31 protein-coding genes and 1 tRNA gene (1 of these 32 only partly in view) are annotated in these 46,669 nt (G+C 71.7%); 19 read left to right on the top strand and 13 right to left on the bottom strand.

Annotated features, from left to right (window positions below; translation table 11 throughout):
* Positions 1 to 86 precede the first annotated feature (86 nt).
* A complete protein-coding gene (locus WME90_RS20565) occupies positions 87 to 5,018 on the top strand; it encodes an Lhr family helicase (RefSeq protein WP_437282864.1) in 4,932 nt (1,643 codons plus the stop codon).
* Positions 5,019 to 5,258: 240 nt separating this feature from the next.
* Here WME90_RS20565 and WME90_RS20560 read toward each other — a convergent pair whose 3' ends face one another.
* Positions 5,259 to 5,573 (bottom strand): KGG domain-containing protein, encoded by a 315-nt coding sequence (locus WME90_RS20560; RefSeq protein WP_437282863.1) that lies wholly within the window; start codon positions 5,571 to 5,573, stop codon positions 5,259 to 5,261.
* A gap of 734 nt (positions 5,574 to 6,307) precedes the next feature.
* Here WME90_RS20560 and WME90_RS20555 point away from each other — a divergent pair.
* The 3 genes from WME90_RS20555 (at position 6,308) to WME90_RS20545 (ending at position 10,202) form a co-directional block, all read left to right on the top strand.
* Positions 6,308 to 7,651 (top strand): hypothetical protein, encoded by a 1,344-nt coding sequence (locus tag WME90_RS20555; RefSeq protein ID WP_437282862.1) that lies wholly within the window; start codon positions 6,308 to 6,310, stop codon positions 7,649 to 7,651.
* Between the two features lie 453 nt (positions 7,652 to 8,104).
* The gene (locus WME90_RS20550) at positions 8,105 to 9,613 is read left to right on the top strand and encodes a pre-peptidase C-terminal domain-containing protein (RefSeq protein WP_437282861.1); all 1,509 of its coding nucleotides are present in this window, start codon (positions 8,105 to 8,107) and stop codon (positions 9,611 to 9,613) included.
* 361 nt (positions 9,614 to 9,974) lie between these two features.
* Positions 9,975 to 10,202, top strand: a complete 228-nt coding sequence (locus WME90_RS20545) for a hypothetical protein (RefSeq protein ID WP_437282860.1) — start codon at positions 9,975 to 9,977, stop codon at positions 10,200 to 10,202.
* A gap of 80 nt (positions 10,203 to 10,282) precedes the next feature.
* On the opposite strand, the gene WME90_RS20540 is transcribed toward WME90_RS20545, so the two are convergent.
* On the bottom strand, positions 10,283 to 10,921 hold the full coding sequence (locus WME90_RS20540; protein ID WP_437282859.1) for a response regulator: 639 nt from the start codon (positions 10,919 to 10,921) through the stop codon (positions 10,283 to 10,285).
* Positions 10,922 to 11,268: 347 nt separating this feature from the next.
* On the opposite strand from WME90_RS20540, the gene WME90_RS20535 reads away from it, so the two are divergent.
* Positions 11,269 to 12,195, top strand: coding sequence for a lysophospholipid acyltransferase family protein (locus WME90_RS20535; protein ID WP_437282858.1), 927 nt, complete (start codon positions 11,269 to 11,271; stop codon positions 12,193 to 12,195).
* A gap of 408 nt (positions 12,196 to 12,603) precedes the next feature.
* Here WME90_RS20535 and WME90_RS20530 read toward each other — a convergent pair whose 3' ends face one another.
* The 6 genes from WME90_RS20530 to WME90_RS20505 form a co-directional block, all read right to left on the bottom strand.
* Positions 12,604 to 13,341: an ABC transporter ATP-binding protein gene (locus WME90_RS20530; RefSeq protein WP_437282857.1), complete on the bottom strand. Its 738-nt coding sequence runs from the start codon at positions 13,339 to 13,341 to the stop codon at positions 12,604 to 12,606.
* Positions 13,342 to 13,415: 74 nt separating this feature from the next.
* Complete coding sequence (locus WME90_RS20525; protein WP_437282856.1) at positions 13,416 to 14,966, bottom strand: hypothetical protein; 1,551 nt, start codon at positions 14,964 to 14,966, stop codon at positions 13,416 to 13,418.
* Between the two features lie 255 nt (positions 14,967 to 15,221).
* Positions 15,222 to 16,457: a prolyl oligopeptidase family serine peptidase gene (locus tag WME90_RS20520; protein WP_437282855.1), complete on the bottom strand. Its 1,236-nt coding sequence runs from the start codon at positions 16,455 to 16,457 to the stop codon at positions 15,222 to 15,224.
* A gap of 181 nt (positions 16,458 to 16,638) precedes the next feature.
* On the bottom strand, positions 16,639 to 17,052 hold the full coding sequence (locus WME90_RS20515) for a type II toxin-antitoxin system VapC family toxin (protein ID WP_437282854.1): 414 nt from the start codon (positions 17,050 to 17,052) through the stop codon (positions 16,639 to 16,641).
* The gene (locus WME90_RS20510; RefSeq protein WP_437282853.1) at positions 17,049 to 17,315 is read right to left on the bottom strand and encodes a hypothetical protein; all 267 of its coding nucleotides are present in this window, start codon (positions 17,313 to 17,315) and stop codon (positions 17,049 to 17,051) included. The genes WME90_RS20515 and WME90_RS20510 overlap by 4 nt, the downstream gene beginning before the upstream one ends.
* 349 nt (positions 17,316 to 17,664) lie before the next feature.
* Entirely contained in the window at positions 17,665 to 21,783 is a 4,119-nt protein-coding gene (locus tag WME90_RS20505) for a metallophosphoesterase (RefSeq protein ID WP_437282852.1), read from the bottom strand.
* A gap of 712 nt (positions 21,784 to 22,495) precedes the next feature.
* Between WME90_RS20505 and WME90_RS20500 the strand changes: the two genes are divergently transcribed.
* The 6 genes from WME90_RS20500 (at position 22,496) to WME90_RS20475 (ending at position 28,988) form a co-directional block, all read left to right on the top strand.
* On the top strand, positions 22,496 to 22,723 hold the full coding sequence (locus WME90_RS20500; protein ID WP_437282851.1) for a hypothetical protein: 228 nt from the start codon (positions 22,496 to 22,498) through the stop codon (positions 22,721 to 22,723).
* 322 nt (positions 22,724 to 23,045) lie between these two features.
* Positions 23,046 to 24,836, top strand: coding sequence for a serine/threonine protein kinase (locus tag WME90_RS20495; protein WP_437282850.1), 1,791 nt, complete (start codon positions 23,046 to 23,048; stop codon positions 24,834 to 24,836).
* Positions 24,829 to 25,443 (top strand): hypothetical protein, encoded by a 615-nt coding sequence (locus WME90_RS20490; protein WP_437282849.1) that lies wholly within the window; start codon positions 24,829 to 24,831, stop codon positions 25,441 to 25,443. Before WME90_RS20495 ends, WME90_RS20490 begins: the two co-directional genes overlap by 8 nt.
* A gap of 141 nt (positions 25,444 to 25,584) precedes the next feature.
* Entirely contained in the window at positions 25,585 to 26,946 is a 1,362-nt protein-coding gene (locus tag WME90_RS20485) for a glutamine synthetase family protein (protein ID WP_437282848.1), read from the top strand.
* Complete coding sequence (locus tag WME90_RS20480; protein WP_437282847.1) at positions 26,943 to 28,097, top strand: iron-containing alcohol dehydrogenase; 1,155 nt, start codon at positions 26,943 to 26,945, stop codon at positions 28,095 to 28,097. Before WME90_RS20485 ends, WME90_RS20480 begins: the two co-directional genes overlap by 4 nt.
* 252 nt (positions 28,098 to 28,349) lie before the next feature.
* Positions 28,350 to 28,988: a sterol desaturase family protein gene (locus tag WME90_RS20475; RefSeq protein WP_437282846.1), complete on the top strand. Its 639-nt coding sequence runs from the start codon at positions 28,350 to 28,352 to the stop codon at positions 28,986 to 28,988.
* A gap of 319 nt (positions 28,989 to 29,307) precedes the next feature.
* Here the strand turns inward: WME90_RS20475 and WME90_RS20470 are convergent, their stop codons facing one another.
* Complete coding sequence (locus WME90_RS20470) at positions 29,308 to 29,628, bottom strand: hypothetical protein (RefSeq protein ID WP_437282845.1); 321 nt, start codon at positions 29,626 to 29,628, stop codon at positions 29,308 to 29,310.
* Positions 29,629 to 29,993: 365 nt separating this feature from the next.
* Here WME90_RS20470 and WME90_RS20465 point away from each other — a divergent pair, with 365 nt between their 5' ends.
* The 5 genes from WME90_RS20465 (at position 29,994) to WME90_RS20445 (ending at position 35,260) form a co-directional block, all read left to right on the top strand.
* Entirely contained in the window at positions 29,994 to 30,536 is a 543-nt protein-coding gene (locus WME90_RS20465; protein WP_437282844.1) for a hypothetical protein, read from the top strand.
* 167 nt (positions 30,537 to 30,703) lie between these two features.
* Positions 30,704 to 30,776 (top strand) — tRNA-Gly (locus WME90_RS20460).
* Positions 30,777 to 31,070: 294 nt separating this feature from the next.
* Positions 31,071 to 32,519: an oligosaccharide flippase family protein gene (locus WME90_RS20455; protein WP_437282843.1), complete on the top strand. Its 1,449-nt coding sequence runs from the start codon at positions 31,071 to 31,073 to the stop codon at positions 32,517 to 32,519.
* Between the two features lie 225 nt (positions 32,520 to 32,744).
* Positions 32,745 to 34,295 carry a serine/threonine-protein kinase gene (locus WME90_RS20450; protein ID WP_437282842.1) on the top strand — a complete coding sequence of 517 codons (1,551 nt, stop codon included), beginning with the start codon at positions 32,745 to 32,747 and terminating at the stop codon, positions 34,293 to 34,295.
* A 155-nt stretch (positions 34,296 to 34,450) separates the two neighbouring features.
* A complete protein-coding gene (locus tag WME90_RS20445) occupies positions 34,451 to 35,260 on the top strand; it encodes a hypothetical protein (protein ID WP_437282841.1) in 810 nt (269 codons plus the stop codon).
* On the opposite strand, the gene WME90_RS20440 is transcribed toward WME90_RS20445, so the two are convergent.
* Both WME90_RS20440 and WME90_RS20435 read right to left on the bottom strand, forming a co-directional pair.
* Entirely contained in the window at positions 35,221 to 35,484 is a 264-nt protein-coding gene (locus WME90_RS20440) for a GlsB/YeaQ/YmgE family stress response membrane protein (protein ID WP_437282840.1), read from the bottom strand. The two genes, WME90_RS20445 and WME90_RS20440, sit on opposite strands and share 40 nt — an antisense overlap.
* 430 nt (positions 35,485 to 35,914) lie before the next feature.
* Positions 35,915 to 37,771 (bottom strand): serine/threonine-protein kinase, encoded by a 1,857-nt coding sequence (locus WME90_RS20435; protein WP_437282839.1) that lies wholly within the window; start codon positions 37,769 to 37,771, stop codon positions 35,915 to 35,917.
* Between the two features lie 243 nt (positions 37,772 to 38,014).
* Here WME90_RS20435 and WME90_RS20430 point away from each other — a divergent pair, with 243 nt between their 5' ends.
* Entirely contained in the window at positions 38,015 to 39,094 is a 1,080-nt protein-coding gene (locus tag WME90_RS20430) for a hypothetical protein (protein WP_437282838.1), read from the top strand.
* Positions 39,095 to 39,145: 51 nt separating this feature from the next.
* On the opposite strand, the gene WME90_RS20425 is transcribed toward WME90_RS20430, so the two are convergent.
* Entirely contained in the window at positions 39,146 to 40,651 is a 1,506-nt protein-coding gene (locus WME90_RS20425) for a protein kinase domain-containing protein (RefSeq protein WP_437282837.1), read from the bottom strand.
* A 319-nt stretch (positions 40,652 to 40,970) separates the two neighbouring features.
* On the opposite strand from WME90_RS20425, the gene WME90_RS20420 reads away from it, so the two are divergent.
* Together WME90_RS20420 and WME90_RS20415 are read left to right on the top strand one after the other, a co-directional pair.
* A complete protein-coding gene (locus WME90_RS20420; protein ID WP_437282836.1) occupies positions 40,971 to 43,502 on the top strand; it encodes a hypothetical protein in 2,532 nt (843 codons plus the stop codon).
* Positions 43,503 to 43,527: 25 nt separating this feature from the next.
* Complete coding sequence (locus tag WME90_RS20415) at positions 43,528 to 45,726, top strand: ATP-binding protein (RefSeq protein WP_437282835.1); 2,199 nt, start codon at positions 43,528 to 43,530, stop codon at positions 45,724 to 45,726.
* A gap of 13 nt (positions 45,727 to 45,739) precedes the next feature.
* On the opposite strand, the gene WME90_RS20410 is transcribed toward WME90_RS20415, so the two are convergent.
* Positions 45,740 to 46,669: the 3' portion of a phosphodiester glycosidase family protein gene (locus WME90_RS20410; RefSeq protein WP_437282834.1), read on the bottom strand. It continues 261 nt past the right edge of the window; 930 of the gene's 1,191 nt are visible here — the last part of the coding sequence; its start codon lies off the right edge, out of view; the stop codon is at positions 45,740 to 45,742.

The raw sequence follows: 46,669 nt of genomic DNA, 5'->3' as shown, positions 1-46,669 counted from the left end.
CATCGTCCGCGGCTTCGCACCGAGGGGCCGCGCGGCGAGAGGGACGACGTGCCGCGCTGACCCCTCAGGCCACGGAAGCGCCGCCGATGGCAAAGAAACACGCCCCCGCACCCGATCCGCTCGATCGCTTCCACCCCGCCACCCGGGCGTGGTTCCGCGGTGCGTTCGCCGCGCCTACCCCCGCGCAGGCCCAGGGGTTTCCCCCGATCCTCGACGGGGCGTCCACCCTGCTGCTCGCGCCGACAGGCTCCGGCAAGACGCTCGCCGCCTTCCTCGCGGCCATCGACCGGCTGATGGCATCGCCAGAGCCCGAGGCGGCCGAGCGCTGCCGCGTCATCTACGTCTCGCCGCTCAAGGCGCTCGCCGTCGACGTGGAACGCAACCTGCGGGCGCCGCTCGCAGGCATCGCCGCCGCCGCCGATCGGCTCGGCCTGCCGTACAGGATCCCCCAGGTCGGCGTGCGCTCCGGCGATACCGCGCCCGAAGACCGCGCGCGGCTCGCCAAGAAGCCGCCGGACATCCTCATCACGACCCCGGAGTCGCTCTACCTGCTGCTCACCGCAGCCGCGCGCGATCGGCTGCGCGCCGTCGAGACCGTCATCATCGACGAGATCCACGCGCTCGTCGCGACGAAGCGCGGGGCGCACCTCGCCCTGTCGCTCGAGCGGCTCGAGGCGCTCCGCGGGGCGCCGCGGCCGATGCAGCGCATCGGCCTGTCCGCCACGCAGCGGCCGCTCGACGAGGTCGCGCGGCTGCTCGGCGGCGGCGAGGTCGACGGGGGCAGCGCAGGCGGTCGCTTCACGCCGCGGCCAGTGACCCTCGTCGACGCGAGCGCCCCGAAGGCCCTGGAGCTCCGCATCGAGGTGCCCGTCGAGGACATGACAAAGCTCGGCGAGGCCGCCCGCGCCGGCGAGGGGCCGAGAGGGGCGCCCGCCGAGCCGGCGCAGCGCTCGATCTGGCCGAGCATCCACCCGCGCCTCGTCGAGCTCGTCCGCGCCCACCGCACGACGATGATCTTCGTGAACAGCCGGCGCCTCGCCGAGCGCCTCGCCGCGGCGCTCAACGATACCGCCGGCGCCGAGATCGCGCTCGCGCACCACGGCTCGATCGCCCGCGAGCAGCGCCAGCAGATCGAGGAGCGGCTCAAGGCCGGCCTGCTTCCGTGCATCGTCGCGACGTCGTCGCTGGAGCTCGGCCTCGATCTCGGCTCCGTCGACCTCGTCATCCAGCTCGAGGCGCCGCCCTCGGTCGCCGCCGGGCTCCAGCGCGTGGGCCGCGCAGGGCACGAGGTCTCCGGCACGTCGCGCGGCATCGTCTTCCCCAAGCACCGCGGCGACCTGCTCGCGTGCGCCGCGGCCGCGTCCCGCATGCGCGAAGGCAAGGTCGAGGCGACCCTGTACCCGAGGAACCCGCTCGACGTCCTCGCCCAGCAGATCGTGGCCATCGCCTCGATGGATACCCTCCACGTCGACGCGCTCTTCTCGCTCGTGCGCCGGGCCGCGCCCTTCGCCGAGCTGCCCCGCGCGAGCTTCGAGGGCGTGCTCGACATGCTGTCCGGCCGCTACCCCTCCGACGAGTTCGCCGAGCTCCGGCCCCGCATCGTCTGGGACCGGGTGGGCGGCGCCGTGCGCGCCAGGAAGGGAGCGAAGCGCCTCGCCGTCGTCAACGCCGGCACCATCCCCGATCGCGGCCTCTACGGCGTCTTCCTGGACGCGGGCGGCGACGCCGCGCGCCCCGGCCGGCGCGTCGGCGAGCTCGACGAGGAGATGGTCTTCGAGGCCCGCGAGGGCGAGGTCTTCCTCCTCGGCGCCTCGTCATGGCGCATCACCGACATCACCCACGACCGCGTCCTCGTCGTCCCCGCCCCGGGGGAGCCGGGCAAGATGCCGTTCTGGCGCGGCGATCAGGCCGGGCGCAACGCAGAGCTCGGCGCCTCCATCGGCGCGCTCGCGCGGCGCCTCGCCGCGCTGCCCGACGGTGATGCGGAGCGCGCGCTCGCGGACGAGCACGGCCTCGACGAGCGCGCGGCCACGAACCTCGTCCGGTACGTGCGCGATCAGGCCGCGGCCACGGGCGAGGTCCCGAGCGACCGCGCCATCGTGCTCGAGCGGTTCGTCGACGAGGTCGGCGACCACCGCATCTGCCTCCTCTCGCCGTTCGGCGGCCGAGTGCACGCCCCGCTCGCGACCTGCATCGCCGAGAGGTGCCGCCTCGATCTCGGCCTCGCCGTCGACACCGTGTGGACCGACGACGGCATCGTCCTGCGGGTGCCCGAGTCCGAATCGCCGCCCGACGCGAAGCAGCTCTTGCCGAAGGCCGACGAGGTCGAGGACCTGCTCGTCCGCGCCCTCGGCGACACCGCCCTGTTCGCGTCCCGCTTCCGCGAGTGCGCGGGCCGGGCGCTCCTCCTGCCGCGCAAGTTCCCCGGCAAGCGCTCGCCGCTCTGGGCCCAGCGCAAGCGCGCCGCCGACCTGCTCGCCGTCGCGTCGCGCTACGGGTCGTTCCCCATCCTGCTCGAGACCTACCGCGAGTGCCTGCGCGACGTCTTCGACCTCTCGGCGCTCGAAGATCTCCTCCGCCAGATCGCCGCGCGCAAGGTCCGCGTCGTCACGGTGGACGTCCGCTCGCCCTCTCCGTTCGCGGCGACGCTGCTCTTCGCCTACGCCGGCAACTTCATCTACGAGGGCGACCTGCCGCTCGCCGAGCGAAGGGCCCAGGTGCTCGCCATCGATCACGGCCGCCTGCGCGAGCTGCTCGGCGAGGCCGAGCTGCGCGAGCTGTTCGACGCGGACGCCGTGCTGGCGCTCGAGGCGTCGCTCCAGCGCCTCGACGGCCGAGCGCCGCTCAAGCACGAGGACCAGGCGCACGATCTCCTGCTCTCGCTCGGCGACCTCACCCGCGACGAATTGGCCAGGCGCGCGGTCGTTCACGACGCCCCGCCCGACGCCCCGCACGACGCGGCCCGCGAGCGCGCCGCCGCATGGATCGACGAGCTCCTCCGGGACCGACGCGCCATCGAGGTCCAGATCGGCGGCGAGCGCCGGCTCGCCGCCGCCGAGGACGCGGGCCGGCTGCGCGACGCCCTCGGGGTGGTGCCGCCGCTCGGCCTCCCGATCGCGTTCCTCGAGCCTGTCGCCGACCCGCTCGGCGAGCTCGTCGCCCGCTACGCGCGCACGCACGGGCCCTTCCGCGCGGACGACGTGGCCCGGCGCTTCGGCCTCGGCCCTGCGCCGGTGCTGGCCGCGCTCGCGCGGCTCGCCGAGCGAGGTCGCGTGGTCGAGGGCGAGTTCCTCCCCGGCGGCCGCGGCCAGGAGTTCTGCGACGCCGAGGTGCTGCGCTCGCTGAAGCGCCGCTCGCTGGCCCGGCTGCGCGCCGAGGTCGAGCCCGTCCCGCCCGAGGCCTACGCCCGCTTCCTCGCCGACTGGCACGGCCTGCACCGCCGCCGGCGCGGCCTCGACGGCCTGCTCGCGGCGCTCGAGCAGCTCCAGGGCGCGCCCCTCTCGGCCTCCGCCCTGGAGGCCGAGATGCTGCCCGCCCGCGTCGAGGGCTACCGCCCCGGCGATCTCGACGCGCTCTGCGCGGCCGGCGAGGTCCTCTGGCGCGGCGTCGAGCCGGTCGGCGACGGCGATGGCCGCGTCGCGCTCTACCTCGCCGAGGCCTATCCGTACCTCGCCCCGCCGCCGGGCCGCGCCGAGGGGCCGCTCGCCGAGGGCATCCGGGCCGCGCTCGCGCGCCGCGGCGCGCTCTTCTTCTCCGACCTCTCGCGCGAGACGGGCGCCTTCGGCGCGGACCTGCTCGCCGCGCTCTGGGATCTCGTGTGGGCCGGCGAGGTCACGAACGACACGCTCGCCCCGCTGCGCGCCCTCGGCCGCGCGTCCGGATCGAGCGGCCGGCGGCGCGAGCGCCCTGCGCCCGGTCGCGGCCTCTCCGCGCTGCATTCGCGCCGGATCGGCCCGCCCGGGAGCGAAGGGCGCTGGTCGCTGCTGTCGTCTCCCGGCGCGTCCGGGGCTGCTGCCGGCGCGTCCTCCAGCGCGTCGGCCGGCGCGCCTGGGGAGACCGAGCGCCGCGCGGCGCTCGCCCGCGCGCTGCTCGAGCGCCACGGCGTGCTCACGCGTGAGGCCGCGGCGGTCGAGGGGCTCGCGGGCGGCTTCTCCGCCGTCTACGACGTGCTCCGCGCCATGGAGGAGGCCGGTCAGGCGCGGCGCGGCTATTTCGTCGCCGGGCTGGGCGCCGCGCAGTTCGCCGTGCCCGGGGCCGACGATCGTCTCCGGGCTTGCCGCGAGCCGTCCGACGATCCGCGGACGCTCGTCCTCGCGGCCACGGATCCGGCGAACCCCTGGGGCGCCGCCGTCCGCTGGCCCGAGCTCGCCGCGCGCGGCGATGGCGCTCCCGAGGGCGAGGCCGCCGTCCGCGGCCCGGTCCGGCCGCAGCGGGCCGCGGGCGCCCTGGTGATCCTGCACGACGGCCGGCTGCTCGCCTGGATGGGCCGCACCGAGCGGAGCCTCACCACGTTCCTGCCCGAGGCCGAGCCGGAGCGCGGCGACGCGATCCGCGCCATCGCGTCGGCGCTCGGGGCGCTCGTCGACGAGGGGCGGCGGCGCGCCGTGCTCGTGGCGACGATCGACGGCGAGCCCGCGCACAGCTCCCCGCTCGCGCGCGCGCTGTCGGACGTGGGCTTCACTTCCGGAGCGCACGGTTACCTCAAGCGGGCCGCCACGCCCGAGCGGGACGCGTGGCGGCCGCGGCAGGTGCCCCCCGCGAACGCGCCAGTCTGGGCTCGCCGCGCGGCGGCGGCGGGGCTCGACGCGCCGGAGGACGAGGTCGACGGCTTCAAGCCTCCGCCCGGGCTGCGGTCGTGGCCCGCTGGGCCCCCGCAGGGTGGGTGGCGGATGTCGCCCTCCGGTGCAGCCGAGGGCGGAGCGCACGCCGCAGCGGGGGATGCGCTGGACGACGGCGACCTCGACGACGACCCGGCGATGTTCGACGAGGGAGCGAGCATCGACGACGGTCCGGAGTAACCGTCGCGGGAGGGCTGAAATAGCCCTCTTCGAATCGATGATTCGGGTGCCCGCGCCCGCGTTCCAGCGACCGCCGGGCGTCGATTGCGGACAGTGCAGGAGCGCTGCGCCGCCTCGTATGTGTCCAGCGCCAAAGAAGGACCGCCGAGCAACCGGGAAAGGGGGACCCTTTCGTGGTTCCTCGGCGGCTCTTCGTGTCCTTTCGCGCCTCCGGCATCCCGAGCGGCGCGCCGCGACGGTTCAGCTTTGCTGGGGGTGCTCGTCCGCCTTCACGTGTTGTGCATGGCCTTCGACGCGGCCCTTCCGGCTCCGGCCTTCGCCGTTTGTCGCATGGCTCCGCGCCTCGGCGCCCTTGCGCCCGATCTCGGCCATGTGCTCTCGGTTCTGGCTGACGGCCTCGCCGCCCTTGCGCCCCGCCGCGCGTGCCTCCTCGGACGTGAACTCGTGCGCCGTGCCCTTCTCATGAGCTGCCTTTCCGCCCTGGCTCGCGATCTGGCGCTGCTGCTCCGCGTTCATCGCCGCGAAGCCTCGCTTGCTCTCGCTGCTCTGTCCCATGAATCACTCCTCGGATGGATTGCCTCGTGAACGCCACTCGACGACCGTGACTACCTGCTGCGTGGCCACACCAGGCCGGCGGTGCCGGCGACGCCGGGCGATGCTGCAACGCGGGTGCCAGACCGGAGAGCTCGGACGAATTTGCCGATGCGTCGAGGCCGGACAATCGATGACCATCGGATCACCAGGCGCCTCCTCCCGTGGGCTCACTGTGGCAAACTGCCCCACTGTGCGCTCCGCCGTGCCTGGTCGCCCCAGTGCGGGCTCAGCCGTGGCAGGCCCGCACGCCGCGGCGAGCCGTCCCCATCGCCCGTTGTCTCTTCCCCTCGCACGATCGGCGAGACGACCTGTCATCACCGCGCAACACAAGAGGTCATGACGGCGTTTCAGGATCCGCCTGAGCTCACGATCCATCTGTCGGGTGACCACGGATGGCGCCCGCGCTCCCTCCGCCGAGCCGACGATGCCTCCCGCGCTCCTTCCGCAGGAGCCGGCTTGTGAAATTGCCGTGGTAATATCAAGTTGCAATGACACGGTCTCGATTTCGACAGCCGGGGGTGACCTTGACGATCGTGTGACGGCAGGCTTCCGGCGGGGCCGCCGCGCTGGCGGGTCGCGTCTTGACAACACGGTGCTCTGCCGTTCTCGTTGCACTGCATCATCACCTTCAGCGCTAGGCCCGACGACCGAGGCTTCCGCGCGGCCGGGGGTGACGACATTGCAGGAGATTCACGATGGCGTTTGCGATCCAGGGGGCTCGGCTCGATGGGGGCCAGCCCTGCTCACCGAAAAGGACATCATCGCCTCACCGCGCGTGCGGCCGCTCTCCGGCATCCGCGCGCGGCGCGGGCCTGGTCGCGTTTTCGCTCGCGCTCCTCGCCGGCTGCGGCGGCGCCAGCGGCGGCGCGGCGACCGTGGAGGTCCCTGCGCCGGGCCCCGCGCCCGCGCCCGCGGCGAAGGAGCCTTTCGACATCGAGAAGGCGCTTGCCCGCGAGGCCGGCGAGCTGCCCGCCCGGGAGATCCGCGCCGCGGACTGGTCGGCGCGCGCGTTCGGGGCAGGGGAGGCGAAGATCGAGCAGAAGGAGAAGCTCGTCGCGATCTCCATCCCCCTCGGCACGGACAGCCATGTCGAGTGCTTCGTCTACAAGACGATGCTCGACTCGGGCGAGGTGATGAGGAATTTCATCGAGCTGCTCGACCCCGCGAAGGTGGAAATCACTCGCGTCGTGCCGTGGGAGGTGAGCGTGCACCGGGAGAGCCCCGCGGTGTTCGTACAGGCCCTCTACCTCGTCCCGAAGGCCGGCGGGAAGGCGGCCGGCCTGCTCAAGATCGCGCTGCACGCGGACAGGGCGCACCCCATCGCCTGCCTGCACGATGAGGTCGGGTATGTCCGCACGTTCGAGCGGCTCACCAAGGGGCTCTTCGACTCGTTCGAGTCGAAGAGCGAGGCGCCGAAGCCCGAGTACACGGACACCCTGATCCTGCGCCTCGGCAAGGTCCCTGTCGGATTCGAGACGAGCGATCTGCTCGAGGACGAAGACGGCCAGCGGCGATGGTTCTCTCGCTCGGCCACCTTCCTGCCGCAAGACGCCAAAACCCTGCACCTCGAGGATGATGCGTCGAACGTGCTGATCGATCCCCAGGGACGCATCAAGGGAGGCGTCTGGATCGAGACGTCGGGAGGTAAGACGAACCACCGGATCGAGCTGTCCCAGAAGAAGAACTTCGAATACGAATACTCGGGAGAGGTCGAGGGCAAGCAGGTCCGAGGGACGTTCACGCCGGCGGCCAAGGCGTGGCTCACGTCGCCCGTCGCCACCGCCTCGACGCTCGCCCGTCTCCTCAAGAAGAAAGGCGCCTTCGACCTGAAGCAGCAGGAGTACATGCCCGGCGTCGATCCGACGAAGCCCGTCGATGTCCAGTACCTGCGCGACGCCTCGGGCGCCGTCACGGTCTCCATGCGCACGATGCGCCTCGTGGGCAGCCTCGCTCCGGATGGTCGCCCGGAAGCGTTGGAGCTCTCCGCCGGTCCTCCGAAGCTGACGATCCAGCGCGCCTACGTCAGGGGCAAGCTGTAAACGACCTGCAGCGGCGCACCCGCGTCCGTCCAGGAGCGCCAAGGAACTCACCGACTGCCAGGAGCGCTGGACTTCGCGGCGGCTCTGTTTTCTGGCCCACGGCTCGTGCACGCCTAGGAAGTCGCGGCGTCCCCGTCCGCGTCGACGAGCCTTGCCAGCCCGCACGATCGAGAAGAGCTCTTCTTGTGCGACCGGAAAATTGCGATCCTGTTGCAGTTGTGACGGGAGCGCTGGAGGGCTTCAACGCTTGAGTACAGTCGTCATTTTTGCTGATTCATGACGATTTGATGATCCTGCCCCGCTCGGATCAGGTTATATATCCTCCCGGCCGGCCGACCGACTCCTCGTGGGGACAGAGAATCGTCTTTCGAGCGGAAGGAGCTCTCAATGCGCTCTGTGAGATCGTGTGTCTGCGGCGCGGCCAGCTTCAAGCGTGGCGTGATGATTGTTTGTGTGTTCTCCCTGGCCGCCTGTATGGCGGATATCGAGGATGAACCGGCCGAGGCCGTCGCCAGCAGCCAGCAAAGCTTCGAGGCGTTCGAGAGGGCCGCGTTCCGCGAGCCTGACTCTGGTGTTTACATCGTCGATGGGGATACGCCTGTCGCCGACATCAAGCACCTCCGGGAGTTCTGGGAGACCTACGTTCGCGATGGCGCGCTGATCGTGCAACGCGCCGGGGGGAGCGATGTGGTCTGGGCGGCAGCCCAGAAGAAGAACATCACCTACTGCGTGAGCACGACCTTCGGCGCCCGGTACAGCTCCGTCGTGGCGGCCATGGCCGCCGCCACCGGCGCCTGGGAGGCGGTCGCCGATGTCGACTACATCTACCTGAGCGCCGAGGACTCGCGCTGCACGTCCAGCAACAGCAGCGTCGTCTTCGATGTGAACCCGACGAACTCCGGAGGCCAGTACATCGCGCGGGCGTTCTTCCCCAACGATCAGCGATCGGTGCGGAACGTCCTGATCGACCAGAGGGAGCTCGATGGATCCGGTATCGCGCTCGAGGCCGCCTTGCGGCACGAGCTCGGCCATACGCTAGGCTTCCGGCACGAGCACACGCGCCCCGAGGCGGGCGTTCTCTGCTTCGAGGACGATAGCTGGCGCGCGCTGACCACCTATGATTCGAATTCCGTGATGCACTATCCTCAGTGCAACGGTACGGGCGACTGGAACTTTGTGCTGACCGCAAAAGACATCCAGGGCGCCCAGGCGCTCTACGGCCCGCCTGGCGGCGGCAGCGGCGGCAGCGGCGGCGCTGGTGGCGGCGGCGGCGCTGGTGGTGGCGGCGGCGGCGCTGGTGGTGGCGGCGGCGGCGCTGGTGGTGGCGGCGGCGGCAGCACGACGGTGACCGAGAACTTCAGCACCAGCGTCAAAGCAGGTGCGTTCGTGGACATCGGATCGAGCGCCGGGTTCACTGTCACGCCGGAGACAGGCTTCACCGTGGCGATGACCGGCACGGGTGATCCCGATCTCTACGTGAGGTTCGGATCGGCGCCGACGACGGCCTCGTACAACTGCCGCCCGTATCTCTCCGGGGCGTCCGAGACCTGCACGTTGACTGTCCCGGCGGGGCAGAGCAAGGCGTTCGTCAAGGTCAGGGGGTATAAAGCGGCCACCTGCAACGTGGCGGTGACCTATACCCGACCGAGCAGCACCAGTACGGCCAAGTCGGCGACCTTCAGCGGCAGCGTCGCGGCGGGCGCATCGGCGGCGCACGGGCCCCTCTCGGTGGTTCCGGGTACGAGCTTCCGGCTCGTGATGACGGGCACGGGCGACCCTGATCTCTACGTGAGGTTCGGCGCAGCGCCGACCCTGAGCACGTACGACTGCCGTCCGTATTTGGACGGCGCCGCGGAGACCTGCAGTCTGACGGTCCCGGCGGGGCAGACGCAGGCCTTCCTCTCGGTGAACGGTTACGCGGCCAGCACATATCAGCTCAGCGCGACCTACACGGCTCCTTAGCTTCACCGCGCATCGTTTGCGCGCAGCGAGGCCCCCTGACGCACCGAGCCATTTGAGGGAACGGATTCGACGAACGGTCGCCCAACCGGGTGTGCTCGCGTCCCATCGAGGGCGTCCTTTCGACGCGACGCGACGCGCCTCGATTGACGGCAGCTTGGACACCACCACCGACGAACCATTGATACGGGGAGGTGGGTATCAGGCGCAGGATGAGCAGAGTCTGGAGAGGCCGTCGTCCAAGCTGCGAGGGTCATCTCGCACAAAAATCGTCATCGAAAATTGGGCAGTCCACGGGAACCCTTTTTAGGGTGCTCTCATGGACAAGAAAATTTTAGCCGCAACTCTCCTGCAGGCGCTGGCCATGGCTCAACGCGACGGCCGCTCCGAGACGCTCGATACGCTGGTCGAGAAGGTGCGCGTTCGCCGCCGGGATATCCGCAGCACGCTCACCGTGCTCCACGGCCAGGGCATGCTGGACGTGCTCCACATGCGACTCACGCTCTCCGGGTTCGCGATCGGCTCGGCGCTGATCGGGAAGACGCTGCCGGCGCTCCGGCCCGCTCCTCGGGCCTCCACCGCGGCCGCGTGAGCCAGCGCCGCTCGCCATGCGCGGCGAGCGGCGGTGGGCGAGCTTCCGGAGCGCGCCGGGCGATCCCGCGCGACGGCGCTCTAGGCTTCGACGAGGCCCGCTCGCACCGCGAGGCGGGTCAGGTCGGCGACGCTGTGCGTCGCGACCTTCGCGCAGAGGCGCGCCCGGTGCGTTTCGACCGTCTTCACGCTGATCGAGAGCTGCGCGGCGACCTCCTTGGCCGAGCGGCCCATCGCCAGCAGCCGGAGCACCTGCCGCTCCCGGTCGCTCAGCGCGGCCACCATGTCGCCTTTGGCGGCGGCGTCGCGCCGCTGGAGCGCGCGCACCATCGCGGCGCTCACGTCAGGCGACACGGCCGTGCGCCCGCGAACGACGGTGCGCAGCGCCTCCACGAGATCGGCGAGCCGGCTCTGCTTCGACAGGTATCCATCGGCGCCGGCCCGCATCGCCTCGGCGACCCGGAACTCGTCCCGGTGCATCGAGAGCACGATGACGCGGAGCTCCGAGATGCCCTTGAGCTCCCGGATGAGCTCAACGCCGCTGCGGTCAGCGAGGCCGAGCTCGATCACCGCCACCTGACAGCGGTGGATCTCCTGCGCTCGGAGCGCCTCCTGCCCGCTTCCAGCCTGAACGACCTCGCTCACCCCCGGCTGCGACGTGAGCGCGTACGCCAGCGCTTCCCGGACGACGTTCTGGTCATCGACGAGCAGGATATTCATGTCGAAGGCCCCCTTATCCAAGGGCCTTGTAACAGAATACTTTGAGCTCCATGAACCTGTTTTCTCGGTAGGGATTCGCCTGGCGATGGCGATTCGGTTCCTGTGAAGCTGGACTGGGCTCCTCGCAGAATCGCCTTGGACGAGCGCAGGAGGGAAATCGAAGTCGGGCTGACATCGCTGGAGCGTCGTTTCACCCGATCGGGACGTCGCGCCTCGATCCGGGCGCCCGCGCGCCGGGGGCCCGCGCGCCACGTGGCGAGCCCTCGGCAGGGCTCGCCGCGGCGCCGCGTGGCCCGCGGTCGATGCCTCTCCCTTAGCCGTTATGTTTGCGGTAGATAGGCTGCCTCATGCCTCGCCCGCGTGGAGCTCTCTTCTCCGATCTACGCCACGATTCGGCCTTCTGGCGCCGTGCCCTCACGGCGGGTGTCACGCGCGGGCCGGAGCCCTTGGTGCGCCATAGCCCTCCGGTCTTCGGCGTGCTCTTCGCGGCCGCGCTCCCCGAGCTGCGCCGGCGCATCGAGGAGAACCTCCGCCGCGTCCGCGGGCCGCGGTCGCGCCTCGTCGACCTGCTCGACAGCAGCGCGGTGTTCGCCGCCTATGGAAGCTGCATTACCGAGGCGCTGCTGCTCGCGAGCGATCGTGGGTACACGGTGGTGCGGCGCTCCCGGGGCGTCGAGCACTACCACGCGTGCGCGGCGACAGGCCGGGGCGTCATCATCGTCACGGCGCACACCGGTGGCTGGGATATCGCCGGCCAGATCCTCGGCGTGGTGCATCCGGCGGGCGTCATGCTGGCCATGCAGCGGGAACGGGACGCCGAGGCGCGCGCGATCCAGGACGCGGCACGGCAGCGCGCTGGCGTCCAGGTGGTACACATCGGCGAGGGCCCGCTGGACGCGCTGCCGTTGCTCAAGCACCTGCAGCGAGGCGGCGCTGTCGCCATGCAGATCGATCGCGTGCCGCCCGGGATGCGCAGCCGGGAGGTCGCCTTCCTCGGCGGCCGCTGGCGGGCGCCCGAGGGGCCGATCGCGCTCGCTGCGCTGAGCGGCGCGCCGATCTTGCCGGTGTTCACGCACCGCCTGGGCTTCCTCGAGTACGAGGCGGTCGTGGCGCCGCCCATCCGGCTCGCCCGTCGGGCGACCGAGGAGGAACGGGACGCGGCGGCGGCCGAGATGATGCGCGCCATGGAGCGCTTCGTCCGGGCTCACCCGACGCAGTGGTTCCACTTCACCAGCGACGGCCCCATCGCGCCGGCGGAGGGCGGGACGGGTTGACCCGAACGGTGGAGAAGACCGCAAGTGGGGCGATGAGCGCAAAGGCGGAAGGATGGATGAATCCTCCGCCGTTTCCCATGCATCCCGTGCAGTCCTTTTCTTCGCCGGCGATGGGCTCCCGGCCTTGGCTTCTCGTCGATGGACATCTTCGAGCGCGCGTGACCGCCGCGCGCTGGCGGTCTCGGGGGCCAAAGACATCGAGGGCAGGGGGAATCCTCCCACCCTGCAGGAAGGATGGAACCGCCAAGTCGTCATGAGACGCCAAGAAATCCACAAAATCTTGGCGTCTCATGGCGACTTGGCGGTTCAAAGGACGCCACAACCGACGAGGGCAGAGCTCTCCACCCGCGTTCTCTTTGTGTCTTTTCTTGCTTGTTTCGGCGGCCAGTGCGCGACGCGGGCGATGTTCTACAGCGGCCCCTCGGTCAGCCCGTGGACGAACTGCCTCACGCGCGGGTCGTCGCTCGCCTTTGCTTCTGCTGTGGTGCCGTCGAAGATCAGCCGTCCGCGGTAGAGCATCCCCACCCGGTCCGTGACCGTGAGCAGCCGGTCGAGATCGCTCGAGACCATGACCACGGTCGCGTTCATCGCCCGTTGCTCGGCGCGGAGCAGGTCGAAGATGCGCTGCGACGTGACCGGGTCGAGGCCGGCGGCGGGCTCGTCGTAAAGGACGATCTCGCCGCGCGCGATCGTGGCGCGGGCGACGCCCACGCGCTTCTTCTGGCCGCCGGACAGCCCAGCGGGCGTCCGTTCCTCGAAGCCCGCCAGGGACACCGCGCGGAGCCGCTCCGCGACCCGCTCCTCGATCTCGTCCTCGCTCAGATCGTAGAGCCGGCGCAGAGGGAACGCGATGTTCTCGCCGACGGTCATGTAGTCGAACAGCGCGTTGTTCTGGAAAAGCATCCCGAACTTGAGGCGGAACGTCTGGAGCTCGAGCTCGCTGAGCGCGTGGACGTCCTTGCCATCGACGAGCACGCGCCCGCGGTCCGGCCGCAGGAGCCCGGTGATCATCTTGAGCAGCACGCTCTTGCCCGAGGCGCCCGGCCCGATGAGCCCGTAAAGGCAGCCGGCGGGCACGTCGAGATCGACACCCCGGAGGACGGGCATGCCCCCGAAGCTCTTCGTCAGCTGCTCGATCTGGATCATCGGTCGCGTGGACACGGTCGCCGGGGAGGGGCGCGCAGGCCCTGTTGCTCGGCGGGGAGGGGCGCGCCAGTCCTTTACTTGAACGTCGTCCGGGCGACGTCGAGCCGCGGGTGGGACGGGAACGACATACCGCGGATCTGCCCCGAGATGCACGAAGCGACGCCGGGGTTCGACGGGCTCGTCGTGACGGTGACCCCCACGGCGCGGCCGTTCTGCACGGCGGCGCAGACGTTCACCTCCATGCTCGACGGCACGTTGCACGCATTCAGGTAGGTGCCGCGGTTCAGCACGTTGCCGTAGGCGCCCGCCGTGAGATCGGCCGGACCGTTGTTGCCCATCTTGTACTCCTCGACGTAGCGCGCCTGCGCCGCCTCACAGCTCAGGCCTCCGCCGAGCGTCGGGTAGCTGCCGCCGCCGCTCGGCCGCGCCCCGCTGCCGGCGCGCCCCGTCTTGCCGCTGCCGAGGCCGGCGTCGACCTCGATCGCGACGCGGTCGGTGGCGCCCTGAACCGCGAGCTCCTGCTCCTTGTGGCTGCGTTCGCGGTACCACCAGCCCGCGCCCGCGGCGAGGATGACGCCCATCAGCGCCAGCCCGAGCAGCGCCTTGTACTGCGTGCCCTGCTTCTCCGCCGACACCACGGCGTCGAGCGCGCGCTTCTCCTGCACGATGTCCCGGTTCAGCTTCGCCTGCTCGGCGAACGGGGCGAACTCCTCCCAGTCCTGGATCGCGCGCTCCTCCGCGGAGAACGTGTCGCGCAGCACCTGATCGCCTGTAAAGGAGCCGGACGCGATCTGCTGGAGCAGCTCCACGGACGAGAACGGCCCGTGGTCCATGCCGTCCTTGATGACGACGTACCGCGGCCGCGGATCGGACTCGAGCGCGGCCTTGAGATCCGCGAGCTTGCGGGTCGGATCGTTGCCGTGCAGGCGCTGCGGCTGGTTGACCGGGATGGCGACCGCGAACGGCCCGTCCCCGGCGACCGCCTGGATCCTCGGCACGGACGGCGCCGACGGGACGCGCGCTTCCTCCGCGGGGCCGGTCGGCGGCATCATCGAGAGGTTGACGTCGACCTCGAAATCTCCGTCGCCGTCGAGGTGCGACGTGTCGGCGCTCGGCGGCTGCTCCGAGGCGCTCGGGACGATCTGATAGAGCGCCTGCGCGAGGGCGGCGAGATCCGCCGGGCGGTGCTTCGGATCGGCCACGAGCGACTTGCCGAGAACCGTTTCCAGCGCGGGCGGCAGGTCGGGGATGACGTCCGCCGGACGCCGCATCCCCGGTCCGACGCTGCTGTTCGTGAGCATCTCGTAGAGGATGGCCCCGACCGCGAAGACGCTCGCGCGCGCGTCGCCTTGGGTGCCCTTGCGCTCCTCGGGCGCGAGGCACGCGCGGTCGCGCGGCAGGAGAGGAGGGGTGTGCGCGAGCTCCTCGATCAGCTGGATCGTGCCGTGCGCGCCGTGACCTAGGCACGAGGGGTGCACGAACATGGTCCGCCCCTGCGCGTGCAGCTCGTGCAGCTGGGTGCAGAGCGGCACGGCGAGGCCGATGGCCTCGCGAACGTCGAAGCGGCGGCCGGTCGCGCGCCGCGACTCCATCTCGGCGCGGAGCGTGCCGGCGGGGATGGACATGCCGGCCGGCAAGGGGGTGAGAAGGGGCTGAACCTGAGCAGACATCGGGGACGAACACTACGACAACACGCCCGGTCCGCTCAACGCCGCACCGCAACGCTGCGGTGTGGACGTTCGGGGAAGCCGGGCGCGAACGTGTGCTGAGCGGTGTCAGCGTGCGTTGGTGGCGTCAGCGTGCGTTGGTGGCGTCAGCGTGCGTTGGTGGCGTCAGCGTGCGTTGGTGGCGTCAGCGTGTGTTGGTGGCGTCAGCGTTCGTCACCTTGGGCTGCCGCGTTCGGCAGCGCTCTCGGCTGTGCCGGCCGCGTCCGGGCTGACGGCGAGCGTGCGCCCCGCGAAGAAGCGGAGCAGGTCGGCCTCGCGGGATTTCGGCCAGCGCGCATGGTTGATGGCGCCCTTCTTCGCGGAGCAGCGGTTCCTGAGCGCGCAGTGGGGCTCGTCTCTGCTGGCCTCGTCGAGGCGCAGGAACGAGGTGTGCGCGGAGAGCGCGTCGCGCGCGCGCAGCCATCGCTCGACAGACTCACACGGGAACACGTCGTCGCACGCGCGGTAGATCGCCATCGCGGGCGGCGGGGGGCCGGGGCACGCCCACTCTGCCGGCGGGGCATCGCTGCCGAAGGTCGCGAACGCCGCGACGCGGTCGGCGCGCATCATCGCGTACGTCGCCGCCATGTGGCCGCCGTACGAGGCGCCGAGCGCGTAGATGCGCCGCCGATCGACGAGCTTCTGCTGGAGCAGCTTGTCGACGAAGGCGTCGACGGTCGTGACGTCGACGTTGTCCTCGCCCGTGAACTCGGCGTCGAACGGCGCGATCGCGGTGTACATCTTCGTGCCGCGCTCGCGCTCGCCCTGGCTCGGGCTCTTGAAGGCGCGGCCCTGGGGCGCGAGGATGATGAAGCCCGCGTGAGCGGGGTCGCCGGTGAGGTTCCAGGTGGCGCCGAGCTTGCGGAGGCCCGTCTCCTTGTCGACGCTCGTCGGGTTGTCGCCGTCGGCGTGGAAGAAGACGATGAGCGGCAGCGGCGCGCGCGTCTCCACGCCGCTCGGCGCGATCACGCACGCGTAGCGGGGCGACCCATCGGCGTCGCGCGCCTCCAGCACCTGGGCCCCGCGGCAGGGCGGCCTGCCGAGCGTCTTGCGGAGCTCTCGTCGAGGGCGCCCCTGCTCGGCGACGCAGCTCCCTTCGCTGGGAGGCCTGGCCTCGGGCTTCCTCGGCGTCTGCGGGGCGGGCGCGCTGGCCGAGCCGGCCGCGCCGGCGTCACGCCCGGCCACCGCCGGGCGCGCCTGCCCGCCGTCGGCCGTGCCTGCGCCTGCGTCCCGCTCGAACACGCCGAGCAGGTCGCCGCCGTCGACCCCCGACGAGGGCGTGGAGCAGGCCGCCGCGATCCCGAGCCCCGCGCCGACGAGGGCGGCGAGCAGAGCCCGGCTGCGGCGGAGGTCGAGGCGTGCCGGCGTCGGGGTTCGTTGCGGGCGGTGCCGGGGTCGAGGTCGAGGCACGCGCGCACTGTAGTACGACGCCGACCGAGCTCCGCCCGGGATTTCTCATCGAGGACCGAGGGGGCTCGGGGATCCGGCTCGCGCGAGGCGCCGCGGTGCGGACGGCGGTCGGCTGTGCCGCCGGCTGCGAACCGATCACGGTGCGCGCGGCAGGCGGCGTGCTCGAGAGACCCATGAACGGCTAGGAATCCCAGACGGTGGTGACGAGCGCTGAGCGCCGGATCACGGTGTCCTTCGAGATGAGCGGTGTTCCTCGATGGATCGCCTCGGCGACGATCAGCCGATCGAAGATGTCGGGTATCGCGGTCAACGTATGGCTCGCGAGAACAACGTCCGGGAGCAGCGGCGCCAGCCGGTAATTGTCGCTGGTGCGCATCGCCTCCAGCCGTGGCAGCAGGTGCGCCAGCGTAATTCCCGACAGGCGCCCGCGCTCGACCACCATGAGCGTCTCGGCGACCACCACGGCCGGCACGTGAATGCGCGCGGCGCCTGCATCGGTCGCTGCGATCGCCTGCTGCGCCGCATTCCCGAGGCGGGAAGGCGAGTACATGCTCCACACGAGCGCGTGGGTGTCCGTCACATACTCCGGGATCACGTTTCTGTCTCTGGCTCCTCGCTCGCATCGAAACGCCGAGCCCGCTCGTCGCGGAGCTCTGCGAGTGCGTCGGCGACCGGGTCTCCCTCGACCGAGGGGGGGGCCGCGCTGCAGAGCGACCCGAGCACCCGCACGAGCTTGCGTTCCTTGGGCGCCACGGCGAGGACGATCACCTCAGCCGGTCCCGAAGGGAAGTCCTCCGGAAGCGTGACGGCTACTCGATGGTCATCGGCCACGTTCACGTTGAGCTTGTATGCATGCACGGGGATCCCTCTGCCGGAGCATACCATGAGCCCTCGGGAGACAGCGGCAGCATGCCCGGCGGCCGGGGCACTGGATGCGATACTCGAGCCCGTGAGCGGCCTCGCGGTCTCCACCCGTTCGCAACCCTATCCTCAGTTGTCCCGCTGGCACCGAGCCGAGCGCGGTGCGCGCTGAAGAAGCATGCCTCTGACCCTCGAACGGTCCCGCGGGGCAGCTGGGTTCGGTGGCCGCATCCGTTCCGAAGACCGGCGTCGCGGTCATCGAGGAGCTGCGCGAGAGCTCCCCGGACGTGGGGGACGCGTCGCGGGCGGACGCCTCGGGAGCGCTTGGACCTGGCCAGCAGCGAGCTCAGGCCGGAAGGCCGTGGTGCTGCTGGATCCGGCGGATCTGGTCGGCCTCCGGAATGCGCAGGCCGATCGCGGCGGAGTACGCGAGCTCGAGGAGGTCGGCGGCATCGCCTCGGTCGCCGGGGGCGTTGCGAGTGAGGAGGTTGAGCGCGACGTTGACGCGCGCGATGAGAATGTCCCGCGTGGCGCCGAGCCGCTCGTAGACGGGAAGCTGTTCTTCTCGTCGTATGCGCAGCGCCTCGTCGAGCTGGCCGCGCGCCTGGAGGATGTCGGCGATCTTGCCCATGGTCACGGCGCGCTCGCGCACGTTCCCGAGCCGGTCGAAGACGGGGAGCTCTTCTTCTCGGCGTATGCGCAGCGCCTCGTCGAGCTGGCCTCGCGTCTGGAAGATGTCGGCGATCTTTCCCATGGTCACGGCGCGCGAGCGCATGTCCCCGAGCCGCTCGTAGACGGGGAGCTGTTCTCCTCGTCGTATGTGCAGGGCCTCGTCGAGCTGGCCTCGCGCCTGGAAGATGTCGGCGATCTTTCCCATGGTCACGGCGCGCGAGCGCATGTCCCCGAGCCGCTCGTAGACGGGGAGCTGTTCTTCTCGTCGTATGCGCAGCGCCTCGTCGAGCTGGCCTCGCGCCTCAAGGATGTCGGCGATCTGGCCCATGGTCATGGCGCGCTCGCGCACGTCCCCGAGCCGGTCGAAGACGGGGAGCTGTTCTTCTTGTCGTATGCGCAGCGCCTCGTCGAGCTGGCCTCGCGCCTGGAGGATGTCGGCGATCTTTCCCATGGTCACGGCGCGCGAGCGCACGTCCCCGAGCCGGTCGAAGACGGGGAGCTGTTCTTCTCGTCGTATGCGCAGCGCCTCGTCGAGCTGGCCTCGCGCCTCAAGGATGTCGGTGATCTGGCCCATGGTCACGGCGCGCTCGCGCACGTCCCCCAGCCGCTCGTAGACGGGGAGCTGTTCTTCTCGTCGTATGCGCAGCGCCTCGTCGAGCTGGCCTCGCGTCTGAAGGATGTCGGCGATCTGGCCCATGGTCACGGCGCGCGAGCGCATGTCCCCGAGCCGCTCGAAGACGGGGAGCTGCTCTTCTCGGCGTATACGCAGCGCCTCGTCGAGCTGGCCTCGCGCCCAGAGGATGTCGGCGATCTTTCCCATGGTCACGGCGCGCGAGCGCGCGTCCCCGAGCCGGTCGAAGACGGGGAGCTGTTCTTCTCGTCGTATGCGCAGCGCCTCGTCGAGCTGGCCTCGCGTCTGAAGGATGTCGGCGATCTTGCCCATGGTCACGGCGCGCGAGCGCATGTCCCCGAGCCGCTCGTAGACGGGGAGCTCTTCTTCTCGTCGTATGCGCAGCGCCTCGTCGAGCTGGCCTCGCGCCTGGAGGATGTCGGCGATCTGGCCCATGGTCACGGCGCGCGAGCGCATGTCCCCGAGCCGGTCGAACACGGGGAGCTGTTCTTCTCGTCGTATGCGCAGCGCCTCGTCGAGCTGGCCTCGCGCCTGGAGGATGTCTGCGATCTTGCCCATGGTCACGGCGCGCGAGCGCATGTCCCCGAGCCGGTCGAACACGGGGAGCTCTTCTTCTCGTCGTATGCGCAGCGCCTCGTCGAGCTGGCCTCGCACCTCAAGGATGTCGGCTCGACAGCCCGCGGCGAGCGCGGCGCCCCACTCGTCGCCTCTGGCCCGGTCCACAGCCAATTTCTGCTCTGCTGCCTCTGAGGCGCTGTCTATGGCGCCCATGTGCTGTGCCACGTTGGCCAGTGTCCAGAGCAGGTCGGACCTTTCCTTTGGATCGCTCCGCTCCCCGAGCCCCCGCGCGCAGAACTCCATCCATACGTGGAACGGGCCATTGTGGATGGCGTACTGCGACCCCGCCCGCTCCACGCGCACCAGATCGTCCCCACGCACCCGGCCAAGCCATGCCGAAAGCGCCCCCGCTTCGCGTGTCACCTCCTTCCATGGTTGCTCTCCCTCTTCTCGCAACCGCTTCACGAACCATTCCGTCATTCGACCCAGCACTGCGGCCTCCTCCGCGCCCCGTCGCAGCCACGCCGCGACGAGCGGGTGGATCCGCCAGGCATCGTCCTCCCGCTCCTCCGCCGCCATCACCAGGGAGAGCTTCCCCGTGGCGTTCATCAACCGACCGAAATCCACGGCGGAGAGCCCGGCGATCGCCTCGCCGAGGCTTCGTCCGAACCCGCCGAGCGGCGCATGTCCGAGCGCAAGGAGCCCTGCGACGAGCGCGTCCGCGTCAGCCTGGAGCTGCCTGCCGAGCAACGCCAGCGAGAGCGAGAACGTCCGGTGCAGGTTCGCCCGCCGCGGATCCCCCTGGAGCAGCCTGTCGTCCGGATGGTTCGGGTCGAGATCGAACCCGCTGCGCCGCAGCTCGTCGAGGAACGTCCCCGCATCGTACCCGCCCTCGCGCAAGTACCCGGCTGCGAGGTGCAGCGCCAGCGGCAAGCGCCCGAGCTCCCGCACCAGACGCCGGAGCTCCTCGGTCTTGCCCCGTACGCGCTCGGGCGGAAGCTCGGCCTCGAGCTGCTCCAGCGCCGTCGCATCGTCGAGCTCTGCTACCGGAACGCGCGCCCAGCCCGCATCGTTTCCGAGCCCCGTGTAGCGGCCTGTCACGATCATCGGGCAGCCTCTGAGCCACCTCTCGAGCCGCACGACCGCGCCTGCCGCCGCCTCGCTGTCCACGTTCTCCACGTGCAGGAGCGTCAGCGGTGCACGCAGCCGGTCGCGCACGCGCGCAGCCATCTCCTCCGGCGGCGCGCGCAGGGACAACCGATCCGCGATCTGCCCGAGCAAAGCGGCCGAGAGCGGATCCGCCGCGCGGCTCTCTTCCGGCTGGAGCGCGACGAGCACTGTCCCACCCGGGAAGTCGGCCGCACGGTCGATCCGGAACTGCTCCGCGAGGTACGACTTGCCCACGCCCGGCATCCCCTGCACCGCGCAGATCGCCGCCGGCTTGCGCTCACCCGCGCCGGGCAGCAGCGCTTCGGCAATCCGTTGCAGCTCCTCTTGCCGCCCGACGAAGACGCGCCCACGCGCGGACGGTGGGGGCGGAGGCTCGGACCGAGGATGCAGCACCCACGTGAGGCGGCCGTGCGGCGCCTCTGCGTACAAGCCTCCATCATCGAACCAAAAGCCCGCACCGTGATCGGAGAACCCGCGCAGCCGCACGTCATAGCGCTTCGGCCGTCCTGCTCCGTCCAGCGTCACGTCGAAGAGGTGGCAGGCGTTCCGCCAGGTATTTCCAAGGCTCCCCTCGTAGAGGCACCCCGCCGCGACCTGCCGCAATATCTGGCCGGGGCCCACCCATGCGGCGAGCTCTTCACGATGCAGGTGCCCGCGCAGGACCAGATCCACGTGCTCGGCGAGCAGGTCGCGGCAACTGTCGGCATCTGCGACGTCCGCCAGCGGATGGTGCATGAGCGCGAGGCGGAAACCCGGCAGGGTCTTGCCGTCCTCGCCTGTAACGAGGCGCGCCACCTGATCCTCCGTGAGCAGGAGGTTGCCGCTATCCGCGTTGTCGCCGCAGAGCCACGCCGAGTCGAGACCGATGACCTGTACGTCGAAAGGCCAGCCAGGCACGCGTACGCGGTAGCCGAGCCGCCCGTGCGGCGAGCGATCGGGCAAGAGGGCGTCACGCCCGATGGACGACAACCACGCACGGAACGCGGCCCCGCGCTCGAGGACCTGCTCGCGCTGCTCGTCCCGCAACCCGCGGGGCGTCGCGCCGCCCAGTAGCCAGCGCGACCTCTCGATCGCAGGTACGTCGGGCAGCAGGGAGCGCAGCCGCTTCCACGCAGCCTTGCTCGTCCCGCGATGGATGTCGTGGTTCCCTGGCACCACGAAGAACCGCTCTTTCGGCACGTGGAGCCGCGCGAGCGTCGCTTCCACGAACTCCGTCGCTGGCCCGTACTCCTCCGGGGTCCCGTGGTCGGCGACATCGCCCGTGAAGCAGACGAGGTCGATCGGGATCCCATCCTTCACGAGGTCATCAAGGTTCCGATCCCACGCCCCACCGAGCACGCGCCGCCGGCGCCAGCCCTCCGTTTCGCGCGGTCCGCGCACGTGGAGATCCGAGATGTGCAGGACGCGCAACCTGTGCTCGCGCTCGTGGGCCATGCTCGCTCCGACGAGGGTATCAGGCGCGGCATACTGGTCCCTCGTCTGGATACAGGCGAAGGGGCAGGCGCGGCGAGTCGCAGGGGAGGCAGGAAGTGCCGCCGGGAGGCGCTCGACGCGAGCTGGAATGCGGCGAGGCGCCCCTGGCAGGCGCTAGAAGTAAGATGCCTTACTCTGGAGTGCCGCCTGGAGGCGCTCGGCGCGAGTTGGAACGCGGCGAGGCGCCCCCGGGCGGCGATTTAGGTAAGATGTCTTACTCTGAAGTGCCGCCTGGAGGCGCTCGGCGCGAGTTGGAATGCGGCGAAGGCGCCCCCGGGCGGCGATTTAGGTAAGATGTCTTACTCTGAAGTGCCGCCGGGAGGCGCTCGGCGCGAGTTGGAATGCGGCGAGGTGCCCCCGGGCGGCGATTTAGGTAAGATGTCTTACTTTGAAGTGCCACCGGGAGGCGCGTGGCGCGAGCTGGAACGCGGCGAGGCCCCCCGGGCGGCGATCGACGTCGATGGAGCACTCGTTCAACCCCGTGGGGAAGGTCGAGCCCGACCGGTTCAGGAACCGCCAAGCCGTGCCCGACGTAGTGCAGCCGTAGACGGTCTCGCTCGGTTTGCCCGCCAGCCGGTGCGTCGGCTCCGTGCCCGCCGGGGACGAAAGCGCGACGGCGGACGCCGCTGCCTTGCGGGGACGCCCGTCATGGCTAGGCTGGTCCCCTGCCATTATGACGCCCTTCGAGATCCTCATCTACGCTGCGCTCGCGGCGGTCCTTGCTTTCCAGGTCTACGTCACCGTGCGCGTCTTCCGAAGCCGCGTCTACGAGCCCAAGCAGAAGGTCTGGCAAGCGCAGCTCGTCTGGCTCCTGCCGATCATCGGCGCCGGACTGGTCTTCTCGATCTTGCAGGAGGAGGACAAGGCGCACCGCGACGCCTCCTCGCACCTCCGCAGCTGAGAGCGAGCGCATCGGTCGCCCCGTGCACCGTCAGCCAACTTCGGAACCGACGGAATTAGCGGAGCGGGGCGAACCGAGGCACCCGACGGAACCGGCGGGGCTGACAGCACGGACGAGCCCGAGGAGCCGGACGAGACGGACGAGACCGACGAGACCGACGAGACCGACGAGTTTTACGAGGCCGACGGCCTCGCCCCCCTCTCCGTCCTCCACGCCCATCTGGTCACCTCGGCGCATCCCGAGCTGAGGCTCGGCACATTCGAACAGGAAAATAGGTTTCACCCTTCGGTCTGGCGGCCCCGTGCGCTATGGCTCAGGGAGCATGGCGGACGACGTCTTCGGCATCGTCGGGACCACGCAGGCGGGTAATTTCCACGTCGAGCAGGTGGTCGCGGAGGGTGGATTCGGCGTGGTGTATCGCGCGATCCACGCCGGTTTTCGCGCGCCTGTCGCCTTGAAATGCCTGAAGGTGTCCGAGGCGAAGACCCCGCGCGAGCGGCAGCTCTTCCTCGAGAAGTTCCGCGAGGAGGCCCAGCTGCTCTTCCGGCTCTCCGCCTCGATCCCGGAGGTCGTCCGCCCGCTCCACGTCGATGTGCTGCACCTGAAGCGAGGGGAGTTCGTCCCCTTCCTGGCGCTCGAGTGGCTGGAGGGCGAGTCGCTCGACAAGGTCATCGATCGACGCAGGCTCAAGGGGGAGCCGCCGATCCCGCTCCACAGGTTGATGAAGATGATGCGCCCCATCGCGCAGGCGATCGCGCGCGCGCACCGCTTCCCGAGCCCGAACGGCACGGTGTCGATCATCCACCGCGACCTCAAGCCCGAGAACATCTTCATCACGACGCAGGAGGGGACGGAGCGCCTCAAGATCCTCGACTACGGCATCGCGCAGGCGAAGACGCTGGCCGAGCAGGCCGTCGGACGGGTGACGAACGGCGATCCGCTGAACGCGTTCTCTCCGGCGTACGGCGCGCCGGAGCAGTGGGCGCCGAAGCGGTTCGGGCAGGCGGGAACTTGGACCGACGTCTGGGGTCTTGCGCTCACCATGGTCGAGGCGCTCGTCGGGCGGCAGGTGATCGAGGGCGAGGCGCAGGCGATGATGGGGACGGCGCTCGACGTGAAGCGCCGGCCCACGCCCCGCACCGAGGGCGCCAACATCCCGCCGGAGGTCGACGCGGTGTTCGAGCGCGCGCTCGCGGTGAGCCCGCGCGATCGCACGCGCGACATCGAGGCCTTCTGGACGGAGCTGGAGGCGGCGATGGGGCTCGCGCCCACCTTCGGGCGGGCCTCCGCGCAGGACGACGCGTACTCCGTGCCGCCGCCGCCGCCGTCGTCGTCGATGCGCGCGGCCCCGCAGGTCAAGCGCGCCGCGCACGTGTGGCTCGACACGCCCAGGGACTCCGGGTCGCTCGAGCTCGATCTCGACGTGGCGCCGACCTCGATGCGCGCGTCGAGGGGAGGGCGCCGGGACGGCCCGGCGAGCAGCGTGCGCCCGCCGCCGCCCTCGGATTCGGCCGGGCTCGAGATGGACCTGCCCGAGGCGCCCCAGAGCGCGCTGGGCCGGGGCATGGGCGCGCTCGTCCCGGAGGGCGTGCCGACGAGCGCGCGAGGCCGCCCCGTCAGAGATGAGCGCGCGGGCTTCGCGGAGGCGACGCCCGTGGGCGCGCTCCCGCGCGGCGGCGGGATGGAGAGCGCCCCGCCGAACATGATCGCGCGCGGGGGCGGAATGGGTGGGATGCTCGAGAGCACGCCGCCGCTGGAGATGGCGCTCGGCGTCGCGCCGCGCGCGACCTCGATAGCGCCGGCCGCGATGCGCCCGCTGTCGGACATGCCGTCGAGCAGGTACCGGCCGTCGGGGCGCCCGCCGGCGGACGTACGGCCGCGCCCGCCGGACCCGAAGCCGCTCGGCGGGCCGACCCTCCTCCAGCAGCTCGCGCTGCCCGTGACCTGCATCGTGTTCGCGTGCGTGGTCACGGTGGCCGACCTCATCATGAAGCAATCGGGCGGGGCGCTGAGCTTCGGCCCGGTGCGCTCGTTCTGGGTCGCTGGCGTGCTGCTCCTCTTCGGCGTCGGCCTGTTCTTCTGGCGCATGCTCGGAGATCCCGGCGATGCCTGACCCGACCCACGGGAGCGCCGCCCTGGAGGCGCGCGCCGATCAGAGCGTCTCGGCTCGCTTCACGCGGCTGATGAACGCGTCGACGTCACGGTGGGGCGTGCTCACCGATCCGCCGCTCGTCGCGCTCGCCTCCGGCGTCTTGCTGCTCGCCTTCCTCGGGGCGCTCGGCCGCGACGCGGGCCCCGAGGTCGCGCGCGCTCTCGGCGCGCTCGTGTTCGCGCCGATCACGGTCGCGCTCGTCGTCAGCGTGGCGCTGCGCGGCGCGCGTCGCGCGGTCGTCGCGTGGCTCGCGCGCCAGCCGTTCCCGGTGGAGAACCTGAACGCCGTGCTGAACGGCCTGGGCGAGGCGCTGGAGGTGACCTTCGTCGGCGCGCCCCCGGAGGCGACGGAGCTCAACGTCGAGCTCGACAAGGTCCACCCGGACGCGTTCGTGACGGGAAGCGTCGAGGACGCGCGCACGGTGGACATCCGCATCGGCGTCGTCGATTCGAAGCGCAACCCGGCCGCGACGAATCACCAGCGTTACGCGCGTGTTCGCGAGCTCGTCGAGCGCGTGCTCGTGCCGCTCGCGGAGCGCTACCCGATCCAGGTCGTCAGGGTGAAGTGAGCGCGCGCCGGACGCGCGCATCCAGACGGGGCGGTCGTCGCGCGGTCGCTGCGTGGTCATCGCGTGGTCATCGCGTAGTCACATCACGACTTTCGCCGGTCCTTGCCATGCAGGCCCGTTCCCCTGCTATCGTCGCGGCCCATGACCGCCTCGACCTCCGAGAAGCTCCTCTCCGATCTGGAAGCGCGGGGCATCACCCGCGCGAAGATCGGCGGCTTTGACATCGACGGCATCCTGCGCGGGAAGTACGTCTCCCTGGAGAAGCTGAAGAGCGCACTCAAGAGCGGCTTCGGTTTCTGCGACGTCATCTTCGGCTGGGACATCGCCGATGTCCTCTACGACAACGCCAAGGTCACGGGCTGGCACACCGGCTACCCGGACGCGCACGCCGTCCTCGATCCGAGCACGATGCGCGACATCCCGTGGGAGCCGGGGACCGTCGGGATGCTCGCCGACTTCCGCGACGAGCGCGGCGGCCCGCACCCCGCGTGCCCGCGCTCGCTCCTCAGGAGCATCATCGCGAAGGGCGAGCGGATGGGGTTCTCGGCGAAGTTCTCGTGCGAGTTCGAGTTCTTCCTCTTCGAGGAGACGCCGCGCTCGCTTCACGAGAAGCGGTTCGCCGGCCTGACGCCGCTCAGCCCCGGCATGTTCGGCTACTCGTGGGTCCGCGAGGGGCAGAACAAGAAGCTCATGGCCGCGATCCTCGACCAGATGCGGGCCTTCGACGTCGAGATCGAGGGCCTGCACACGGAGACCGGCCCCGGCGTCTACGAGGCGGCGATCCGCTACGACGACGTGCTCCGCGCCGCGGACAAGGCGGCGCTCTTCAAGGTCGCGATGAAGCAGATCGCCCACGAGCACGGCCTCGCGGTCACCTTCATGGCGAAGTGGAACGCCGAGCTCCCCGGATCGAGCGGCCACCTGCACCAGAGCCTCTGGAAGGACGGCCGGAGCGTCTTCGAGGACGCGTCGTCGCCCGACCGGATGCCGGCCGCGCTGCGCCACTACGTCGGAGGCCAGATCGCGCTGATGCCCGAGCTCACGGCGATCTACTCGCCGACGATCAACGCCTACAAGCGGTACGTGCCCGGCGTGTGGGCCCCGCTCACCGCCAGCTGGGGCGTCGAGAACCGCACGGCCGCGATCCGCCTCATCGGCCTCGGCACGCCTGCCGCGCGCGTCGAGTACCGGCAGACGGCCGCGGACATCAACCCGTATACCGCCATGGCCGCGTGCCTCGGCGCGGGGCTCTACGGCATCGAGAACGGCGTCGAGCCGCCGCCGCAGGCCGCCGGGGACGCGTCGTCTGCCGCGTCGTCGCACCTCGCGCTGCCACGCACGCTGGCCGAGGCGACCCGGATGCTCGCGGGCAGCCAGAAGGCCCGCGAGATCCTCGGCGAGAGGTTCGTCGAGCACTACGTTCTGACGCGCGACTGGGAGGTCCGGCAGTACGAGCGCGCGGTCACGGATTGGGAGCTGAAGCGTTACTTCGAGGCGGTGTGATCATGAGCCAGTTCACGGTTTGGAGCTTTCCCACTCGCATCCTCTTCGGCGCCGGCGTCGTCGAGCAGACAGGCGCAGAGGCGCGCCGGCTCGGCGCGGCGAGGGCGCTCGTCGTCACGGACAAGGGCGTCGTCCGCTCGGGGCTGCTCGAGCCCGTCGCCGCGTCGCTGCGGAAGGAGGGCCTCGAGGTGGCCGTCTTCGACGACGTGCTCGGCAACCCCATCGAGAAGAACGTGCACGACGGCGTCGCCGCCTTCCGCGCGGCCCGCGCCGATCTCGTCGTCGCGCTCGGGGGCGGCTCGCCGCTCGACGTCGGCAAGCTCGTCCGCCTCGGCGTGAACCACGATCGGCCGCTCGTCGATTACGACGACGCCACGGGCGGCGATCGCTTCATCACGCCCAACGTGCCGCCGATGCTCGCGATCCCGACGACGGCCGGGACCGGCAGCGAGGTCGGCCGCTCGGGCGTCGTGACGCTCGACGTGAACCACCGGAAGACGGTGATCTTCTCGCCGCACCTGCTCGCGAACGCGGCGCTGCTCGACCCGGTGATGACGCGGTCGATGCCGGCGTTCCTCACGGCGGCGACGGGCTTCGACGCGCTCACCCACTGCATCGAGGCGTACGTCGCGAAGGGCGATCACCCGATGGCCGATGGCATCGCGCTCGAGGGGATCCGCCTCGCCGCCGCGCACCTCGCGCGGGCGGTCACGCACGGCGACGATCTCGAGGCGCGCGGCGGCATGATGAAGGCGGCGATGATGGGCGCCGTCGCGTTCCAGAAGGGTCTCGGCGCGTGCCACTCGCTCGCGCACCCGCTCTCGAGCGAGTGCGGCCTGCACCACGGCCTCGCCAACGCCCTCTGCCTCCCGCCGGTCGTCGAGTTCAACGTCGCGGCGGCCGCGCCGCGCCTCGCGCGCGTCGCCGCCCTCCTCGGCGCTGCCGAGGACGCGGCCGCGTGCGCGGAGGCCATCCGCGCCTTGCGCGCCCGGATCGGGCTCGCGGCCGGCCTCGAGAAGGCAGGCGTCCCCCGCGACAAACTCGACGCGCTGGCCGACCTCGCCGCTCAGGACGCGTGCCACACGAGCAACCCGCGCCCTTGCTCGCGCGACGATCTCCGCCATCTCTACGAAGCCTCCTTCGTGAGCTGAGCGCGCGCGTCGCGGGGCGCAGCCGCCCCGCGGCCCGCGGCCGCCCCGCGGCCCGTGGCGCACGCGGGCCCGACGCGCCCCGCGGCTCGTGGCTGGCGCGGGGCCGACGCGGTCGCGTCGCCGCCGCGGAACCATCGCTCAGGTGAGCGCCGACCGTGACGGGATCATGGTCAGTTCCCGGCGTCCAGCGGGCCGTTGGGTGCGGGCCTACCTCTGGCCGACAATGGATAAATGCGGTAGCAGGGGGGCACGATGACCGTCACCTCCACCGAGCGCACCGCGCGTCCAGCGACATGCCAAATGTTCGAGACGCCCCTCATCGAGCGGTTTTCGCGGATCCATCCGATCACACCGTTCGTGTTCTGGCTGCCGGTCTACGGCTATCTGGGCGTCCGCGCGGTCCGGCATGGTGTCGGCATCCTGACCGGGCTCGGGCTCGTGCTGGCCGGCCTGTTTCTATGGACGCTCGCCGAGTACGTCCTGCACCGATACGTGTTTCACTACGTCGGGCCGCGCCTATGGCAGCGCCGGATGCATTTCGTCCTCCACGGGGTGCACCATGATTTTCCGCAAGATGCCGACCGGCTCGTGATGCCGCTCGGCGCGAGCATCCCCCTCGGCATCGCGTTCTACACGCTGTTCCGCGCCGTCTTTGGCCCAGTTCCGGCGGATCCGCTGTTCGTCGGCTTTGGCCTCGGATACCTGGCGTACGACGGTACGCACTATGCCATTCATCACTTCCGCATGAGCTCGCGCTGGGGGAAGTGGATCAAGCGCCATCACATGGTCCACCACCACACAGGGGAAAACGCCCGGTGGGGCGTGTCATCGCCGCTCTGGGACTGGGTCTTCGGAACCATGGGCACATCGCAGACGGGAAAAGGCAGCTGAGCGGGAGAGCGGCGCGCTCCGGCGCGCATGGGGGGTGATCGTCGACAGGGTGGGAATGAGCCCGGAGCGCGACGGGTTGACGGGCCATGAACCGGTCGTGCTCGGACGCTGGTGCCTGCGCGGGAGATGCCGCGCAGCAGCGCCGCGCTGAGCGGCCGCCGCGTCAAGGAGGGGAGGGAGGCGCCCGGTCGGGCTGGGGCGCCGCGCGACGAGCGGGGATCCTGCGGCGGCGACCGCGCGGCGCCTGCCCAGGCTCAGGCGCGCGGCGGATGGATCTGCTCGACGCCCCGCCCGAGGAGGTCGCGGCGCGTCGGGCATCTCACGGCGACGAGCTCGTGCCAGGAGGAACGAGCCCTGCAGCGGGCGATGTGCCCGCCGCGGGCAGCCGCCTCATGGCTCCCGCCTCGAAGGTCCGGAGCGTGTTGCGCCCGCAGTACGGGCACAACCACGCCACGTCGAACCGGTCGAGGTGAGCGTTGATGCTGTGCGCCGGCGCGAGCTCCTTGTCGGCTTCACCGGCGGCCGACCGGCCGCGGGGACTCCGGGTGGCCCACCCGGCGGTGACGTGCCGGTGCTCGTCCAGGGTGGCTGACAGGCTTGCCTGGCACTCGCAAGGAGTGGAGATGAGAAACCGACTCATGCATGACCGTCCTTCGTAGATGTTTCCGTAGACCTTGCTGGCATGCCGCGTCGCGGCGTGCTTCCGACAGCCGCGACGCGGCATGGCTGTGACGCTGTGACTGCTGAGATCCGTGGCCCGTGAACCGAGAACGTGACCTGTGAACCGAGAACGTGACCTGTGAACCGAGAACGTGACCCGAGAACGCAAACCGCGACCGCGAACGAGGAAGCGGACCCGGAAGCGAACGAAGAAGCGAACGAAGAAGCGAACGAAGAAGCGAACGAAGAAAGAACCGCGCCCTCATATAAAGGTTGGTCAGTTTGAGCTCAAGGGGTGTTAGCCTGGGGCACGGTTGCCTTGGTGTGGCTGAGGAAGGGGAGTCCATGACCGTTCGACGTGCACCTCGTGAGCGCGAGACACCCCCCTCGGGTACGTTGCCGGTCGTCGAGGCCCGCCGGCCTGGGCCGCGCTCGGTGCGCAGCTTCAGGATCCTGCTTGCGCACGACGCCCGCGCCGCGACCTGTGATGCGCTCGTCCGCGCGCTCGAGGAGGCGGTGCCGCATGTCGAGATCGTGGACGCCTCGTCGATCGACGACGCCCTGCTCGCGTCGGGGACCGAGCGGTTCGACGTGTGCCTGGTCTGCCTGGATCTTCCGCCGGCGCCGCTCGGCGGCGCGCGACTCGCGAGCGATCTCGTGGACAGCAACCACCCGGTCGTGCTCGTGACGCGGAGCCTGCGCTGGCTGCCGCCGGACAGGCCCATCCTGCACCAGTTGCCCTGGATCCCGCCGGATGCGGGGGCGATCGAGATCACCAGCGCGATCGCGGCGGCGACCAGCGACTGCGACAGCGCCATCCGCGCGCGCTCGCCGCTGCCGGGCGAGACGCTCGACGCGCCAGCGCTCCGCGCGCGCGCCCGTCGCTAGTCGGCGACGTCGAGAGAGCTCCGGCTCCGTTCGAAGAGGCCGGGCACGAGGCCGGAAAAAGCTCGGAAAAAGCTCGAGACAGCGCTCGGGAAAGCGGCCGGGATCGAAAACGAAATGAAGGGGTTGCTATGCGGCCCAGGATTCGGTAGAAGCTTCCTCCACCTCGCGCGGGACTAGCTCAGTTGGTAGAGCATCAGCTTCCCAAGCTGAGGGTCGCGGGTTCGAATCCCGTGTCCCGCTCCGAGGATCGCCGGCCCCCCTTTGTGCTGGCGATCCTCCTGCGATCGGAAGCCTCGAGGTAGAGGTGCGTCTCGCGTTGAAGCGCCACCTCGATCGGCGCTTCGTGAGCGAGCGCCGTCCGAGACGGCGTTTCGCGCTGAGCCCTGGAGGCGGCGCTCGCTGCGCGAGCCTGCAGCGGCGCTGCGCTCGCTGCGCGAGACGGACGTCCTCTGGGGGCGCACGACGCTCGAATCGGGGCCGATCCCGCTGCGTGGACAGCGGTGCCCGACAGCATGGGGACACCGGGAGGTGTTCATGAAGGATGGCCGGCGCATCGCGCTGAACGCGGCGCTGATGCTCCTCAAGCAGGCGATCATGGCCGTCCTTGGCGTCGTGTTCGTCGGCTATCTCGCGCGGAAAGTAGGGGTCGCTGCCTGGGGGGAGTTCCAGGCGTCGCTCGCGATCGCAGGGATCGTCACGATCGCGGCCGGCGTCGGGGTGAGGGGGTACCTGGCCCGGGAGGTCGCCGTGAAGCCCGAGCTCGGGCCACGTCACCTCGGTGCAGCGCTCGCCATCCGGGGCGTGACCGGGACGGTGATGCTCGGCGCGACCGTCGCCGTCGCGCTGGCGACGCGCTCGGGCATCGGCGCGCAGCTCGTCGTGCTCGCCGCGGCTTCCCAGCTCGCGACGCTGCTCTACTCCACCATGTGGCTCTCGTTCGAGGCCCACGAGCGGTTCCAGTACATCCTGTACGCGGAGCTCGGCGCCCGGCTGTTCGTCATCGCGCTCTCGGCGGCCTTGCTCGTGCTCGGCTTCGGCGTCGTCGCTGCGGCCGCGGCGTTCCTGCTCGGCAACGTGCTGGAGCTCGCCATCACCTCGCACTACCTCTGCTCCCGCCTCTACCGGCCCGAGCTCACGACGCCCCCGGCCGAGCTCTGGGAGATCGCGAAGCGCAGCCTGCCGATCGGCGCGCTCGGTGCGCTCTCGAGCGCGCTGCTCCAGATCGACCGCGTGATGCTCCGCGCCCTCTGCGATGAGAATGCCGTGGGGGTTTACAGCGCCGCGTGGGTGCTGAGCGAGAACTTCAGGATGCTCCCCGACGTCCTGCTCGGCGCCGCCTTCGCGGCGGGCATGCGCCTGTACGCCCAGGATCGCGACGCGTTCGGGCGGCTCTACGGCGGCTGCATGCTCGTCGCCGCGCTCTTCGGGCTGCCCGTCGCCGCGGGCGTCTTCCTGCTCGCGCCAGACGTCATCCAGCTCGTCTACGGCGGAGCCGGCGACTACGCCCCGGCGGTCGACGTCCTCAGGATCCTCGCCTGCGGCGTTCCCGTGACGTTCGCGTTCCAGGTCGTGACGCTGCCGCTGCTCGCCGCGAAGCGCGAGGTCGCGATGGTGAAGCTGCTCGCCGTGGCGCTCGTCGCCAACGTTGCGCTGAACCTGCTCCTCCTGCCGCGCTACCGCGCCATGGGCGCCGCGTGCGTGACGCTGGCCGTGAGCGCCGGGGCGCTGCTCGCGTCGTGGGGCATCACCACCCGCTGGGCCCACGTCGTGCAGCGCGACCGCATCCTCGCGATCCTGGCCGCGACGGCGATCATGCTCGGCGCGGCCTACGTCGCGCGCACCCTCGCGGGGATGTGGGCGTCGATCGCGGTGGGCGTCGCCGTCTACGTCGCCCTCCTCCTCGCGCTGCGTGTCGTCTCCTTCCGCGAGCTGCGCGCGCTGATCGCGCGCCGCGTCCGCGCTTCACCCGCCACCGTGGGCTGACCCGCGTTTCATCGCGGGCGGGTCCGACGCGGCGCGCGCGCACCTCTGCTCCCTTGTATGGAACATGGCGCCATCGAGTTTTCCGCATTTTCCGCGGGGAGCAGCGCTCGCCGCAGGTCCCTGCGGCTGCCGACATGCGCTCTCATCCGGCGGGATCCACGCAGAGCCGCGCGATGGCTGTGGCTCAGAGGTGACGCTGCCGCGGCCCTTTCCGTGGCATGCAGCGTGAATAGCGAAGGCACGATGTGGCGGCGCGGGCAGGTCCGGGGGCTGGCCGGGGTGGGGCGACTCCGGCAGTGGATGGCGCGGCGGCCGTCCTCGCTTCGCGCGTTCGGGATGCCGGCGCGAGACGAGGGGAGCGCGGCGGAGCTGCCGTGGAGGGCTCGAGAGATGGACCTGCCCATGGGCGACGGCGGCTACGCGTTGCTCGCGCGCCTGTCGGCAGGCGGCATGGCGGAGCTGTTCCTCGCGTGCCGGCGCGGGCCGGCAGGTATCGCCCACCCCGTCGTCGTGAAGCGCCTTCGCCCCGAGGCGAGGCGGGATCCGTCGATCGTGCGGATGTTCCTCTGGGAGGCCTGGATCAGCGCGCGGCTTCAGCACCCGAACGTGATCCGGTTCCACGACTTCGTCATTCACGAGGGACGCCATCACCTCGTGATCGAGTACGTCCCGGGCTGCGATCTGGCCGCGGCCGCGCGCGCGCTCTTCGCCGAGGGGCGGCCGTTCCCGCTCGAGGCGGTCATCGAGATCGGCCTGGGCGTGCTGCGGGCGCTCGGGCACGCGCACGCGCTCCGCGACGACGGCGGGAAGCTCGTCGGCCTCGTGCACCGCGACGTCAGCCCGCAGAACGTGCTCCTCTCGCTCGAGGGCGAGATCAAGCTCATCGACTTCGGCGTCGCGCAGATGACGGCGATGAGCGGCATGGAGGACACAGGGCCCCTCGGCTCCCCGTGCTCGTTCGTGGACGCGGCCGACGCGGCCCCGTCGAGCGGCGCCGGCACGGTGAAGGGCAAGCTCGGCTACGTGGCGCCCGAGCAGCTGCGCGGGCAGAGCGTCGACGCGCGGGCCGATCTCTTCGCGGTCGGCGTGATCCTCTTCGAGCTGCTGACGGCGCGTCGCCTGTTCCACCGCAAGGACGACGGCGCGACGATGGGCGCGGTGCTCTCCGGCGAGGTGCCGGCGATCGCGCCGCTCCGTCCGGCGTGCCCCGCGCTGCTCGAGGAGGCGATCCGACGCGCGCTCGCGCGCGATCCCGAGGCCCGGTTCGAGACCGCGGCGCAGATGGAAGAGGCGCTCGCCGAGGTGCTCGCCTCGCTGCGCCGAGCGCCGAGCGGCGGCGACGAGCCGAGCTCGAGCGAGCGCGGGCTGCTCGCGGGTCAGGAGATCGCCGCGCTCGTGCGCGAGGTCGCGAGCGGGCGCGATCGGCACCGGTCGCTGCTCGTGCGGGGCTGCCGGAGGCCGGCCGGGCCCCGCGGGCGCACGGGCGCGCGGCGGAGCGCCGCGGGCCGACCGGGGGAGGATCGCGGCGAGGCGACGCCAGCGCCGTGCGGGCCAGACGCTCGCCCGTGCGCGCCGGAGGTCGAGAGCGAGCGCAGCGAGGCCAGGAGCGCCTTGACGCCGCACTGGAGGGACGCGCGCCCGCTGCGGCGCGCTCGGCTTCTGCCCTGGCTCGTGATCGCGGCGGTCACCTTCGCCGCCGGGGCGCTCGCGGGCAGGGCGATCGGCGCGTTCGACGGCGGCGCCTCACCGGCGCGCCGCAGCGCGCCGCACGAGTGACGAGCATAGCGAGCCCTCCGACGCCGGCGTGAACGCGCGGAGAGCCGCGGGCGCCGGGAGATCTCCATTCGATGTCGCCTCCGTGAGGCGTCGAACGCGAGCGGCCCTTTGCGTTGGCGCGGATAGCGACGGGCTCGCTAGCCTAGCCCGCCCTGATGCCCGTCCGGAGTCTCCTGAGGCGTTCCTTCCCGATCGCTGCGCTGGCCGTTCTCCTCCTCGCGAGCTCCACGAGCGGGAGCGCGCTGCCGCGCCCGGTCGCTGGTGAACCGGCGGAGCCGACGGCGCTCGACGCGGCCATCGAGCGGCAGCCCATCTGCGTCGGCTCGACGGTCGCGAGCGCGGGCGAGCTCGGCGACGTCCTGTACTACCGCAGCTCGACGGGCGAGCACGGCGAGGTCTCTGTCGGCTATTACGCCTTCTTCTCCGAGGAGCGGCCGTGGGGCAACAACTGGCTCACCTGGACCGTGCTGCCCGCGCTCGCCGTGGACCTCGTCTACACGCACGCGCTGCTCTTCGCCCCGGGAGTCCAGCGGGTCGCCTACGGCAAGGGCGACGTCGAGGGGTTCAGGATCGTCTACAGCGTGGGCGAGGGGGGGCGGCTCACGGCGGAGCACGGCGCGGCAGACCGCGGCGATCACGGCGAGGTGCGGCTCGAGCGCTCGGATTTGCTCTCTGTCGATCCCGCACGCCCGACGGTCTACTCGCGGTGGTGGAGCCACCAGCTCGGCGGGCAGGGCGCAGGGCCGGGCGATCTCGTCTATCGCCGCTGCTACGGCGCGGGCGCCATCCGGCCGCTTCCCCCGGACGTCGCGGGCGAGTTCCGCCTCGATCGACGCGCCGCGCCGGCCCGCGTGGTGCCTGCCGCCGCGCTCCTCGGGCAGCTCTCCGATGGGCGGCGGGGCGAGCCCGTCGATGAAGGGAGCGATCAGGGCCTCGTCGCTCTCCGGCCGATCGTCGCGTTGTAGATGGCGAGGATGATGATGGCGCCCAGGATCGACGTGAAGAAGCCGCCGCTCGACTGATACGACGGGTAGAGCCCTATGGCCCGGCCGACGAAGCCGCCGAGCAGGGAGCCGGCCACGCCCAGCAGCGCTGTGACCACGAACCCACCCGGATCGCGGCCAGGGGTCAGCAGCTTGGCGATGACGCCGACGATGAGGCCAAACAGGATCCACAACAGCACCGACATGGTTCGCTCCTCTCGACACCGCGTTGTTACGCCGAGGGCCGTCCTCCCGCGTCGACGCGGAGGCCAGCATCCGGCGTTTGCCGTTTGCAGACCACGTGCCGCGCGCGGTGAGCTCCGTTCGCACCGCGATGGAGCGAAGACTCGGTGGTCACCGTGAACTGCATCGCCATCGGGCGCGCTGCGCTGGGCATCCGCTGTACATCGGCGCGCAGCGGCGCGGGCGAGATCGAAGATCGCGGCGCGCCCTTCGCGCTCCGAGCGTGGGGTGAGCGCTTCGTTCGCACCGCGCGCTTCAGTCCTCGCCGTCGGTCTGCTTGTCGTCGTCCCTCGGGCGCTCCGAGCTCGATCCGGGCGTCGCGTGAGCGAGCGCCGGCGCGTCGCCCGGGCCCGTCGGCCCGCCGTGCCCCGGGGTGTACCCGGGCAGGGGAGCTCACCGCGGGGGGCCCGCGGGGCAGGTGTGCTCCGGCTCTGCCGCGCGGACCGTCCTCGCACGCCCGTCGGCGGTCGGGGGCGCATCGCCGTCGCGCTCCGGCGGCGACGAGGTGAGCGGGGCGAGCGCGGCGCCTGCAGCGTTGAAGAGCAGGCACAGCGATCCGCCGAGCACCGTGGCCGCGACGGTGCCGATCACGACCGGAGCGAGACGCCCGCGCCGGCGCCGGCGCAGCGCGAGCAGGCTCCGAGATCCGGTGGACCGGTGCGCTCGAAGCAGGAAGAGCGGCTCGAGCCCAGCGTCGAGCTCCGGCGTGCGCTGGGGGCTCGCCTGCGCGGGCGCGGGGAGCGACGCCACCGCGGGGAGGGGCGCCGCGTCCGCCGGCGGCGCGCCTGCCGGCGCGGGGGGCGAGGCCACCTCGACGAGCGCAGCCTGGGGGCAAGGGGTGGAGCGGTGGCCGACCCAGGTTGGAGCGGACGAGGCGTCGGGCTGCGCGGCCTTCGGAGAGCAGGGCTGATCCAGGCGCGCGCTCTCCGGCAGCGACGGGGATCGATACCCCACCCACGTCGAGGTGCCCCCGGAGCGCGCCGTGACGGTGTCGTCCACGGAGCCGCTCGTGCGCGACGAGGATGCCATCGCTGGGCGCGGGCTCTCCGAGGGGAGCGGAGAGCAGCTGACCGCGGCGCGCTCGCCGGCGGCGGAGCGCGCCCGGCGGAGCGCGATGTGCGCGAGCGCCTCGCGCAGCGCGCGCGCGCTCTGCGGGCGGTCGTCCGGATTTTTGCGCAAGCACTGGAGGATCAACGCCTCCAGATCCGGATCGAGCGTCGGGTGGAGCGCGCTCGGTCGGGGCGGAGGGGACTCGACGTGCGCGGCGGCGAGCGCGACGGGCGTCGGGCGCTCGAACGGGAGCCGCCCTGTCGCCATCTCGAAGAGCAGCACGCCGCACGCGTAGACGTCGCTGCGCGCATCGACCGGCTGCCCTGCGGCCTGCTCCGGGCTCATGTAGGCCGGGGTCCCGATGACGAGCCTGCCGCCGTCCTCGTCGGGCACGGGGAGCAGGGGCGCGCCGCCGAACGCGCCGGACCGCTCGTCGTGGAGCAGCTTCGCCGTCCCGAAGTCGAGGAGCTTCACCTGCTCGAACGGCGCCCCGTCGTCGTCGATGCGGGGCACCAGGCGGATGTTCTCGGGCTTGATGTCGCGGTGGATGACGCCCGCGTCGTGCGCGTGCTGCAGCGCGGAGCACAGCTGGCGCATGATCGAGACGATGCGCTCCGTGGGAAGGATCGGCGACGCGTTCAGGAGATCGATGAGGTCCTCGCCGTCGAGGTGCTCGGTGACGAGGTACCAGAGGCTGGGCGGCTCCGCCTCGTGTCCGCCGGCGCTCGCGCCGAGCGCGCCGTGTAGGCTCACCGGCTCGCAGCCGAAGTCGAGCACGCGCACGATGTTCGGGTGATCGAGCCGGCTCGCGGCCAGCGCCTCGACATGGAACCTCAGCACCGCGTCCCCGGCGCGGACGCCGCCGGAGCGCGACCTCTCGTCGGAGCGCGATATCTCGCTCACGCCGCTCGATCCTCCGTGGCCGGCGCCATCTCCGCGCGGCGGCGCGGCGACGCGCGTCGTGCAGACGCGGCGGCTCGCTCTGCCGCACGCGCGCGGCGTGGCGACGCGCTCGTGGATGACCTTCACCGCGCACGCGCGCCCGAGCCCGAGGTGCCGCGCCCGGTAGACGCGCCCCATCGCGCCGGCGCCGATCATCTGCTCGACGAGGTACCGTCCCCCGAGCAGGCGTCCCCTGAGGAATCGCTCCGAGGACGGGAGTCCCGCGTCGAGGGGCGCGGAGGAGCGGAGGCAGTCCATGGCGCGTTCCACGCAGCAGAATGGGTGCCATCGCGCTGTGCGGACGGTTCACAGCGGCCGACGGACGGAGCGTCGGGTGCGGCCGCGCCGCAGGCGCCGGTGCGGCGCGCCCGCGGCGCGTGCCGGGCGGCCCGCGCGCGTTTCGCGCGAGAAAGCGCCGCTTTCCCCTGGGCGGCGGCGCTCCGCGGGCTGATTTGTTCCGTTGTCGACGGCGTGTGATAGCGTGGCCGCGAGGAGGCCTGAGTGCTCTTGAGACGATGCGTTCCGTTCGCTGCGGCGCTGTTCCTGCTGCTCCCGACAGGCGAGGTACACGCGCAGTCGGACCAGGACAGAGCAGCGGCCCGGTCGCTGGCCACGCAGGGCGCCGAGGCGTTCACGTCCGGCCGCTTCGAGGAGGCGATCGATCTGTTGGGCCGCGCCGAGGCGCTCGTGCACGCCCCGACGCACCTCCTGCTCAGCGCGCGCGCACAGGCGCGCCTCGGCCGGCTCGTCGCCGCGAAGGAGACCTACCTGAGGATCGTCCGCGAGGAGCTTCCGCCCACCGCGCCCTCTCCCTTCAAGAGGGCACAGCAGGACGCGCGGGAGGAGCTCGCCGCGATCGAGCCCAGGATCGCGTCGCTGCGCATCGCGCTGGAGGGCGCCGCGGGCCGGAAGATCGGCGTGAAGCTGGACGGTCAACCGGTCGCGGACGCGCTGCTCGGCGTGCATCGCCCGATCGATCCGGGGAACCATGTGGTCACCGTGGTTCCGCCCGGCCTCGCGCCGATCGAGCAGGGGGTCACCATCGGCGACGGCGAGCGGAAGGAAGTGAAGATCCCGGTCCCGGAAGGCCCGGCCGTGGTCCCCCCGCCGGGAGGCCCGGTCGAGGGGCAGGGCACCTGGGGCGGCGGTCAGCCCCAGGTTCCCCCCGCCGGCCCCCCGGGCACCCCGGAGCGAAAGACGAACGCGGCGATGCTGGGCGGGGGCATCGCGGCCACAGCGCTCGGGCTCGGCGGTGTCGTCCTGGGCTCGGTGTTCCTGGCCAAAGGGAGCGGGACGCAAAAGGAAGCGAACGATCTGAGCGCGGCGCGCGGGTGCGAGGCGCAGGGCACTGCCGGTGCGGATTGCGGCCCGGCGGTCCAGGCCAAGATCAAGTCGCTCGACGCTGACGCCGCATCGCAGGAGACGATCGGCGCGGCCGGCCTCGTCGGCGGCGGCGTGCTCCTCGCCGGCGGCGTGACGCTGCTCGTCCTCGAGCTGACGTCCAAGCCGGAGCCATCGAGCTCCGCCTGGATCGCCCCCTACGCAACGCCGACCGGGCTCGGGGTGCGCGGCGCGTTCTGAGCAGAGCGCTGCGCTCGGCACGCGCCGCGGGGGCGGGGGATCCGGGCGGCCTCAGTACCCGAAGTCGCCCGGCACGGCCGGCTTTTGCGGCTTCTGGCTCGGCACGTTCGGCTTCGTCGACGGCGCCGTCTGCGGCGGCCTCGTGATGGGCGAGGGCTTCGTCTGGGGCGGCGGCGGCCGCGGCGCGAGCGGCTTCACCTGCGCCGAGGAGGCCGTCGGCGCCGCGACGGGCTCCTCGGCGGTGGCGGAGGGCGCCGGCGCTGCGACCGTGGCGCTCGCGGTGACGATCGGCTCGGACGGCGGCGGCGGCGGCGCAGCGGGAGGTGGCGAGGGCGCCGGGATGGCCGTCGCGCTGACGGAGCTCAGATCCGCGCTCGCCGCGCCCGTCCCGCCGCTGTGGCCGAACGCGAGCCAGACGGCGACGCCCGCGCCGAACAGGCTCGCCACCCCGGCGATCGCGGCGAGGAGCGGCATCCTGGACGGGGGGCGCGTCGAGCGGCCCGTGACCCCGGACGAGGCGCCCCACGAGTTCGCGGTCAGCTGGGGAGTTTGGCCCATGCCGGGCGCGGCCGGCCCGCTCTGGCTGCTCCACGCGGGCTCGGGGCGGGTGGGCGCAGATGGGGTCGTCTCGGGCTGGGACGGCAGCGACAGCCGTGGGAAGGACGTCCGCCCCGTGGTCAGCAGGGCCAGGCTGGGCCTCGCCGCAGCCCAGGCGAGGAGCGCGTTCTTGAACTCCGCGCAGCTCTGGAACCGGCCCCCCGGCTCGCGCGCCATCGCCTTCTGGATGATCCCGGAGAACTCGGCGTCGAGGTCGGGCACGAGCTGTTGTGGCAGGGGCGCCGGCTCGAGCACGATCTTGAAGAGCAGCTCGTTGAAGGTCGCCGCGTCGAACGGCACCTGACCGGTCGTCGCCTGGAAGAGCAGCACGCCCATGGCGTAGATGTCGGTCCGCTGATCGACGGGGCTGGAGCCGCGCGCCTGCTCCGGCGACATGTAGTACGGCGTCCCGACGACGGCGCCCGTGCGCGTCATGCTCATCTCCGAGCCGGCGAGCTGCGAGAACTTCGAGACGCCGAAATCGAGCACCTTCACGAAGTTGCTGAGGCCGGCCTTCGACGGGATGACGAAGATGTTGTCGGGCTTGAGATCGCGGTGGATGATCCCCGCGGCGTGCGCGGCGCCGAGCGCCTCGAGCACCTGCATCATGATCGGCACGGTGATCTCGGGCCCGAGCCGCCCCATCCGCTCGATCTTGGCCCCGAGGGTCTCTCCCTCGAGGTACTCCATCACCATGTACCGCGTGCCGTCCGGCAGCACGCCGAGATCGAGCACCTCGCAGATGTGATCGGAGCCGATGCGCGCGGCGGCCTGGGCCTCGCGCTCGAAGCGCGCGACGGACTCGGCCTGGCTCGAGATGTTCGCGTGCAGCAGCTTGATGGCGACGCGGCGCCGGATGCGCACGTTCTCGCCCTCGAAGACCGCGCCCATGCCCCCCTGGCCGAGCAGCCGGATGATCCGGTACTTGCCGTCGATGATCTCGCCGACCAACGGGTTCATGACAGCGTTCCCGGTCCGGAGAAGCAAATCACGTCGCCAGGCTAGCACGGTCGCCCGAGCACGGCCTACGCCCTCGCGGGGCCACGAGGGGCGCCGCCTTCGCCCACCGCCGCCGTGCGGCGGGGACGCCCCCACACGCGGCCAACACGAGGCCAACACGGGGCCAACACGAGGCCAACGCGAGGCCAACGCGAGGATCGATGGGGTCGGTGCGCGTCGGTGACAAGGCGCGCCGCCGCCCGGCCGCCCGACGACGAACGCCTCGCTCCCGCGATCCCCGGGCCGTTGCAGGGGATCTTCGTGATAACGTCGCCCACGTATGCCGGTTTACGAGCTGTCCGTCGACGGGGCCCTGGTTCGCGAGGCGGAGAAGATCGTCTCCCTCGAGGGCCGCGAGTTCCCGACGCTCGTCATGCGCTGGGAATCGCGCCTCTTCGACCAACCTTGGCTCACGACGCTGGTGCTCGATTACGTGATCGCGTTACCGCCGCTCATCGTCGGGCAGGCGACGTTCAACGAGGTCAGGATTGCCGCCTTCACCGGGAGCGCCGGCACGAAGTTCATGTACTTCGGCACCGAGATGAGCGCGAGCGTGCCTCGCATCGCGCCCGAGATGGAGAACGCGATCGCCCCGACCGCGCTCTACCAGGAGTTCCGCCTGGACGAGCAGACTTGCCCGATCCCCTATCTGAAGCTGATCCAGGTCAGTCCGCGCATCTACGGGGAAGGGCTCCAGAACTACTACTCGCCGCCGATCAAGGTCGAGCGCTACGACGGGGTGGCCTCGCCGGAGCACATCGCGGACTTCTTCCCCAAGGTCGTTGCCAACCTCGACCCGGTGAAGGGGACGACGCTCGTCGATCCCGCGCAGGGCCTCTGGACGGGCGCCCGCTTCCTCGGCGCGACGTCCATCGCCATCCTCCGCCAGGGCCGCGTGGTCGGGCTGCACCGCCGCACCGGCAAGACCGACAAGGACCCGATCCCGCCCGAGGTGAAACGCCGCGACCCCCGGCTCGACGTGCGCGGCGACTGGGTTGCCGTGGACGTCGGCGCTGCGTCGACGGTCGTCGCCGTCCGGGGCGAGCGCGCCGGCGCCGAGTTCGTCCGGATCGGCGCCGACGCGCCGCTCCGGGTGTCCGCCGACAACGAGAACCCGAGCGAGGTCGGGTTCGAGGCGCTGGCCCGGACGACGAAGGCCTGGCGCGATCGGGTGATCCTGCCCATGACGCGCTGGGGCGACGTGCTCGTCGGGCACGCCGCGCGGGACATGCGCCTCCGGCCGGGCGCCGATGTCCACGAGCGCGCCGCGGCCTGCCTGCCGGCCCTCCCGCTGCTGCGCGAGCGCACCGAGCGCGGCGAGCCGTTCCGGCTCCGGGGCAAGGGCGACCCCGACACGACGGAGGCGCTGAAGAAGCCGGCGCCGCCCATCATCGACGAGGAAGGGATCGGCGCCCACGACCCGTTCGATCCGATCGAGCTCTACGCGTACTACGTCGGCCTGCACCTGAACCAGCGCTCGCGGGGGCTCTCCACGCGCTACGCGATCACGATGCCGACGGGCTGGTCGCCCGAGCGCCGCGAGAGCGTGCTCGTCGCCTTCCGCCGCGGCCTGTTCCGGAGCTTGCCCGCGGGCCTCTGCGAGTACCACGACCTCGACGGCTTCCAGGTCGTCGACGCGGGCCCGTCCGCGATCGCCTTTGCTGTCCAGGCGTTCCGTATGTTCGGAATCCAGCCGCGGGACGGCGGCGTCCCGTTCTGCGTCGTCGACGCCGGGGCGAGCGAGGCGGGGCTCGCGTTCGGCATCCTGCGGAGCGCGAAGGCGCACGAGGCGGCGCAGGGGCTCGAGCGGATGGTCGAGTACCTCGATCCCACGGCGATCCCCTGGCTCGGCGGCGAGCGGCTCCTCCACCGGATCGCCTACAGAGTGTACTCGTCCAGCCTGGCCGCGATGCGCGAGCACCGGATCCCCTTCGAACGGCCGATCGAAGAGGAGCCGCTCGACGGCGCGGACGATCTCCTCGCTCCGTCCCCCGACGCGCGCGCCAACGTGTGGGCTCTCAAGGAGCTCCTGCGGCCTCTCCTCGAGGGGGGGCCGAGCTCGCCGGTCGCTGAGAAGCTCGCGCTTGCCGGGCTCGACGGGGGGCCGGTCGTCGTGCCGCTCTCGATCGATCGCGGCGCGATAAGCAGCGCGATCGACGCGTGGTTCCGGGACGGGGTCGAGGTGGTCCGTCAGCACCTGGACGGCGCGGTGGCCAAGATCGGGCGGGAGCCGGATCCGTACCAGGGGCTCCGGATCCTGCTCGGCGGGCGCCTCGGGATGAACCCGCGCTTCGCGGAGCTGCTCGCCGGCGTGCTGCCCGCGGGCGTGCAGGTGCACCGCTTCAAGGAGCCGGACAAGGCCAACCTGGGCGCGCCCACCGTGAAGATGGCGGTCGCGCTCGGCGCGCTGTCGCTCCGCTTCGACCGGATCGGGGCCACGCTCCGCGCGGAGAAGCGCGACGCGTTCCGCTACCGCGTCGGGCGCGCCCGTCACGGGCAGCTCGCCGACGTCCTGGATCCGTCCGTCGACTACGACATCTGGCGGGAGGTCGGCGCCTGCTTGAAGCCGGAGGTCGAGCTCCTGTTCATGGCGGCCGACGACGAGGGGGAGGTCGCGGCGGACGATCCGCGCGTGCGCCGCGCGGTCTGCGCGCTCGGGCGCGGCGCCGTGGGGCAGCGGCTCTACGTCCGGGCCGTCGGGCCAGCGCGCGCCGAGCTCAGCGTGGGTCCGCCCGGCGGCGAGCCGGCGCCGGGTGCCGTCTGCTGGACGGTCAACCTGGAGAGCGGCGCCGCGGACAAGACCGGCGGCTGAGCGCATGGGGGCTCCGCGGCTTCACGTGCCACACGACGATCTCGATACCGAGGGGCCGGTCCACGCCGGGGCTGCGCCAGGCGGGCCCGCCGAGGCCCAGACAGAGGCCTCGAAGACCGAGGCCCGGCTGGCGGCGCAGCTCGCGACGACGAGCGCGCTGTGCGCGGCGGCCTCGCTCGCGGAGGCCGCTCCGCGCGTGCTCGCCGCGCTGATCGACCACCTCGGCTGGGACGTCGCCGCGCTCTGGCTCACGGAGCCGGAGCCGAGCGCCGCGGGCGACGCGCCGCGGTCCGGGGCGAGAGGTAGCGCGCTCCGCTGCGTCGAGGCCCGGGCGGCGGCGCACGGGGATTGCGAGGCGCTCGCCGAGGTGCTCCGCCAGGGGGCGACCCTCGCCGCCGAGTCCGAGCTCGTCGGCGAGGCCCTCCGGAGCGGCGCGCCGGTGTTCCGCGCCAGCGTGGGCGGCGCCGTCGACGCCGTCGCGCAGGCCGCGCGCGCGCCGGGCTGGGAGCGCTCGGCCTGCGCCGTCCCGATCCTGTGCGGCCCCCGTGTCGCCGGGGTGATCGAGCTGAGGAGCCGCGCCCCGCACCGCGGCGATGAGCAGCTGCTCCGCGTCCTTGCGTCCGTGGGCAGCCAGGTCGGGCAGAGCATCGCGCGGTGGCGCGCCGAGCGGGAGAGGGCGCGCGCCGCCGGCGAGCTCCGCGCGCTCTTCCTCGCCATCCCCGATCTCTGCTTCCGCCTCGACGCCGAGCTGCGGATCGTCGACCACAACGAGCCGCGGCTCTCCGAGCTCCACGTCGCGACGGAGGCGCCGTCGGGCAAGCGCATGATCGAGGTGCTCCCCCGCGATCTCGCGGAGCGGCTGGAGCGCGCGAGCCACGAGGCTCACGAGGCGCGCGCCGTGGTCGCGCTCGAGCACGCCGTCGCGAGCGCGGGCGGAGAGCGGCACGTCGAGGCGCGGGTGATGCCGTTCCTCGAGGGGCACGCCCTCGTCCTCGTCCGCGACATCACCGAGCGGCGGCGCACCGAGGAGGCGCTCAGGCAGCGCGAGGAGCGCTCGCGCGAGTCGCAGAAGATGGAGGCGCTCGGCCGGCTGGCCGGCGGCATCGCGCACGACTTCAACAACATGCTCATGGTGATGCTCGGCTACGGCGAGCTCCTCATCCGCCGGCTCGGGCCCGAGAGCGCGCTCCGGCGCGACGCCCTCCAGGTCACGAAGGCCGGGGAGCGCGCCGCGGCGCTCACGCGGCAGCTCCTCGCGATGAGCCGCCGCAAGGCGCTGCAGCGCGAGGTGCTCGACATCAACGCCGTGGTGCTCGACATGCAGACGATGCTCCAGCGCCTCATCGGCGAGGACATCGATCTGCAGACGAACGTCGGCCGGGATCTCGGCGCGATCAAGGTCGACAAGAGCCAGCTGGAGCAGGTCGTCCTGAACCTCGTCGTGAACGCGCGCGACGCGATGCCGAGGGGCGGCAAGCTCGTCGTCGAGACCTCGCTGGGAGAGCCTGGCCAGAGCCCAGCGGCGAGATCGTTCGCGCCAGCGGAGCGGGACGATGACGAGGCGCCCGCCGCGGGCGGCCCCCCCTACGTCGTGCTCGCGGTGACCGACAGCGGCAACGGGATGGATCACGACACGCTCTCGCACCTGTTCGAGCCGTTCTTCACGACGAAGGCGCGAGGCAAGGGCACGGGGCTCGGCCTCGCCACCGTGTACGGGATCGTGAGCCAGAGCGGCGGGCTGATCGAGGTCGAGAGCGAGCTCGGGCGCGGCGCGACGTTCCGCGTCTATCTCCCGCGCGTCGAGGAGCGCGCCGAGGTGACGCCCGCCCGCGCGCGGCCGTCGCCGGCGGGCGGCGACGAGACGGTGCTCGTCGTCGAGGACGACGACGCCGTCCGCAAGCTCATCGTCGATGTGCTCGAGCGGCGCGGCTACGGCGTGCTCTCGGCCGCGAGCGGTGAGGAAGCGCTGGCGGTGCTCACGCGCGAGGGAGAAGACACGGTGGACCTCCTGCTCACCGATCTCGTGATGCCGGGCATGAACGGCCGCGAGCTCGCCGAGCGCGCCCTCGCGATCCACCCGCGCGCCCGTGTGCTGTACATTTCCGGCTACGCCGAGGACGTCCTCGCGGGCGCCGAGCCCGATCGCGAGCTCGAGCTGCTGCAGAAGCCGTTCACCCCCGACACCCTCGCGCAGCGCCTGCGCGACATGCTCGAGCGCCGCTAGCTCCGCCCCCTGGTCACCGCACGCCGCGATCGAGGACGTCGCCGGCGGGCGTCGGATCGGCGATCCCGAGCGGCGCCGGCGGCGTTCGGCGGCGCAGGTAGAAGAAGTCGCGCTGCGCTGGCTCCGCGACGTATTCCTCGGGCTTGAACTGCACGTCCGGGATCAGCGCCTCCTCTGCGCGCGGCCCCGCGCCGCCCGCGCCGCGGCTGTACAAGAGGAAGCGCGGGTAGGCGTGGTTGACGTCGAGCTCCGCCACGTCGTGCGCCCCGGCGGCCTTCATCCCACGGGCGAGGCTGCGGGCCGTGACGGCCTCGCCGAGCCCGTAGAACAGCAGCTTGCCCGTCGCGTCGACGCCGAGCGCCGAGCGCCGGATCACCGTCTCGCCGCTCACGGTCGCGCCCCAGTCGCGGTTCGAGTCGTACAGCGCGTGGTGGAGCTCGCCTTGCTCGACCAGGCAGGGCGGCGTCTGCCGGTACGCGGCCATGCGGGCCTCTTCGCCGCGCAGCTCGGGCCAGGTTCGGATGCGCACCGCGCCGCCGCGGTAGAGCGCGATCGTGCACGCTTTGTCGCGCGGCTGCAGGAACGTGTCGCCGTCGAGCATCATCCCGTAGTGGCCGTGCATCGCCTTGAAGCCCCCGTTGAAGGCGGCGATGAGCTCCGCGGCGTGGGCTCCGGGGACGAGCCCAGGGCGCCGCTCTGCCGGGATGTCCGGTGAGAACGGCTCCTTGGTGCCCGCGACGAGGCGGAGGTCGACGCGCCCGAGGTCGATCGCCACCACCGCGATGGCCGCGAACACGCGCTTCGGGTCGGGGTGCACAACGCTCTTCCAGAGCACCGGGGGGTCGCCGGGCCGCGCTGCGCTGTCGGCGACCGGCGCCCAGACGCCGTCGCCCGTGGCCGCGACCTCGGGGAAGGGGGGCTGGAACGAGGAGGGCGACGAGAC

This window comes from Sorangium sp. So ce375 (assembly GCF_051473855.1).
GTDB lineage: Bacteria > Myxococcota_A > Polyangia > Polyangiales > Polyangiaceae > Sorangium.
Note: the sequence above shows the minus strand (reverse complement) of the source record. Positions and strands in the feature narration are given on the sequence as shown.

Coding starts and splice junctions, on each gene's coding strand:
- WME90_RS20565 (WP_437282864.1), top strand. CDS start 87: ATGGCAAAGAAACACGCCCCCGCACCCGATCCGCTCGATCGCTTCCAC.
- WME90_RS20560 (WP_437282863.1), bottom strand. CDS start 5,573: ATGGGACAGAGCAGCGAGAGCAAGCGAGGCTTCGCGGCGATGAACGCG.
- WME90_RS20555 (WP_437282862.1), top strand. CDS start 6,308: ATGGCGTTTGCGATCCAGGGGGCTCGGCTCGATGGGGGCCAGCCCTGC.
- WME90_RS20545 (WP_437282860.1), top strand. CDS start 9,975: ATGGCTCAACGCGACGGCCGCTCCGAGACGCTCGATACGCTGGTCGAG.
- WME90_RS20540 (WP_437282859.1), bottom strand. CDS start 10,921: ATGAATATCCTGCTCGTCGATGACCAGAACGTCGTCCGGGAAGCGCTG.
- WME90_RS20535 (WP_437282858.1), top strand. CDS start 11,269: ATGCCTCGCCCGCGTGGAGCTCTCTTCTCCGATCTACGCCACGATTCG.
- WME90_RS20530 (WP_437282857.1), bottom strand. CDS start 13,341: ATGATCCAGATCGAGCAGCTGACGAAGAGCTTCGGGGGCATGCCCGTC.
- WME90_RS20525 (WP_437282856.1), bottom strand. CDS start 14,966: ATGTCCATCCCCGCCGGCACGCTCCGCGCCGAGATGGAGTCGCGGCGC.
- WME90_RS20505 (WP_437282852.1), bottom strand. CDS start 21,783: ATGGCCCACGAGCGCGAGCACAGGTTGCGCGTCCTGCACATCTCGGAT.
- WME90_RS20500 (WP_437282851.1), top strand. CDS start 22,496: ATGACGCCCTTCGAGATCCTCATCTACGCTGCGCTCGCGGCGGTCCTT.
- WME90_RS20495 (WP_437282850.1), top strand. CDS start 23,046: ATGGCGGACGACGTCTTCGGCATCGTCGGGACCACGCAGGCGGGTAAT.
- WME90_RS20490 (WP_437282849.1), top strand. CDS start 24,829: ATGCCTGACCCGACCCACGGGAGCGCCGCCCTGGAGGCGCGCGCCGAT.
- WME90_RS20485 (WP_437282848.1), top strand. CDS start 25,585: ATGACCGCCTCGACCTCCGAGAAGCTCCTCTCCGATCTGGAAGCGCGG.
- WME90_RS20475 (WP_437282846.1), top strand. CDS start 28,350: ATGACCGTCACCTCCACCGAGCGCACCGCGCGTCCAGCGACATGCCAA.
- WME90_RS20470 (WP_437282845.1), bottom strand. CDS start 29,628: ATGAGTCGGTTTCTCATCTCCACTCCTTGCGAGTGCCAGGCAAGCCTG.
- WME90_RS20465 (WP_437282844.1), top strand. CDS start 29,994: ATGACCGTTCGACGTGCACCTCGTGAGCGCGAGACACCCCCCTCGGGT.
- WME90_RS20455 (WP_437282843.1), top strand. CDS start 31,071: ATGAAGGATGGCCGGCGCATCGCGCTGAACGCGGCGCTGATGCTCCTC.
- WME90_RS20445 (WP_437282841.1), top strand. CDS start 34,451: ATGCCCGTCCGGAGTCTCCTGAGGCGTTCCTTCCCGATCGCTGCGCTG.
- WME90_RS20440 (WP_437282840.1), bottom strand. CDS start 35,484: ATGTCGGTGCTGTTGTGGATCCTGTTTGGCCTCATCGTCGGCGTCATC.
- WME90_RS20435 (WP_437282839.1), bottom strand. CDS start 37,771: ATGGACTGCCTCCGCTCCTCCGCGCCCCTCGACGCGGGACTCCCGTCC.
- WME90_RS20425 (WP_437282837.1), bottom strand. CDS start 40,651: ATGAACCCGTTGGTCGGCGAGATCATCGACGGCAAGTACCGGATCATC.
- WME90_RS20420 (WP_437282836.1), top strand. CDS start 40,971: ATGCCGGTTTACGAGCTGTCCGTCGACGGGGCCCTGGTTCGCGAGGCG.